The organism is uncultured Microbulbifer sp. (genome assembly GCF_947489355.1).
Taxonomy (GTDB): Bacteria; Pseudomonadota; Gammaproteobacteria; order Pseudomonadales; family Cellvibrionaceae; genus Microbulbifer.
Genome location: NZ_CANLDD010000001.1, coordinates 287443 through 343352 on the forward strand (window position 1 = coordinate 287443; position 55910 = coordinate 343352).

The following is a 55910-nucleotide window of genomic DNA, read 5'->3' on the forward strand; positions in this document are numbered from 1 at the left end:
CACCTGATGCAAAACCCTATAACTCCTATACGGAAGAAGAATTTCATCGTGCGTTTGAGCGCTGGAAAAAGAGCGGTAAGCCTGAAGTAGTTGTACTCTTCAAGCGAGTAGACCCTGCTTCCGAAGCTGATCCCGGCCCTGAGCTTAAGAAAGTGATGGCTTTCAGAAGACAATTGGAAGATGAAAAATGCGTGCTTTATCACTACTTTGATAATGATCACACTTTTTCCAATGAGATTAGAGATCATATTAAGGCTTTTGCCAAAGGGCAATTACCTCAAGGTGAACAAGGTTCAAAAGCTGTATTACTTCCACTAGATGCCCTGAAAAAAATACAAGCTGCAAAAAAACTGACAGAGCAAAAAATACAGGAAGCTAATGTAGCACGTGACGCAGAAAAGAAATCCCAAATACAGGTAAGCGCCTTGCAATTGCAGATAGCAATAGATGCTGCAAACTTGTCTAAAGAAGGAAATATTGAATTTGCTCGTCAGAAATTTGCAGCCCTGGTAACGGAAACTCTCGATCTAAAAATATTATCTCTCGCTAACGAGTTCTACACTCGGACAGGTGATATAGATTCAGCTTTCTTAGTTTTAAACAAATGTCTGAACATAATTAGCCCAGAAGAAAAATCAGCTACTAGAGCTGAAGTATACAACGACCTCGGCAAACTATATCTGATCCGAGGCGAATTTGAGCAAGCCAAAGAGATGCACAGAGATTCATTGGATATCTGTAAGGTACTAGACGACAAGGAAGGTATGGCGCGAAGCTATGGCAACCTAGGCAACCTGTATTCTACCCGAGGAGATATTAAGCATGCCGAAGAAATGTATCTGAAGTCCTTAGACATTGATAAAACTCTAGACCGGAAGAAAGGTTTGGCAGCCAACAATGGCAACCTAGGTAACCTGTATTATATCCGAGGCAACCTTGAGCAGGCCGAAGTGATGTATCTAAAGTCTTTATCCATTGCTGAAAAACTAGAAGATAAGGAATATATTGCGAACAGCTATGCCAGCCTCGGCAACCTGTATACAAGTCAACGGGACTTTGAACAAGCCGAAGAGGTGTACCAGAAAGCAATCACCATCTATAAGATGCTTAACCACAAGCAAGGTATCGCGCATAACTATGGCAACCTCGGCACCCTGTATTGGAGCCAAGGCGACCTTGAGCAAGTCGAAGAGATGTACCAGAAAGCAATCACCATCTATAAGGCGCTTGGCTGCAAGGACGGTATGGCATTCAACTATGAAAAACTCGGCAATCTGTATCAGTGCCGAGGCGATTTTGAGCTCGCCGAGAAGATGTTCAAAAAATCCTTAAATTTTTTTCGAGAACTCCAATTTCCAGAAACGGAAAGTATTAATCGTAAGTTAGAAAATCTGAAAAGTATTAAAGAATTTCAACTCGAATTCCAGGAAAAGTGAATGCAGCGCAAAAGGTAATTCGTGATTTTTTCAGCTTACAATAGAGATTGATGCAGAATTAGAATTTATGCCATGACTAAAAAAGTATAAACCTCCAGAAATACTGAGACTATTATGCTATTTGAATGGGACGAAGAAAAGGACAGGCTAAATCAGCAAAAACATGAAATGCCTTTGAGGGCAGGAATTCCAGTTTTTGATGATTTGAATGCAATCGAATTTGAAGATAATAGAGTAGATTATGGCGAAGAAAGATACATTCTTATTGGTTTGGACAGCAGAACCAAGTTGCTATATGTTGTATATACAATGCGAGATAAAAGTGTAACACGCCTCATTTCAGTTCGCAAAGCAACTAAAAGCGAAAGAAACCTTTATGAATCAGCAGGATACTAATTATGAGTAAAATTATTCGCAAAGAGCACTCGAAAGATAACCCTATCGATAACAGTGATATAGATTTTACTAAAGCTGATGCGCTGACAGATAAAGAAATAGAAGAAAGGGCAAAACGTGATCCTGATTCGTTACCTTTCACCGAAGAGGAATTAAAAAAAATTAAAATCAAAAGAAGGCATAAAGACAGTGAGTAAAATAATTTCAAAAAAACATATCAAAGGGGTTACAGTAACCCCTGAATTTAATGTGAGCAAAGTACGCGCCATGAGCGACAAAGAGGCTGAAGAAAGAGCCAAAAAAGACTCTGATGCTCCTATTGTAGACCCTCAAAAAGTTAAAAGAGTGAAAAGAACTCCTAAAAGAAAATAGAAATTTTAGCTATGCTAGAAACTCTATTGTAAAGACATTAAAGCACCACATTTTTGTGGTGTTACATCTGCCACCGGATTAAAACGGTTATACGTCAACCTACCCCACCACTCTTGTGTTCATTAATAGCCTTTTCTTTGAAGCCTCCCTCCCATCTTCAGGACAAAGGCAAAAATTAGACACAAGTGTGTCATCCAGTACTGATAACACACCTACCCAACTGGGCATACCCTTTCTTCCAATACCCCACCTCTCTTTATTGAATACTCGGTATAAGCCCCGGTCACAATATCAAGAATTTGCAGCCAGGAATAAAACCGCGCTTTTTGGGATTTTGCAATCTCGATTGCCAGCTCCATTGCCGTCTCTTCAGTGGGAGCGGAACCCCTGAAGCTTTTGGCACCGCCATTCAATAAATGAATACCTTCCGCAAAAATTGCAAACCTATTGCTATTTTTTCCCATACTCTCTCTCCTGATAAATGTATAGCCCGCTTAGGCCCTGATAGCCGCAAGCTGTGATTTTAGATTGTCCGCACTGCCCTTGTGTCCGTTAATTGCCGCCTCTTGCGTTGGCTTACTTCCGTTGCCGGGGTGGGAGTGTGTCGCGAGGGTAGCGGTCAGGGCTGATACTACCCCGATTAAATCCTCCAGCACTTTCAGTACGTTCAAGGATTCACTACCCAACCAAACCTTGCCGCCATTTTTTACCTTGATGGTTTGACGTACCTTGGCCACGGATTCCCGAATATTCCCTATCTGCTCTTTCAGATCCCGGCCTATTGAGCTGTTCATATCGCTGGCGGTGGTGAGATTTAAGTTATCCAGCGCTGAAAGATTGAAGCCGCCAGCAGACAGTAGTTTTAAAGCCCCGAGGGCTTCAATGATTTTTACTCCCGCCACCTCTTCCACGGAATGTGTCTGTACATTTCGGTATTCACTATCGCAGCTAGTCTGTACTTCGGCGGCTTCGGTAATATGGCGCAGGGCGCTTTCACGAATATCCCCGTGGGTTTCCCGGCTCCACTGGGCACCGGCATCGACTTTTTGCCGTACCGTGTCGCTTTGCTGCCAGATTAAATCTTCCCGGTCGAGTGCAGGTACACCCACTCCGCGCGATAACACGGTGCGTATAAACGGCTGGTCCGGCTGGCCATAGGCAAATGGCTAGCTCAACCACCGTGCCCGGTTGCGGAAAACCAAAGGCCCCGCGTTCATTGCCGGCGAATTGCAAGGGAAGGGGTACACTACGAAAAATCGGCAACTGATCATCCGCTTTGCCTTCGGGCGTCAATACCCGCACATCAACCCCATAACGCGGGCGGAATTCTTCCGCGAGCTCCGGCTTCTGCATCGGGTCACTGATCGCTACCACCTTAGCCAATATCGGCAAATGTAATCCACTTTTTATTTCCGGGTAGAGCCGGGCAATCATGCGCTTTATTTGTTGTTCCACAGGTCCGCGCTCCAGGTAAGATTCATAAAGTTGCCGGCAAGCTCTACCTTCGTTACATAGTTGCCATTCAAAAAAACACCGGGGCGGAGACTTGGAATACAGGCCACCTTGGCCCGGTTGGAAATTCCGAAGTTTGTGGCAAACCCTGTTGGCAGCTCCAGGGAGCGGCCCGCCCAGTAACTATCAGGCCAGCTTCCTACAAATACTTTGCCGTCGCCTTGCTGCTGCCAGGTGTATTGCGGTATGCCAAAGGCTTGCGCCAGGTGGTCCATTATCCAGTAGCCTGTGCCAGCGCTGTAAAAAGCCGGGGCTTTATGGTCGGTATAGCTACCTGTGCCGGTGACAAACTGTAAACCGGTAATTGCAGACACAACCCCCAACACGCCTGCCAGGGTGACATAGCGCTCCGCCAGCGGGACCACTTGCGCAAGTGCCGCGGTCAGTTCCCGGCACATGAGTTTTTTCTGATCATTATCAACGGCTGTACAGTTCACCACATAGCCGATAAAAAAGCGCTGGAGCTGATTGGGGTAGTAGCCTAGATCCAGTTGCACCAGTCCTTTTAATGGGGAGCTGCTGCGCACGGTAAAAGCCGCGCGCCCAGGGGAAGAAAGATCAAGCCGCACATCGTCATCGATGAGGGGCACTGGTTCACCATTGACCGTCAGCCGCTTATGTAACTGCACCGGCGCTCTCCTCTTCATCCGGCGCCAGCGCATCGTCAGCGAACTTCAGCACCTTTTCAAAGCCGGTAAGGCTCTCTCCGCCTTCCTGATCCTCTACGCTCGCTGTGGCCACCGGTTCGCCGTTGGCACTCTGCTGCTGGGCGGCCTGGGTTTTCTGTCGCTGCTCTACCTTTTCTGGGATTGATAAATATTCCGATAAGGTGAAATTCACACGCCAGGCTTTCTTTTCTGGAATCTGGCGAACATTGAGTGCTTCATTAAATTGCACTTGGCGGATATTCATTGCCCGCGCGGTTTCGTCCACAATATCGAATACCCTCAGCTTTCCGTTTGTATCCACGGACTCCACTTGCTGTACCAGCGCTGATAAATGTTCTGCATTCTTAAAGGTGATCACCAGGGAAACCGTCAACGTCTTTGGCTTAATTCCATTCTTTGCGCGGTCGCTGCTGCTGGTATTGCCCCCCAGTGATTCTGTTTCAATCCGCAACACACTGTTTACGGCTAATTCAGAACCGCGCAAGATAAAGTCATTTAATCTCATAAGCCGAATAACTCCCGCAGGACGATGAGTTCTCCAGGGGCTGCGGTAAAGAGCATGGCCGCGCTAAAGCCATGATCATGGTCAAAAGGGTGCGTGGCGGTAATCTGGCTTGCAGTCTGTCGGGCGGTGCCCGTGGCAAACAGGCAATAGGTATTGCCGGTTCCGGTAAACTGTGCAGCCAAAGTTTCAGTTGTTGCCCTGGCTGTATCCAGGTATTGCTGTTTTTTAGTGGCCAGGGCTTCCAGCTCCTCTAGGGGGTTGGTGCTCTCCACCTCATAGCCGTAGGCGCTGGCAATCTCCGCTCCAATGGCTTGCGCAGCCCTGCGGGCTGTCTGTAACTGGGTCAGCTTGCGCGGCCTCCAGTGGCCGCCCAGAGGCGCTCCAGGGAGTACCGATTTTTCGGACTCCAGCCGCAACAGCTGCTCTGCTCTATGTTCCGCCTCGCACAGCTCAGACAGCGGGAACAATTGGCACACCGCCTTTAACCTGGCAGCGAAAGCGGTCAGCGTTTGCTCTGCAAAAAGCACACACACGGCCTCCAGGTTGCCCGCTGGCTTGTAGCTGTCCCAGGCATCCCCCAGCTTGCCTGCCAACGCCTGCTGGGCATTGGGAGCGGAGAGGTGCCGGCTGTAGCTCTCCCCCTGGCCTACGCCCTCTTGATAGGGGTGAACCACTAACGCGCGCAACTCCGCGCCGAACAGATGCACCAGGGCATTCTGTGCGGCGTCGCTGCCGGTGGCTGTACTCGCCGTTGGATTAGTTACAAAACTGGGGGACAGCGCCCCCAGTCGTGATACTGCCGTGGTAATTTCCCCCTTGCCCTGCGCCAGGGCAGTATCCATCGCATCGCTGAGGCCCTTAGCCGTGGGGGGAAACTGTACTTGCGCAGGCTGCCAGGTCATCGGCAATCAGCCCTCCCAGGGCTTGGTGCGCTGAATACTGGCAATACGCACACCAAAAATATAAATATGGGTTTGACCACGCACGATTGCACCTCGACCGCCTTCCAGGAATTCAATAGTGGCCAGACTATTGGTGGTCGCCAGTGGCGTTGTCAGGTGGCGCGGCTCAAAGTGCCAGCGCACAAAATCTTTCACTTTTCTGCCCATGGTCTAACTCTCCAGTGTCTTCAAGGTGTCTAAAAATGGGCGGGCAATAGCGATGTAATCCGCCCCCTCTTCGGCTTTCTCTACTTGCGCTTTGGCTTTAATACGAATATCGCGAATCTTATCCAGGGCATTGTTCCACTTAATCGCCGCCTGTAGAATTGTTTCAGCGGCCTCTCGCGGCGCCACGCCTTTAACTTCTGCATGGGTTTGCACAACCGCCGGCACATCACCAGCAAAACCTGCCTCTATAAACCGCTGCGCCTCGGACTTTACCCGCGCATATTCATCGGTCATGCCATAGCCGATAGGCACAAATCGCAACCGCACTTTCCCGGCCGTGTTATCAATCAGGTCGAGTGCAAATTGACGGCTTTTTAAAAATGCCTGATCCTTCTCTTCCTGTTGATCGGTCTTGGCTTTCTCTTCTTGCCAGCGATTAATAATCCTTCGAAACGGCTTTATAGATTTAATTTTCTTGTGTGTGCCATCGCGAAGCTCAACTTCACCTTCCGGTTTATCACCTTCATCACTCCACTGTACCGCCCAAATTGTGTCATCAATCAGGCCGGCCAAATCAAAGTGGCAGGCTATCCCGTCGATCACTACGGTATCGTCTCCGGCATCCCCGTTAATAATGCTCAGTTTCATAACCCCCCCTAGGCTACTCGGATAATATGCGCCGCCACATAATAGCGTTGGCGTACATCGATGGAATGTGAATGATCATCAACCCCTTCCACCGTTACACTGTGCGAATGCCCCCCGGCACTTCCTGTCGTGAAACCATGCTTGTGTGTTCCCGCACCATTTACTGTCACAGTATGTTTGTGTGTGCCGTTACTATTCACACTGACGGTATGGGTATGTGATCCTGTGGAATTACTGTTGGCGGAGTGATTATGCGCACCGCTGCCACCATTATTCGCGCCCGTTACTGTCGCACCGTCCCGGTCACTGGGATCATAATCCGGGCCGAAGGAAGAATACTCATTGCCCGGAAATTTAAGCAGCCTCACGCTATTAATACCGTGGCCGTGGGCGGATATCCGAGAAGTCGCTAGGGTGTGATTTCCTACCGAAATTGAATGCGAGTGATTGCCGGCACCGCCCGTGGAAGCACTGTGCGAGTGACTGCCGGCATTAGCGGTTGAAGCACTGTGCGAGTGGCTGCCGGCATCCTGTGTTTGGCCGGAGTGTGCATGACTGCCAGCACTGCCCGTTGAAGCAGAGTGACTATGGCCACCATTGCTGGAGGTAGTACCGGTATCTGAACCGCCTTGACCACCTGGCTGATACTCACCACCCGCGCACACGATAACGCGGTTTATTGCATCTGGTCGCCCGTTCTGACCGTCACACAACGCCCAACCTTCGGGAATATCATCAATAGTACCATGCCAGAAAACCCCAACATTTTTTGGGATCAAATGATCCAAAGCCGCCCACAATTGTTTGGGGGAAACATAGGCTGCATCTTCTGCACGCGCTAATACCTGCGATGGAGTCGCGCGCTTAACAATACCGTACTCAGTATATGAGGCGTATTGTTGTTGGGAGACGTAAAGATTGGTGCGAGTCAGTAAGTAATGCACCAAACCCATATCATTGATGTTGTGCAAATTACGCCGCTCATTGGCTTCACCAGTGGCGGATGCATAAGATATTTTCTCCACAAAATGTTGAACACCTGCACTATCAACATAGTCTACAGGGACCCCCTGATGCACCGTCACTACAGCAGTAACCCGGTCTACCTCTTTTTGAAAAGAAACATCCAAACAGATTTCTGCAGGAACAAACGGTATTGAAACGGCAATCTCTTGAGGATTTACAATTCTGATACCTTCGACATAGCCAATACCTGGCTGTAAAAAATACTCCCCGCCCCTCTTTAGCAACTTCCAACCATCTTGAAAGAAAGTTGCGCGCCCGTAAATATCCCGATTGCTCAGCCTTTCTCGTTCATCTATAGCATTTAACCAAGCACTCAAGTCGATTTGCCAAGTTTCGGCAGGAACATTGATTCCCGTGGCCTGTTGAGCGTCGGCAAACTGCAAAAGAAAATTGCGGGTAATATTGTTGCCTTGTACGCCGTTGGCCGTTTTTACTTTAGGGGTTCGCGGCACATAGGCTACCGCCATCAGGGTGCCATCACTGGCCACCAGCCCCAGCCAGTTAAACTGGAAATTCCCTACGCCGGTATCCATCGCCAGTGAATACACGACTTTATCCGGTGTTAAATAGCCTTTCTGAGAAACTGTCGCCTGATACACAATGTCATTGACTGCGGGCATAGCCTCCGCCAGATTGACCGGCTGGGTATGATCCAGGTTGTTAATATCCGCCAAAACAAACCGGGTGATTTCCACCGGCAGGCTTGCGGCAGTCTTGGCGGCAATATAGGACGCGCCTGTGTTGATAATGGCTGGCATATTCTTTTCCTACAATGAAGCCTGTAAAAAACTGTTGTCATGCCCACAATCCACGATGCGCAATTGCACTCGCAATGGGGTTAACACTGCAAATTCGTAACGGCGACACAAGCGGCCATACTTGCGCAAAATAATCTGTAACAGTTCCGGGTTGTCTGCCATTTGCCGGTCAGATAGATGCAACTTGATGATATCCCAGTCCCGGTCAGGCAGCCGCTCTTCAATCTCTACATAACCAATCAGCAGGCGTTCAAAGATGCGCTTAAGCCCGGCGATGCTGCCGGCGTCCTGGGCATTCACAAACGCATATTTCACCCGCAGGCGATACAGCCGCATGGATTCGCCATCAAATCGCTCAACACCCCTTTGCCAGGCCAGCAGGTGCAAGGCGCCCGGTATACAGGTTTCCGGGTCCAGCTGGCGCACCGGCCAATACAGCCACTGCTCTACACGTTCCCAGAAGCGTTGCGCGGCCTTGCGCAGCTTGGAGAGTTGGGGACCGGACAGCCAAAAAGGTAATTTCAAATCCATCATACGACGGTCACCGATAGGCTATTGATGCGCGGCAAGTCCATCTGACTAACGATATAGGCCAAGTTAAAATCCACCCCACGAATCAAATCAAGCTGCTTGTGTAACTCTCCCCCCAGCAGTGAAAAAGAAAAGCGATTCCAGGGTTTAACCAGCGTGGGCTGATAGTCCTGATTTTCACGAAAAGCGGCCCGAACATAGTGCTCAACGTCTGCTTTTATATGGTCCTTGGTATCCATGCTTAAACCGTCAATGGTGTGAACCGTGACGGTAATGTCATGTTGTGTTTCGGGCATCGCAAACACCTTTAAATCGTCGCCGTGGCCATGGTTGCCCTCATCAGTAATTTTTCGCTGGATGCTTTGAATAAAAGTGGCATCCGGGTTGCCAATCTCAAACATGACATAGGCGTCAGCGGTTCCAGGACCGCGCGGTGCATTGCTATCAAAAAACACGTTGTCATCGTTCACGCCGTCAAAGCCTGCAATCAATGATCGGTAAACCGCGTCTGTGTGCCATTGGTTCACCGCCATAAACTGAGTGCGAATCCGCTTGCGCAATTCCTCCGGGTCTTCGTCATCGGTGCCGGGATGGGTTAGCCAGTCAGACAAATTGGTCACCGCAGTAATACCCGGCAGTAGCACTGGCAACACCGAGTAGTAACCCGCTGCCAGGTTATAGGCGCTGCCGGTTTCCTCGGCCTCTACCGGAGCCAGCACGGTATCCAGCCCATCGCTAAAGGTAACTTTCGCCGTGGTACGCAGGGTATACACTCGCCCATTAATCACCGGGCTCTGTATCGCCGTATTCTGGGCAACCTCCAGGGAACCGGAACTATCCGCCCGTTTAAACTGTACAAATCCTTGTGTCTTGCTTTTTTTCTTGGGTTCAAGGTTTACCCCATCGGCATGTAATGCGAGAAATTCCCCACTTGCAGTCTTCACATACATTTGAGGCATGACTGAGTTAACCAATGCTCGAATCAACCACATTATCGGAGTAGTTATCAATTCAGTGACCATCCGCCACCAGGGCGATATATCCCTCTTGTTGGTAAAGGCCACATTTTCTGCTTCCACCTCTTTTTCAAATTCCTTACGCACGGCCTCTTCCGTGGTAGGAATGCCGCCCTCTTTTAAAAGATCGGTAAACAGTTGTTGTTCGCTCATAGGATGAACTCTATATCTTGATACTCGACAGTTTTTGCACTCACTAAAACGGTTTCTTCTTCTAGCCGGGTTAGCTTTGCCGTACCAGGTTGAATTCGTGTATCACTCTCCACCAGCTTCTCCAGACGGGAGAGGTTCAAGGCCCATTGATCGTTCTGCCGCTCTCCAACCAGCTCCACCAATAAACCGCTTTCGCGGATCATATGCTTTATATCCTGTGCAATCGAGGGCCGGTCACTGATGCCCATGGGCACACCGATACCATCGAGGGCAATATCGTTGTTAATAATTAACAGGTCTTGGTATTTAGGTTCCGCCATCAGCCCGCCGCCATTTCCATTTCATCCACAACGCCATAACCACTCGCCGGGTTATTGACTTCCACTTTTTCAATGTGCATACCGCCGCGTTGGTTGTTTTGGATATGTTGCGAGATTCCCCCAGCAGGGACCGCGCTGGGCTGAGATTGCGGTGTCGAAACCTTGGGAATACTGGAGCGCTCATTCTCCACACGGGCTTCAATATTAATGCCCGGTATCAAGTTTAATTTTTCTATCACCCAATCCGCCGCACTGCCCAGTGCGTCAAAAAGATTAAAGTCACTAAACCAGTTTTTCAGGCTGGCAAATAACGCAGGAATTTTTTTGATCTGCTTGAATAAGAAGCCAACGGTATCAATCGCAAATAGGAATGGCGCGGCCAGTATCTTTAAGATTGGATTACCTTCAATCACTTTACGGATAGCGCCCCAGCGCTCCACAAAGCCATGAATAAATCCAAGAGTTGCGGCCTTGACCGTATCCCAATGAATAACCAGCATAGCCAGCCCTGCAATCAAACCGATAACCGCCGCGGCAATCCATACCATGGGATTTGCATATAGTGACAAGCTAAATAATAAAGTGGCGATCCGTGCAGCCTTGAGCCCTTTGGTTAGCAGAGCCATTGCTCCAGAGCTTAGCGCCGTTACCCCAGTCCAGGCGGTTTGCAGCCCTATCAGGCCGGCTATGGTCAGTTGCACCACGCCACCCACGGCGGCGAATAACAACACGGTGCCGATTAGCCCGACAATGACGAGCGTGGTAATACCTATAAATTTGGTCAGGTGCGGAAACTTATTGGACCAATCAATCAGGGTGGCGTTCGCCTGGGTAAACTTTTCAATCAACGGGGTAATCACCGGCAATAGTGCATTTCCGATTACCATGCGCACCGCCTTGCTGCTCTCGCGCCAACGATTGAACGGGTCGGCAATCTCGGCGGCCATACGCCTGGCCTTTTCCATGCCCTTTACATTGCCCAGGGCCGGTATATTATTCGCCAGTCCTTTTGTATCCAGCATCAGCTGTTGAATCAGGGACACGGCCTCCTTGCTCCCAAACGCCTTCATTAGCAAGTTGCCCTGCTCAACCGATCCCAAGCCGGCCAACCGGCCTTGCAGTTTGCCGAGAATATCCAGCATGGGCAGCATGCGCCCTTGGCTATCGGTAAACTGTAGCCCCAGCTGGCCTTGTGCTTTGCCTACTCCCTGTAAAAATGCTTTGTATTTAGTGCCAGACTCACTACCGCTCATCGTGGATTGTAACTGTCCGAGAATGGCCATCTGTTCGGCCATTTGAATTCCGTGTGATTGGCCCGACGCCCCCAAAGTGGAAAAGGCAGCGGCCATTTCAGCACCGTTGGTTTTAAACATCTGCACAGCCGTGGCTGTCTGTCCTGCGACTATCTCAACCCATTTAGCATTGCCAAGCCGTTTAGCATCATTCTGAAAAATGCCATACATGGTGCCCATATAATCGGTGATGGTGCCCACGTCTGCCTTGGTGCCCTGCGCAAGCACTGCGCTGGCCTCGGTAAACTTGGCCAGCTCACCGCCTTCTAAACCTGCAATTGCGCTCTGAATATCGTAAGAAGCCCGAACAAAGTCAGCGGCCCCCGTGCCGTATTTAATGGAGGATGCGATAGCGGTGCGCTGTAGTTTATCCAGGGCGTCCCGGTGTACATCCAGGCTACGTACCTCGCCCATCGCGCGATCAAGTTCAATAGCTGGGCCAAGGAGCCCGGAAAGAGAGCGCTGTAAAGCCCAGCCCCCAGCAGCCGCAGCACCGAGCATGGCACCACCTTTTGTGGCACGGCTGGAAAGCTTTTGCATTTGCGCATCCAGTTTACCAAGTGGGCCACTGGCCTTGTCGATTAACCCGATACGAAACATCAGCTTTTCAAGTTTGGGGGTCATTGCGCTATTTCTTCCAGGCTTTGCCGATTCCGTTGGTTACAGCGGTTTCAAGGTTCTTCCAGTATTCCCGCTCTAACAGAGACGCAGTTGCCAGGGTGTCCTCGGTGAATGGTTCACCAGGAAGCCACTTGCGTGCATAAGCGCACAACTGGCTGTACCCGTTTTCCGCCATCCTATCGGCCAGGGCTAACGCTTTTTTACCGTTACCTGTAGATCCGGTGTGTAGGCTTCATAAATATCAGAACCGATAGCAATTTCACTGCCCGGATTTTCCGCCAGAACCTTCAGCAATGTTGGCTTGCCTCCGTCGGTCACAGTGGATGCCAAGAAGTTGTGGAAGGCGTTTATTTTGTTGCCCGGCCCAAGCTGATTCACCAGCTTGTTGTAATCAGCGCGGGTTACTTTGAATTCAAGCTCAACCTCACCCACGGTGACTTCAAAGTCCTGAGTGTTTACGTTCGCAGCTTCTGTCATTGTCGTTTTCCTTAATGATGGACTTCTAAATAATTACCCTTTGAAATTCAGGCCCGCTTTTATACCGGCCACTAGAGTTCCAACCAGACTGGAAATAAAGATTCCCAGCAATATGCGCCTAGTCCAGGCTCCCACCTGATCTGACGCCAAGCGCTGCTGGCGCAGGTGGGCAAAGTCCTTTTGCATCTCGCGCACGTTTTCCGTATCCATGCCCAGCTTTTGCAGTATCTCTTCCCCTGTTTCCCTGGCTGCTCGCTTTGCTATGGCTTCCGCTTCCTGCTCAGAGAGATTTGTCACTATCTGCCTCCACTGATGGCAATACGCTTCCTTGCCCACCCCTCTACAACTTGGCGCAACATCCGGCGGAATCCGAAAGTATCGATATACACGGCGGCCAGGCCCCACCAATAAAATTCAGGGGTTGATTTCAGAGCGTGAAAGCCAGCATTCACCGCAGCTTGCAAATCACCAATTTGATAAGACTCCGCAATAGCCAATTCAAATAGTGGTGCAACAAATAACAGCACCATCGGAAGCGTGGTCAGAAGCAAAAGATAATCATCCTTCCAGCCCCGCTGCCCCGCGCTCTCCAGATCCATTGCTGCCGCGTGTTCATCCCCTGAGTGCGCCCGTTTTATTTGGGCATCGGTGCGCGCACGTTTAATTTGTAATTCCCCACGCCGTTCTTCAGACTTGACTTCCCGCTTGTGCTTGAAGTGGTCCATCAGACCCCCAAAAATAAACTTGCCCGCAGCCGCCAGGGCACCCGCTGATAAACTCATAGGTCCGCCTCCTCTAATAGCGTGTAAGTGAACGTGGTTCCCCATGCTCTTGCCGCCCGGTCACACAAGGCAATTAATAAGGCAAAATCGAAAGGGTTGGCCAACACTTGGCAACCAGCGCTCCATTTATCAACACGCTGGCTTCCATGGGTTCCGCTGGCTCTATGGCAGTTGATACCGAACAGGCCATCATCAATAGGCGCATCAATATCGATAATCGAATCCCGGTTATTGTCCCGGTACACTCGCGCAGGCCTCAGCTGTACCAGAGCGTGATACTGGCCCCGGTGCATTCCCAGCTGCCATAGCCTTTGATACTGTCCAGGCACCAAAATGGCAGTGCCCCTGATGTGCATCGGGTTCTGCCGCCAAAAGATGCCGGGGTCAGTGGTGGCCGGAAACACCAGGCAATGGGGTACGCCATCAAAACGCCAGGCAACGGCAAAGTGATCGTTAAAAAAATTGGATTGATTGTCAGCAGTGCGAATACCAATCAAGTTCAAGTTGTAATCGCCGTCATCAAAAAACTGATACCCTTTGCGAATCATCGCCGTTTGCAAGTTTCCATATCGTACCCGCATCACCTTCACCCCCCTGTTTCTTCAAAGAATGCCTGACACTCAACACACCGGGTTACGCCCCCGAAAGCCTGCCGCGCTTGTGGTATGGGCCAGTCGCAATCCTCACAGTTTTTCAGGCTCAACTTGTCGAAGTCGGAACGATTGCGCTGGGTATTCAGGGAGCGCTCACGATCTTCTTCTTCAAGCTGCGAAGCCCGGTCCAATTGATCTGGCATTTTCAGCCCCTAGTTCAACCGTTCGATTTCCTCGGGGCGCAGATACGGCACACCGTTGATTTTTACAAACTCGCGGCCTGTTACCTCGAAGCTAATCGTGTGCATCAGACGTTCATTGTTTTGATTGGCACTGAGTACATCGGTCAGGCTCAACTTGCACTCGAACGCCTCAATATTGAGTGTTTCGTCGGTTGATTCCGCGTTGTAAACCAAATCAAAGGTGGGCAATCCACGGAAGCTACCGGCTTCTTTCGCGGCTTGTACAATCACATCAAATTGCCCGGTATTTAATTTGATCTCTCCACTGGCGGCGACATCGCCCTCAATAAATCCATCTGGCACACCACGGCTTTTGGTTGCGCTGGTGGCGTCCTCAATAGAAAGGCTGGCCTCATCGAAATTGACGCGGTAACTTCCGATCATGACATCGACGTCGATCCCGGATAATTTGGACATAGGTAATACCCCAATTTTTTTTACTTGAGCGTAGCCCGCTCGTTTTTCACGCTTATTAGAGAGCGACTTTTATCATCTTGTAGATGAGCCAACACACCAGAAAAACAAAGGCCAGAAAGAATACGCCCCACAACGGTGCAGTCACCCACCACCATGACCAAGTGATGACCCCACATAGCTTTAACCCCAGGAATAGCAGGAATAGCAGGAATAACGGTGTGGTTTTCATTAGAAAGCCCTCTCTTCAGCTATAAAATATGAATTCGCCGCAGTAGCAGTAGGTCACCACGCTGTCATTTTCTGTACTGGTCCCAGCATGATTAAAAACCCTCCCAGCCATCTTTATCTTCCTCGGACGAATCTAAATCACCTGGCGTTTGTCAGGTCCAGCGCAATATTTGCTTCAATTTCTTTCGGGGAGTTGTAAGGCGTAACCCGTAGGTATACCTCGACCTTATCCCGTGTTGGCCAAACGATTTCTATATCGCCATCCTTCGGTGCCTTGATTTCACCGGGGAACTCCGTGGCACCGATACGCACACTGCGCGCCATCTCCCGCAGGGGGCGGGAGAAGTAGGTTTTATTCGAGGCCACCGAAATCGGAGTGCTGTTCAAATGGCGATTACCAATGCGGCTGATCGCCAGCACCCGGATAGCCCGCGCGGCCTTATCCACGACACGCAGGTTTTCTATTACCCGGTAGTCGCCGCCCTCAGCGTCTAACAGGTTGCAGTCGCCCCAGAAGGTTCCCGGATAATCTGGATAGGTTTGCGGTACTGACAGCCTCAGCGCGTCCAGGCTGGACAGCATGGCATGATTCAAGGGGATACCCCCCTTATCGTTGGGCACAGAGCCCAGCGACAGCACAGGCCCGGTAGCAACCCGCATGGGCGTATCTGCGATACTTACCGCGCGGTTACACAAGCGCCCCACCAATACGCCCAGGTTATTTCCATGTAACAGCGGAACCGGTGATACCCGGTAGGCGTTTACCGGTTCCACTATGGCGGCCTGTGCGGCTAAGTAATCGCCCCAGGTCTGCTCGGCGGCATCGATGCCGGGGGTGGCAATCAGTATCGCCATACGGCGCCCCAGGCCAGTTCTAATGCTCTCCGCCTTGGCATAGGCCGTATCCAGATCATTAGCCACCAGGGCCGGTGTGCAGACCGCCACAAGCTCCGGGGAAGCGCTCTGCATGGCAATATCCAGGGCCACATGCCAATCGCCAGAGTCTTCCATCGGCACCGACCAGGCTTGCCAGTTTTCGCCGCCGTTGGCCTGTGCGGCAGTCACTTGGGTTTTTAGCTGTGAGTCATTCACGCCCAGCAGTTCATCCAGGTCGCTCTGTGCATTGAGCGCAACCACGGTCCCTTTGCTGGTATCGCCCACACCCAAAAACAGCGCCTTGCGTTCGATTTCATCAAAACTGCCCTGAGCTAAATTCAGGTTATTAACGGTGACTTTACCCAGTGCCATTTGGCCCCCTATGCGCTGTGAATGCGTCCACTTGTTTCATCAAATATTTTGCTGGCCAGCTCGGAAACTTCCCACGCTGTCACCCCTAAAAAGCTGCGCTGTGGTAACTCGATCACCCAGCGACTTTTGCCGGGGTCATCGCGCATCTTTCGTAATATCAGTCCGGCCTGGCCCAGGGTGAGGTTTTCCGTAATCCAGCGCAGCGTGGGCTTCTTTTTACGCCCACCGGGCAACCGCACCTTGTAGCCTTCCTTCTTCAGCGCGCGCGCCTGGTATCGTGTCGCTGGTGCTTCGTAATCCGGTTGGCCGTAAACCTTTTCCGCTTTCTGACCGGTCCACTCTTCCGGCTCACCGTGCTGGTGCTGATAGGCAATCTGTGCGGTTTTGCTATTGGCAAAGAAAACCAAACCGCCAAGCCCTGTGCTTTTCGCTCGCGTCCGTTTACTCAGGCCGCGTAACATTTTCTTGCGGCCTCCTTTGTGGCCATGCTTGCGTTCCTTCCAGGCTTTACCGTCCAGTCCTTTCTCCTCCCGCAACCGCTTGCGGCTATAGGTGCGCACCTTGCGGGCAAGAAGACCACCAATGCGCCGCTGCTTAGCGGGTGGTAGCTTCAGCAGTTGTAATTGCTGCCGCAGCTTCAAGTGCCCGGTAAGATCAATTTTCACGACGGTAGGGCGCATCTGTGGGTAGGGCCTTGTTATCCCCCACCGCGACTTGGCTGGGCTCATCGATCGGCACCACAGCTACCGTGTAACGCTGCCCGCGATAGGTGATCGGCCCATTATCATCCCGCACTAAATCGACGTTCTCCAAAAATCGAATGGTGATTTCCACATCGACGGTATCTTTATCAATGGGGGTAACATCTATTTCCGGTTCGGCAAGCTTGTAGTGATACCGGTCGCTGTCGTGTTCCATTAGCCAGGTAGTCACCAGGGCGAATACCAAATCGGAATCCCCTTTGTATTCCTCCAATAGAATGACCGCGTCATATTCCGCACGGCTTACGCGAATACCATTGCCAAGACTCTTACTTGCTGGTGCCAAACGTACATTTTCCATCCAGGAGTCAAGCTTGGGTTTAGCTACCAAATTCGCGCCGATTAAATGCGCGGTAATGGCTTGTAGTTTTTTGCCGGCCATCCTTAAATCAACTCCGCTGTAATATTGGTATCAATACCGCGTAAATTACGAAGCGCTCTGTTTGATTCCGCACGATACATTTGCTCTGTATCCAGGCTCTCCGCCACTTTGTGTTCGCCAATTTCCCGCCGTGTAACGGTGGCGTACTGCCTAAAAGCCATCGCCGTGGCTAGCGCAAAGGCTGCGCGCTGATACTGAATAAGCAACCGACTCTTCCCACCAATCTGTTGCGCGGGTACAGCCTCCAGGGTTACGTGGCCTGCGGCTTGCCAAGCGTTTTGCTGATCAAGCAGGCTGTCATTCACATCGATGATTGACACCCGCAAAAGGTGCTCTGCCTTTTCCTGTATCACTTCCGCCGGAATACCGTACATTTTTTGAAAATCCCCCAACGACAGGTCAGGGAAAAAGCCGTTATTTTCTATAACGGTTTCCAGGTAGGTTGTCGGTCTTCCGGTAAAGCTCATAAATCTAGCCCTTTCTGATTGAATCCCTGTAGGCCGCCCGCAGGCGCTTCTTGGCAACCTCGAAATATTCCGTGCTGGCTTCAATACCAATAAACGGAAGCCCGGCATTAATGGCGGCAACACCGGTAGAGCCGCTACCCATAAACGGGTCTATCACCGTTTCACCAGCGGGGACGACTTGAACCAGGTGATCCATTACCGCGACCGGCTTGCCGGTCATGTGCAGCTTTTCCTTTGGGTTCACTCGCTCGCGAATTGCGCCCTTTAAATAAACCGGGTGGTTATCCCCAATACACTTAACTTTAAAACCCCAGGCAATGTACTCGGCCTGACAACGAAACTTTCCCCTTGCCGGGCGTGTGGACTCGGTTTTATCCCAGGGAATAATTCCGTTGTAAGCGAATCCGCCTGCCTGTAAGTAGTCGGTAGTTACCGGCAATTGTCGCCAGTCACTAAAAATACAAATGGGCGCCCCAATTTTTACCACTCGATAACATTGGCTAACCCATAGGGATGCCCAGAAAGCAAAGCTGCGTTGATCCCGGTTCTCCCCCATAAATTCCGGGTGTTTATTTTTTACCTCACTACCTTGATATTTTTGGCTGGGTGCCTGCGCTTTGGTTAAAGAGGAAGCCCCAGAACTCGCATAAGGCGGGTCTGTAATCACTGCCCCAATGCTGTTGCTTTTTAACTTCTCCAGCACTTCAAGGGAGTCGCCGTGATAAAGGACAACATTCCCTACCGAAAAACGCTTTATTCCCATTGGGCTACTGACCTCTACTACTAATCGCTGTTAAAAACGCGGCGCCGAGTGGTTTGCCTAATCGCACCGGGCGACAGGCGCCCCACTGGCCCGCGCGGGTGGGGGGACCGTTACAGTTTCTTCCTGGCGATTTCCAAGCGAGTTTTTACGCCTGCTTTATCGTTGACTTCCATGGCCTTTTCATACCAATGCACCGCTTTGGCAAGGTCTTCCTGCTGATCACAGATAATCCCAGCCAACTTGTACAGTTTGCCTAACACAATGATGTTGCTGACTGGCCAGCGTTGCGAGTCAACCGCCTCCAGTACTTCGCTGTAATAGGGATGCGGGCTACGTTGGGCTTTATATTCGCGCTCTGCCCAGTCGTGTAGGGTTTCAGCCACATAGGTGGGAAAATCCCGTTTAAACCGTGCGGGGTTTTGCTGCTGCTGCTTAATCGCAAAATTGGCCAGCTCCAGTGCCTGCTCAATGTCCTCGACATCCAGCAGCCAAATCACACACCACACCAGCAGCAGGTTCGGATAGTGCGCGCCACTTTCGATATAGGCGCGTACACGCGGTAGATACTTTGGTAGCAGCTCACGTTTGAGCGCGATTTTTTCCACTACGTTGTCACGCTCGGAAAGTAATTCAAGGTCGTGTTCCAGCTCCAGATCTGTCACCACCCGGTCGTGGCTGTCTTTGGCTTTCTGGCTTAGCGTGGCTGGAAGGTTGGCCTCCTTTGATGCTCTGTTTTGTTGCTCGGCAACAGCGGACAAACACTTCTTCTTATGACGCAGGGCGAGACTCATGGTGATTCCCTTTTTAGATTTCTTTAAATTCAGGCGTTTAAAAAACCCTCGACCAGCCGTTAATACATGGTGGCCGGGGGAAGCCCGCTACACCTGTCAGTGAGTTACTAGGCCCAACCACCCTCGCCGTTAGGCAATTCCACATTCTTAAATTCAACCCCGGCAGCCTTATCCAGGGTTTCCACTACATAGGCTTCATTCATGGTGTTGTAGTGTTCCACGCGGTCGCGCTTGCTGTTGTCTTCAATCTTCTGACGCACGGCACCATTTTGGTAATACAGGCTGAGGTTGTCCCAGCTGGTAATCATCAGCCCCCGCGAAGGAAAGAAAGGCACTGAGTGGGCTGGCAAACCGCCATAGGTACGGATAACCGCGCTATTCTCAATACGCTCTTTCTCCGTGGGCTTTTGTCCCTGCGCGGTATAAAGTTGTGATTTATCCTGCGCTAACAGGTCACGGCCAATCAGTGCCACCAGGTCATCACCATCGCGGAAAGGATCGGCAACCAGCTGCAAAACGTCGTGGACCATGGCATCCAGGTTAGCGTAGTCACCACCATTGCCCAGGCGAATTTTCCCGGCGGTTCCACCTTCCGTCAGCATCTGGGCACTACTGTTGTAATCACGCAGATGCTGAAACCAACCCACATTGACGTCTTCCCCGTTGGGGTTGTTGCTGGAATCAGTCACTGCGGCTGCCTGGGTGCCGTAAAAACCGTGCTTGATACGCGCGTGAGCAATGGCTACGCGTACATACTTTAAAAAACGATCATTAAAATCTTTGAATTTCGCCCAAGCATCGAGCGTCTGGTAAAGAATATGAACGTCATACTCAGTTTTGACACACTCATAGTCGAATGGATCGAGGCCGAGCGGGTCCACCGTCTGGCGGTCGTTATTAGTGGTGTTCGTGCGCTTACCCACCATGCCAGCGACAGAGCCCAGGATTTTTTGCCCTTTAATCTCATCAACGCCGACCACATTGATGCGCTGTAAAAAAGCAGAGGACTCGACAACCTTATCCATCAGCTTCTGTTCTACCGAGGGGGTTGCGGAAAAAGATTTTTCTACGGAAGTCACAGCATAAGTAGTCGCCATAGCCGTAACCATGGCGGAAAATTTAAGTCGGGTATCGTTACGCATAATTAGCTCTGAAAAAGTTGGATTCTGTTTAGGGTTACTAGCGCTACAAGCGCTTGGTTTAGATAACCTCTTCCTCGGTGCTGCCACTACCTTCGGGAACCTTGGTGCCCGACTTTTCTGTGTTCAGGGCATCGCTAAATTTCTGCTTTAAATCATCGAAACTTGACTTAAGCTCATTAAAATCTTCAATAGAAACAGACTGCGGAGCTTCAGAACCTTCAGGTTCTTCCTCTGTTTCAATCTCAGACTGTGTAGAAAATTTACTTCCCAGCGCTTCAATTTTTTCATTTTGCGATTCAATCGCGCCTATCAGCTGATTAAACTGTTTGTCGTCCATAGCATCGCTACCCGGCTCTTTTGTTTCATGTGTGGTGGTTTGTGAGTCTCGGCCAAAGCTTTTCAATAAGCGGCCCAAAAGACCTTCACTGTCTTCCATTTCCAATGGAGAAATTTCCATCGGGGAGGTGAAATAGTTCTCGGGATTTTGAACCCGGCTAAACTGCAATTCTGAGGTTCCCAGACTGGAGGGGCTATCGGTTACAGCCAGGCCAGAAAGATACGCTTTGCCGCTGTCTGCAAAATTTGGTCGAATTTCAATACTGGTAAAAAGTTTTTGGCCTCGATTATTCAGATACATCAGCTCGTCCGTAGGCGCCAGGCGAGCAAATAAACACATGCGCCCCTTGCTGTCCTTCTCCGCTTTTAATTTCAGTACTTTGCCGAAATTGCCAAAATAGCGGATATGTTCATACCAAATATTGGCTGTATACTCTTCCGGGTTGTAACTCTCGGCCATTTGCTCAATTTCTTCCGGCCCAATTGTGCGACCATCAATAGTGGGGCCGCTGGTGGCCACTTTGACAAATTCGGTAGAGAGCTTTCTGGGCATGATTTCCGCCGTTCGTTTTGTTGACAGTTTTTATCCCCCTTGGGAACAGCCCGCAGAATACGAGTAAACCTCACCCGGAACAACGACCAAAATTCCTGTAAATTCCTTTTTTGACAAAATAGGAATTTACAGGAATTTACCCTCGTTAATCCCGACACCAACTGCTGTACACTACGGCGCATTCCCACCTACTCTGAAGTAGATTAAAATGACTACTTACCCTGAAGAAATTAAAACCGCTGCAAAGCTGATGTGGCTGCGCAGACTGTCTGCGCGAGAGATAGCCGAACAGTTAAGCCTAAATAATGTGCGGGTGGTTTATCAGTGGGCGGAGAAAGGCCACTGGGAAGAGATGCTGAAACACGAAACTGTGGAGCAGGCCACCGCCCGCCGCCTCATCGTGTTAGTGGAAAAGCCCAATAAGACCAATGAGGATTTTACGGAGGTTGACCGCCTTAGCAATCTGCTGGATAAACTCGCCGGAATCGACTTGAAGAAAGCCCGCACCGCCAAAGAAAAGGCGGCGACCTCGCGGGGCGAACGCGGAGGTGGAAGGGGACAAGGCAAAAAGAAAAAGCCTAAAAACGATATTAGCGAGATCACCGCAGAACAGCTGGAGACGATCCGCAAAGAACTGTTCTATGAGTATCAGCACCGCTGGCACGACAACAAGGATCAGCGCACCCGCTTTATCCTCAAATCCCGCCAGATAGGCGCAACCTATTACTTTGCCTGGGAAGCCTTCGAGGATGCGATTATTAGCGGGGATAATCAGATATTCCTGTCCGCCAGTCGCAGCCAGGCAGAAGTCTTTAAGGCGTACATTATCAAGTTTGCCCGCGACTACTTTGATATCGAATTAAAAGGCGCCGAATTTTTCAACTTCTCCAACGGTGCCGAGCTGCGCTTTGTTTCCACCAATAGCCGCACTGCGCAAAGCTACCACGGCCACCTTTATATCGATGAAGTGTTTTGGATTCCCGATTTTGAGAACCTGAATAAAGTAGCCAGTGCCATGGCTTCACAGAAGAAATGGCGTAAAACCTACTTCTCTACCCCCTCAGTCAAAAGCCATGGCGCCTACCCCATGTGGAGCGGCGAGCGTCACAACGAGCGACGTAAAGCCAAAGTTAAATTTGATCTCAGTCGCGATGCACTCAAGCACGGACTATTAGGGAAAGACAAAATCTGGCGCAATATCGTTACGGTGGAGGATGCCGCAGAACAGGGCTGTGATTTATTCGATATTGAAGAGCTGCGCGATGAATACAGCGAGGCAGAGTTCAATAATCTATTTAAGTGCGCCTTTATGGAGGCGGGGCTGTCTGTCTTTAAGCTGGAAGACCTGCTGGCCGCTGCCGTGGATACCGATGTGCTCTGGGTGGACTTCAAGGCCAAGCAGAAACGGCCCTACGGCAATCACCCGGTTTGGATTGGCTACGATCCTTCACGCAGTGGCGACGGTGCCGCTGTGGTCGTGCTGGCGCCACCGCTTAAAGAGGGGGACAAATTCCGAGTGCTGGAGAAAATCGTTATGCGCAACCGCGCCTGGCAGTGGCAGGCCAACCGTATCCGCGAACTCACGGAAAAATATAATGTGCAGTTTATCGGTATCGACTGTACCGGTCCCGGCCATGGCGTATTTGAGATGGTGAAAGCATTCTACCGTCGCGCCACGCCCATCCACTACGGACTGGAAAGCAAAACCAACCTGGTGCTGAAAGCCCAGGATGTGATGGAGAGCCACCGTATCGAGTGGGATGCCGAACATACCGACATCGCCCAGGCGTTTCTACAGGTCCACCAGACCACCACCGGCAAAGACCAGATCACCTACGCTGCCAACCGTACCAGCGCCACCGGCCACGCGGATGTGGCTTGGGCCATTATGCACAGCCTCAGCAACGAACCCCTAAACCGTAACCGGCGCAAATCGTCTATGGCAATTGCCCGCTAACGAGAGAAATCCATGGCACGTAAAAAGAAGAAATTGACTGCAACCAATAAAAAGCCATCAGCGACGAACGCTAAGAGCCAAGCCCAAGAAACAGCCGGCAGTCCTACTCTATTCAGCTTCGGTGATCCCGAGCCGGTCCTGGATGGTAAGTGGGGGGATTATCTCGGCACCTTCTTGCAGCCTAGCGGTGATTACTATGTGCCACCAGTCAGCCAGAGCGGCTTGGCTAACTTGCTTGGAGCCAATGCCCACCACGGCACCATCCCCTATTTTAAACGCAACTTATTGCGCAAGTGGTTTACCCCTAGCAAAACCTTGCGCCCTGAATGCCTGGCTAATGCCGGATTTGATCACTCCCTCTTTGGGCACTGCTACTTTAAAAGGATATACAACCGGCTTGGCCAGACCTTGCGTCTGGCTCACTTGCCAGGGCTCAACATGCGCAGAATGAAGGCAGCAGACCGCTTTTGTATGCTACAGCCCAATGGCGCCGATCCAATTGTATTTGAACCCGGCGAAGTGATTCAGCTGAAGGAATACGATCCCACCCAACAGATATACGGCAGGCCACAATATCTGGGCGGGGTCCAGTCTGTACTACTGAATGAGGACAGCACTCTATTCCGACGCAAGTATTACAACAACGGTGCGCACATGGGTTACATCTTCTACACAGCTGATTCCAATCTGTCTGATGAAGATGAAGATATCATCAAAGAACAAATCCAGAACAGTAAGGGTGTGGGAAATTTTCGCTCTATGTACCTGAATATCCCTAATGGGAAAGAGAAAAGTGTTCAGATTATCCCGGTAGGAGATATTGCCACTAAAGATGAATTCGAGCGCGTCAAAAATCTAAGCCGTAATGACATCCTCAGTATGTGGCGGATACAGCCAGCGCTGGCGGGAGTCATGCCAGAGAATACCGGCGGCTTTGGTGATATAGAAAAAATCACTCGCGTTTATTATGAAAACGAGGTACTACCCATGCAGCATGTTTTCTTGCAACTCAACGAGTGGCTACCCAAGGGGAAACGGATTGGATTTGATCTACCCGAGTTTGCACAGAATGAGTAATCTTTACCCCGAAGTGCGTAATAAAGTGTTAAAATTTCTCCATGGGCCTGGGGAGGAACCTACAATGCGTGTCAAGTGCGAAACATGCGGACACAAGGCAAATATAAATAGCCGCAACGAAATCGACCCAAAGGTTGTTGATCTATATTGCACCTGCTCTAACCCCGAGTGCGGGCACTATTTTGTCGTCAAATTAATATTTAGTCATTCTATTGCGCCATCACGTCGCCATGCACGACAAACCGCCTTCAATTTTCTTCGCTCACTCGCCCCGGAAGAACAGCAAACGTTTCTCAATCAAGCCCGAGTGGACGGCTAACAGAAAAGGCGCCATAGCGCCTTTTAATGAATTTTCCAAAACCCCTTTCTAAATGATCGCCTGAATTCTATGCCTCACATGGTCCATTAGCAGGTATAGCCCTCCCCGAGCATCTTGAGCAAGGCCACTCTCACCAACGCTTGATACATGCTGCACCAGTGCCAGTAATTTATCGACCTCCGAAAGCTCTTCACGAAATCCTACTCTTTCAGTATGAACACGATGGCTTCCATTTTCATTCGCACACATTTTTGTAAGTCCCTCACTTAAATCTCAAGAGTAAATATTTCCACTTAATCAAGAAATATTGAAACTTTTTTATCACCACCGTAATACCTTTGTAAACCTCTATTTTTATAAATTGGATAATCCAAATTTTCTCCTTTGATAATTTGGATTATCTAAATTTTGCCTATAATTTAATCACCCGTGGCCAACTCTCAGTTTTGAACGGGTGACCAAGTAGTGAATACAATTTTTCCAACCGACTATTCGGCCCAAAGGGCATCTATAGCCAGTCGCTTACGGGATGCAAGGGTTCAGAAAGGTATTGAGGGACGACAGTTAGCGTTAAAGCTCGGTGTGCGCGCTGATACGCTTTCCCAAATGGAGCGAGGGAAACAAAAGCTTCCTTCTGAATTGTTGCCGATGTGGTGTGAAATACTGGGTACTCCGATAGCTTCAGTGTTTGATGTAAACAGTTCAAAAAGTCAGACTAAGACCAAAAGCTACATTGAAACCTTCTCGAAGCTCAGCCCCAAGTATCAGGACCTTGTCTTGGGACATTTGGAAATGGTTTACAAGCTGGATAAGGAGGAATAGCTCCTCCATCTGGCATAGATAAATATAACTATGCTGCAGCATAGATAAGTTTGACTATGCCAGCTGGCATAGATGAATTTGACTATGGTGGATCCGAAGACAGGTGTATTAATCACACTCACATTCAAGTAATGCGGATAGAATGGCGAGTCGCTCCGATGCAGGCAATTTTTCATAGTTACTCGCCCAACGCTTAGCTTTGCGTTTTATTCTTTGCCTATCTGTATAATTCAAGCCTGCATAGGTTGCCCAACTTGAGGAATCTGAGTCAAAGCTAAACCATAATTTTTCAGTACGTGGACCCCCTCTTGTCATTACCTGAAATTCACTGGTGCGCCAATCGGGTAGTAAATCATCATATAAAGAAGACGGATAACCGGAAATCATAACAGCCACACCAGACTGCGATAACCTTAATAATAAAAGCAGTAAGCGCCTATGGTCATCGTCGCTATATTCATGGTTATAGCGCTTTCGTGATGTTCTCGTGGAGTGAATATACGGAGGATCCGCGTAAATTAGAACTCTACCCGCAGTGGAATAATCAAAGCTGTTCAAGTATTCCCCCGCATCCATATTATATAATTCAAATGCCTCGCCACCAGAAAACCCCTTTATCACCGAACCATCAAGATCAATTCCGATCGAGCGTGCAGCTTTAGGTTTGCGAAGCATAATTGCACCGCTACCAAGGTGCGTTTCGATATATGTATCATGGGGAGGCATACTGGCAATAATTGCTTGATAAGCACCACTCGCAGCTTTTGAACCTAAATAACACACTTGGATCCACCATAGTTATTAATGACTATGCTCGAGCATAGATCGATTTATTTATGCTAGTACTCTCGAAATATTCTAGACCCAACATAGTTATACCTATCTATAGGGGCCTACATAGTCGCCAATGGCTATACCGCCAGGTATGCATCAGTTAGCTCCTATCAGATTATTCTCACCGGCGGTAAGCACAAAGCCTCGACCTCTACGAGTTAAAACCCCGATTTTTTCCAGGTGCTCAAATACCGGTCTCACAACATGGTGGCCGCCTGCCACCTGCCGTCTGAGATTACGAAGAACTGGCTTCGCACCAAATTCACCGGCGGTAATACGCGTCGCTAGCTGTTGTTGCAACTCGTTTAACGAACCGTTCAGTACCGTTTCGAGGACTGGTTCTTTTTCACAGGCTTTCGGTTTCGATGGTTTAAACTCTGCTGACCGGTTCAACCGTTGAGGGTAAACGGTGTGAACGGTTAACGCACTGTTGAACGCCAACAGCGCAACCAGCCCGACCAAATCGGTGATCACTGCAAGCGCCAGAAAGGCGCTGTGCTGTAACTTTACAGGGTCAACGTGGGTTAGGGTTGCCAGCCCAGCGAAAGCCGCTTGTGCGCTGTCTGTGGTAGCCCCTTTCACCATTTTCAGCTGGGCCAGTGCTTCACTTCTTCTTTGCTCCAGGTTTTCCAACTGTTCAGCTGTTTTAATCGCCCGTTGACGATAACCGTTAGCGGTATCTGTGGTAATGATTGCGTTTAGATTGTTTATCTGCTGTTCAACACTGGTCAGCTGCTGTTCAATCGTTTGGTATTCCAGGCTACCCTGTGCGTTTCCCTGTCGCTGTTCCGCTGTGTGGCTCTCCAAGAATCCAACGGTTGCGGCGATACTGATCAGTACCAGAAACGGCCAAAGCAACAGCAGGACATTGCCCATAAACCGGCCCTGGCTTCTCAGCCACAAACCGAGTGGCGCAAAGGAAAACTTGCACAACTCCAGGGCAGCGGCGGTTAATCCCGCCATCAGCTGCCCGGCACCAACCGCTGGAATAGAAACCCACAGCCCCACGGTAAAGACAACAGAAGTGCCACAGAATATTAGGGCAGCTATCCCTGTTGTATATTTCCAAAAAGTCACTGGTTGCCCTCCTCAGTTTCCTTGGATTTTTCCTGTAACCAGGTGGTCCCCCGCTCAATCGTGGTCAACCTCGATGCGCCAGTAATGGGCAAACACATATCACCCACATAAGCGTGGAAAGTAAAATCGCCTTCCTCGACATCGAGTTCAGCTGTCACACCAATGCCCAAGAGGAATGCCGCTCTCTTGGATACGGAACTTAGTTTCTCAAAGGCTTCCATTTGTTCTTTGGTCAGTGGTTTAGGCATTTGCGTCTCCTCCCAGCTCACGATTTAGTGTTTTCAACTGTGCTGCGCGCTCCTCATGTTCTATAAAGATTTCCTGTGCGGCTCTCAGTTCTTGCACAGCTTCCTCCTTGCTTACGGTGGTGGTTTCCGGACAGGCAATACGCTCGCGGCACAAGGCCAGCGCCAAGCGCACCCGGCGGGCTTCAGCGAGATCGAGTAGAAATACTTCCTTAGGCATAGCGATTTCCTCATTTTTATTAGGTGCAAACTGTTGCGGGCGCTGCCCGCGATAGGTGTAGGCAGCCTCGCGACAGAGACAGCCGAAAAGCAATTCATCACGCACAACCTCGGGCCAACTACAGGCCGTGTGTACCTGTGCGTTATTGAGCCAAGCGTTGTAAACCTGTAACTCTGTGATCTCTCCCAGGAAGAGCGACAGGCTGTGCTGACGGTTCATGGGTTAGCCCTCCCCTTGTGCTTACTGGCGCATCTCGCGCACCTGATCACGCAGAATGTTGAGGCGTAGGCGCATATCCGCCTTTTTGCGCGAGTTTTGTTGCTTCAACCACTCAAGAATTTCCGGGCGAGTTTTTGTGTGGAGCAGGTGCCAGGCCAGGCAGTTGCGGCGGTGTTCCTCACTTTCTGGAGCGCTGGACTCCGCAATCAGAGGGGGAAGCCACTTTGATTCACTGCTGGCAACGAAACTGCGGTTTTCTTTGGCTGCCTTGCCCTTGTATCGGTTATTCATCAGCAGATCCCCCTTCCAGAAAATGCGCGAGAGGGGTAAATAAACCCGGAACAATGGAACAAGGCGGCCTTTTCAACTTTAAATCTAGGTTTCATGCGGCCTGTAGGCTGTCCTTGTTGTTCCATTTCGTTGGTAACAAGATGGAACACGCTGAGCCCTAAATCGCTACAGGGCCCGTGGTTGTTAGCTTTCCGGGGGGTTGAGCTGTTACCAAAATTGGTAACTGACTGGTAACTTGTTACCAATGCCATGTTCCGTGTTGTTCCATGAATGTTCCGAAATTGTTCCATTGAGACTCCCTCTCTAACCTATTGATTTAGCTAGTTTTTATTACCTATAAATCTCTTGTTCCGTTATGTTCTATGTTTTTCCACCCCCCTTCTCCGCATTTTTCCCAAGCCTTTACAAGGCCAAAAAAATACAAACTGGAGATTTAGCGACCATTTCCGCCCGTTCTTTTGAATACCCAGCACCAGGGGCTCGCTTTCTGTTCCCGCTTCGACCGGACCCGCTTATAGCCGGCAAATGGGTAGCGCTGACTGGTGGACAGCAACTGTTTCAATTCCGCTATTGGCACCAGCTCCTGGCCGCGCTTGCGACAGAGTTCCATGTACTCGTTGAGGTTGATTGCGATTAAGGCGGGGTCGATGCTGTGGTTCAGGCGGTCGGTGTTTACATGCCGCTCACCCTGCTCATCATCGATGTAAACCACTTGATCATTAATGAAATGGAAGGTGTCCCAGAATTGCTCGATGATCGGATGATCGTTGTTAAGGCGGCGCTGTCTATCCCGTGCGCGCTCTACCAGGTGTTCCTGCACCTGATTAAGTAAGCTCGTATCAAAATCCGGCAGAATGACTTGTAGCGCTTCCACTGCGGCCATCAACTGGGCGTGAAAGTCGATAACGCGGCCTTGGGTGATGCTGTCATCGGCAGTCAATGTTTCTCGGTGACGATCAAAGGCACCAAAGAACTGGGCAAGCCAATAGCTTTCATGGGTTAGCGCCTGGTGTAGATAGCCGGCCAGGTTCTCTACCGGTTCGCGTTTGAGGCGATCCGCCAGGGGGCGGTTTTCCGGGCGTTTGTGTGCGGTGGTGCAGTGGAGGTGAACAATACGGGACAGCATGGCCGGCGATGCTTGTACGGTGGCATTCTGGCTGATAACCATAGTGCCGCGAAAAATCCGGTCATGGGTTTTGTTGTCATTGGTCTTTACCCCTCGCGAGTCGATCACACCATCCAGGTCAGTGACCTTTTTGAATATGTCCCACTCGAAGGATTTAACCGGGCGACCTCCTGTGCCGCTACTGCGCTCCCGATCACTTTCAATGACTACCACCGGCAAGTTACTCACCTTGCCTAATTGGCGCCCATAACTGGAGGTCGATGTACTCAGCAGGTCTACGCCTTCGTAGTTGTCGCGCCCCAACAATTTCCAGATAAAGCGGATTAAGGTAGATTTGCCCGCGTCCGGTTCACCGGTAATTTCCAGAAAGTGAAATGCCTGGTGTTTCTCTTTGATTTGCCGGGCAAACAAACTCGCCGTAAAGAACGCTAGCGCGGCGATACCGTTAAGATGAAATACCTTGGCAAAATCTGGCCACCAACTGCTATCAAATTTGTCACTATGGTTAACTGGCATCCCTTCCAGGGTGGTTTTGATAGCGGTATCGCCCAGCTGTAAGAAGCCGTGTTCATTGGCAGTGATCAATTTGCTCTGGCGATAGCCGAAGCCAGGAAAGATGTAGCTGCGAGAGTCTTCGTCAAAACCCATATGCGGCAAGGTGGTCACTCGGTTGACCTCACCATCCAACCAGCGCGCCTTGAGGATTTTTAGGTCCCCGGCGCCACCCTCAAAGCTGCCTCCATCAGTATGAGAAAGCAGTGCGAGGCCAAAGGCGCGGGGGTCAGACAGGGCGTTGGGTGTGAGTGCTCCAAGATAGTTGCGGTTGGTGCCGGATTTCTTGATATTGAAGAAGTAGCGACGTTCGCCGGTCAGACGGTCAATTTCGGTGTACTGGAATTTCGGCACACAGTTTGAAATCTGCTCCACCTTGGTTGCCTGGTTAAAGGCATCCCAAGAGAAACCCCACTTAAAAGGATCGCCTTCAGTCGCTTTATTAAAGTCTTCCAGTGAAAATTTGGCAGAGTGTAATTTGTCGTTGTGTTCAATGATTGTTTTGCCAAATGGCTTCCATCCATACAGCGCATAGGCTTTACGCTTGGGGGTTTCCGCGACAAAGATACGGCCACGCCATAGGCACTCCTCTATAGTTTTATCGTTGAGCCGGCCTTCCCTGTAGAGGTCATCCCAGTCTTTGCTGCTGCCGGTCTGAGCTACTTCTACAGTTTCATTCTGCCCCTTGAGTTCTTTGTAGTATTTGGCTACATGCTTACGCGCGCCAGGCTCATCGTCATACGCTAGGTGCCAAATAATCTCCCGTCCTTTATTTTCCTTAATAAGCTCTCTGGGCAAGCCGGAACAACTAAAAGCGGAGATGGCTTTGTATCCTTTCAAATACATCGCGATGCAGTGGAAAATGCCTTCAACAATGAAAACCTTTTCCTTTGGCTTAATTTCTTGCCCAGGTGGCGCCCAATATTTTCCCCTACTGCTACTACCTTTTTTAAAGCGGGCTTTGTTGCCCGCCATTTTCACATGGGTTTCATCAATAATACGTTCCCAGTAATGCTCCTTACCGCCGTAAAGATAGAAGCGCACTGTCTCCGCCCAGGAGCCATCTGGTAATTTGAAAAAACCTTGATCAAACCAGTCTTCAATATCGGCAGCGGGGAACCCCCGCTGAATAGATAAGTAGGCTCTGGCTGTCGCTTTGGGATCTTCGTCGCTGGAGGGAAAACGCTTGGAGAAGTTTTCAAAGAGGTCTGGATAGCGATCTCGGACGCGCTCCTGGTACCCACATTTATCCTCGCGATCACAGCGCAACACAATCGGCTTTTCGGCGCTTATCCAGACCGTCTTGCGTTCACACTCGGGGCAGGTCCCCTCGCGGTAGATATTTGACGGGGTTTTGAGGGCAAGGTTTAGCGCCCCGTCCCCCTCTAGCGCCGCCACCACATCGCTGTTTATTTGGCTGTAGTCCATGAGTACTCCAATAACCTAAAGGTTTAGTAGCTATGGATGGGGTCTTTCTGCGCCATGCATAGGCGAACCAGCTTGGAAACATCGACTAAAGCGAGGCGGCCAATATTTCTTCGCGGTAAATTCCCCTTGTCGAGCTGTGATTCCACTTGCTGTTCACGTAGTCCCGTGGCTTTTGCGAATGCATCTTTGGTCATGATTGGGCAGGGAACAAAGTGAATCTCATCCCAGGTGAGCTGGGCGACATTGACCATAGCCAAGCGACCAATGTGAAAAACTGGTAGGTGTCCGCGCTCAATCTGGCCGCGTATTTGCCCTTCACGCAGGCCAGAGGTGGCGGAAAATTTCTCTCGAGTCATTACTGGGCTAGCCAGCAGGACAGGGCATGCAGTGGTTACATTCGAAGAACCGGTTTGCGGGTAGTTAAAAGTCATCGTTGTAATGCTCCGTGTTGGTAATTCCTAGTACGACACAACTGATACTATGTACGCACATAAGAGTATGTCAATATATTTTCCTCTCAAATGAGTATTATTTACCACATTTATGGGATAACTGTTCTATTTTGAGTCAATTGGAGTATTTTTTAGCCATTTCGCGTGGATTTATTACAAATTCACGTGTATAAAAGCCCCCGTATATGAACTCTCAGCCGTTGGCAGCTCTGTCATTGGCGAACTACTCACAATCTATTAGAGGGGAACTGATGCTGAAACTAAGGGCTGGTGATCGACTAAGAGCTATTCGCGAGTTGATGGGTTTAACGAGAGACGATTTTGCTGAACAACTCGGACTTGACTTTATAAGAATCCAAAACATTGAACGCAAAAAAGCCAAAGTAGCTGAGCTTGAGTACGAGCGAATTGGGCTGCGCTTTCCCGAGTTCATATCATTTCTTACGCATGAAGGTGATATTTTAGTTTCTGAACTTTCAACAAGTAGTGAAAAATTATGTCGATTGGCTGCTGCAAGGATTGAGGCCGGGATAATCCCTCAAGGATTTTATTTAGAAGAAAAATTGAAATATCCTGAGCAGCCCTTGTAGCGCGTAAATTTTGAAAGTAAAAGATGCAATTAATCCAATCAAAATTGTTAAGGAATTCTCAAATGCTGAAACTATGGGCTGGTGACTGATTGAGGGTAAGTACAAGTTGAAGCTAGCCAGATTCCATGTAGATTTTATCTGGAAAAAAGAAAGAAATAGGCTTTATTGGGATTTATAAATGGCAGTTAAACAAGTTAAAAAAGGATGGCAAGTAGATATACAACCAGAGGGTAGAGGAGGCACCCGCATTAGAAAAACTTTTTTAACTAAAAGAGAGGCTGTAAACTTTGAATTTCAACAGCGAGCAAAAGCAAGCAGTGGGGAATGGTCTCCTCCGGTTAAGGAAAATCGACGTTTACATAACTTGATTGAAGAGTGGTATTCCCTTCACGGATACACCCTAAAGGATGGAAAAAAGAGAAAAAGCAAGCTTGACGGCATTTGTAAACGACTTGGAAATCCATTGGCACGTAATTTCAGTGGTGAAGATTTTCTTCTTTATAGGAAAAACCGCCTATCTGAAAAGCAAGAACGACGCGATAAGCTGGTTTCACCTAATAATTTAAACCATGAGCAAGCGTACTTATCAGCTGTATTCGGCACCCTGATAAAACTAAGAAACTGGAAATTGGTGAACCCTCTCCAAGGCATTCCAAAAATAAAGTTAGATGAACCTGATCTGATTTATTTAGAATTAGACCAAATAGAGTCATTGTTAAAAGCACTTGAACAATCTAGCAATCCTGATGTACTTCTAATATCTCGCTTATGCCTCTCCACCGGTGCCCGATGGGGTGAGGCTGAAATGCTGCGAGCAGAGCAGGTTCGACAGAGTAAAGTGCATTTTACTAAGACTAAAAATAGCAAAGCACGGGCAATCCCAATAGATGCAGAGCTTGAAATTGACCTGCGCACAGATCGCCCTCGATCCGGTAGGCTATTTAGTGGTTACAGTCATCAAGCATTCAGGAGAGCTGTAGCCCGCGCTGGCATCACCCTACCAGATGGCCAGCTAACCCACGTCCTACGCCATACCTTCGCTAGTCACTATGTTATGAACGATGGAAACATACTGAAACTGAAGGACATCCTGGGACATCAGACACTGGCGGTGACAGTGCGTTATGCCAAACTGGCACCCAGACACCTCGCAGATGCTGTAACAAAGAATCCTTTGGCCACCTTAAAATGTCAACAAAGTGTCAACGCATAGGAGCTACAACGAGCCGAAGTCATCGTGGATGTGCTGCTAACTCATTGATTTATGGTAGAAATTGTCTGTACTAGATGCTCTCTGGAGGGACTGAAAATCCCCGTGTCGGTGGTTCGATTCCGCCTCTGGGCACCATCTCTGAAACCCGTGCAAGCGCTAGCTTTCGTAGGTTTTTCAATTTTGGAGTAGACCTCTCTCTTGGCGTTAAAAAACGCTAAAGTGTCAACGCAACATTCACTCCTTACCTTCTGAACAGATTTGCTCCAAAACTTCCTCCCCTTGCAAAAAACCCCGTGGCCTCTAGCTCCCAGCTATTTCGGCCCGTGAAAAATCTCTTCGCATTGCTTCAAAACTCTTCATTTTGTGAAATCCCAAAACTCGCTCAAGCCCAGGGCTTGCGGTGTTTTCCCATTTCACTGGGTAAAGAAAGGGCCAAAACCGGCAGGCGTAAGAGGGAGTGACCACAGGCTCTTTCGACGTTTTATTAATTGTTAGAGTTGGCGTCATCCACCTATTTAAGTGCTCGAATTCTCTCGATTTCACCATTTTAGTAATGCAGTGAAGTGTCGCAATTGGCCTTTTCAGGTGATGAAAAGAATTGAGATTCCACCTCAGTAGTTGGGTACGGCTGTTTTGATGGGGCGGCACCAAAGCTGAGCGGAAGGTTACTGGCTCGCCGTCCTTACTCCGGACCTTCACCGGGCCGATCCCGGTCTGAACCTCTCACTCAGGCAGGAAGCCATTGCGGACTGCTGTCGCACGATCGTCGTCCAGGCGGCCCCGAAACTCTTCCCTGAAGGCCAACAGCTCTGCCTCCACTGTATTCTGAAGCAGCTCTCGTGCGCCCCAGTTCTGTCATTGGGTCAGCTGTCTCCTGTCGATCTGTAAACTCAACAACGGTATTCTTATTCATAGCGGCGTACTCTTGGTTGGCTGACTGTTTGGCGACAACAAATCAACCAGATACCCTGCTTTCTTTCAAACCCTCAAACACCAGAATTAATTATAACTCAGGATTTGTGTCAGTTAGCCCTTGGTAAAGATGTATCAGTATTAAAAAGTTCTACTAAACACAGAGGCCATTTTCATATCCCCTCACCCCACTGGCTTTGGATTTATTTAAAAATACCGGTATACCCTGCGCTGAATCAACGCAGGGATATTTAATTCACCGCGCTGCCGGGCGGGGTAGCTGGCCCGGGAATCAGCATCGCAATGTTTGCAGAGATTGATGCGGCTAAAGGGGTTGCTGTACAGGAACTTCTGATTAATTCAACTTCCCCCGTTTTGGTGCAGGAGCGCGGGAGGAAGGTGAATTAATCAGAGGTTCCCTAGGTAAATAATACTGGCCCGGGCACAGAATGCTCAGTTATTTCGATTCAGTTAGAAAAATAGACGTATGCGGATAAAGCAGCAGCATTAACGTGAGTCGCCGCACCTGCTCACTGCATATCGCAAACGGACATGGAGAGCCTGTCTATGCTGCTCTTCCAAGTTCCGGGAAAGCCCTGCCCACTGCGGCGACTACGGCTTCGTGGGCACTATCGGCACAAAACTCGCCATGGGCGGCGAGGAGGTGTAGGAAAGGCAGCTTTAACAGGCGCTGGAAATCCTTCTGCAGCCCCTGCCATGTATCTTTTCCCTGGGGACTCATGCGCGCGCGCCAGGCCGGTACCACCTGCATACCAGAGCGCATCCCGGCAAATCGCAACAGGCACCGACCACTCCAGTTGCAGCCTCGCCAATTGCCCCAGTACTGGAGTGCATCGCAACCCAATAGCAGACCACCACTGAAGGGCAACCACAGTACCGCTTCTGGAAATCGGCTGCAGGAAAACTCCAGAAAGCGGCCTCCAGGTACCGGACATTCCCCCCCCTCTCTCAGCAATTGATCCGCGCTGGGGGGATATAAATCAGATCCCGCCTGCCGCCAGAAGGTGAGATCGAAGTGATCTCGGTAGTAGAGGTCGTCCTGGCCATGGTGATAACCCAGGCGTACTGCGTGGCGAACCCTGCCCATATCCCGTAATTTCTCTTCCTGCTGTGGGCGCAAACGCATCGGGTTAACCAGAATAAGATCCCCTCCCCAACGCACTATGGCCATATTGCGATTAATTGTGACTGCTGGGACCAGCGCCACCGTCCCGGGTACATAGAAGAGATCGGGTAGGAGCTGACGGATTTCTCCGTGGGGCTGAGGTGGTGGATAATCAATGCGCACAACCGTTGCAGCTCAGGTGTAGTGCGCCCGATTGCTGATACCGCGCAGGAGTTGCAGCGCGCGTTCGGCACTGTCTTCCGGCACAAAGATATGATCATGGCGCAGCGCAGTTATCACATTGGCAGCGATACCGGCATCAGCCAGCGCTCCAGTGACAATCGCTGTCAATTGAATCGTACTAAAGCCAGATAATATCTGCAGCGTGATTTGACGAAACGGTATGCTGGCAGCGAGACCGTGTTGTCGGGCCAGATACTGGGGCAAAATTACACACATACCCTCACCTTCGCGAAAAATACACAGACTGTTCGCAATCACATCCGTTAGGCGGGCATCCGCCACCTGGCAAAAAACGTAGGTTTCCTCCTGCAGCCTGGGGCACATATTCCACAAAATCTCTGCGGAAGAGGATTCAGCGCTCATACCCTATTGCCATACAAAATACCTTATCCACAGTAGGGACGCCGAGGTTGACCAACCATTCCCTTGCGACTGCCGCCGAGAATAGATGGTCGTTGCCCAAAGCTGAGGCTGTGTATTGAAAAAGTTCCCTGCCTTACCGGCCACTTATTCTAATTTCGTTTGCGCTTGTTCACGCCTTTTTTTTCCGATTCCATTAATTCACTGGACTCTCTTTCACCCGGTGCTGATACATTATTCATTTCAGCATCCGGCGACTCTTCTTCCTCCCAACGCTGCAGGGCCATATCAATATCCCTTTCCAGATGCAAGCTGGGGAACTCCGGGCAGGGGGCATCGCGCCCGGGATCGTGCCAAGCAGAGAGGGGTGCCACAAATACCACCAGGGATTTATGCAGTCGGTTACGTCCAATACTGACTTCTGTCCAGGTTGTCTGCCAGGCAAACTTTCCCCGCACCGCATAATCGCTCTCATAGGATTTCAAGGTGAGAAAATAGGGGTATATTTTTCCGCGCCGGCAAATAAGCCTGCGCCCGGTTTTGATGTTTGCCATCTGAGTGAAGGGATCAAAATACCAGTGAATATCATAGCCAAACACAAACTGCATTTTCCCATTACGCTTGAGAAATGCATAGGAGCGGCCAGTACCGTCGGACTTGAGGCTCCAGACATGGCGCGCTTCGCCATCGCGGGAAATAAGCCAAGCACCAACCCACTGGCTTGCATCAAGGCGCGATTGCACATGCCAGCCATCATGTCCATTTTTTTCTTTGCCCTCAACCGCCAATACTGGGGTACAGGTGAGTAAAAAAAGCAGGACAAGTGTTAAATGCCACCGCTTTACGGCTTGAGCACAAAGTGCGCACTGCCCCTTTCGGCATGCGTCCTGGGTATTTCTGCCATTTGTGAACGGCATCGGCACGGGGCCAGTTTAACTGGCTAGATCCGGGCAATTGCTGCCGGCCTGTGGCGTTCTCCAGTTACTCAGGCGGCGCTGAAAACTTAACAGGCCGCCGCCGGCCTGCAGCCAGTGACGCCCGTCAATAACGGCAAACAGCAGTGTGGAGCGGCTCCAGCCACGGAATGCCACCGATACCACACCGCCTTTGCAACGTACCGAGGCTCCGGTACGCACCCGCACGCGATCACCCTCCAGCTGCCAGTTGATAGCAAAACCGTGCGTCAATCGTCCCCCGTCATTAAAGCCATAGGCATAACCGGAGCCGTCCGCATTGAGCTGCCAAACCAACTGGTCATCGCCCTCGCTGACCACCAGCCAGTTGCCCGCCCACTGCACCTGCGCCGATTCCGCCGCGGCAGCCAGGGGGGCAAGTAGAAAAAGTAAAAGAACGACGGCATAAGCCTGTAGGGAGGAAGCAATAACACCTTTCGGCAGGGACTGACACAAATACTTCATGCGCTGCTCTACTGTATCTGCTCCCGAAACCATTTTCACGGGCGCGGGTTGCTGTAGAAGGCGGCTGAAGGCACCGCCAATTTTCCTGTCCGGTGCGGAGCTGAGGCCCCCGCAACCGGCGTGAAAAATTGCTCAGGCGTTCTTTTTCACATCCTCTGTTAGTAAGGCTAGACACAAAATCCCACAGTGGCATTAGAAGCATTAAAAATATTAACTGAGACGCCAGCGCAGTTACTGGAATAGGACAAGCTACGTAGTGGCCACCTTTGGCTGTGTTTATTGGGTACGCGCGTCGGACAGATTTTTATCGGCACGCCAAACACGGTATTTGAGCAGCACGCCCTCTGGCAGGTAAACAACCAGTGGCAGGCGGCTGCTGTAGGGGAGTATCAGGCTATCCCCGCGCACACGGATAAAACGCCGGGAGTCGGAACCGGGGGCGCAGATCTTGCGTGTGCCGGGAGTGGGCTTCAGGTCGGACAGGACGTAATAGGGATAGCCCCAACCGGCTAAAACTTCGCGATGCAAAGGGGCGGTAAAGCTACGCAAATTGCAGTCAGCAATTTCACGCCGCCCAGGCACCAGTTCAATCATAAAGCGACTTTCATCCTTCACTTTTGGCAGTTGGATAACGTGGCGCTGATTGCCATCCACTTCTGTCGGAAAAGCGTCGAGAGGCTCAGCCGCCTGTACGAAGGTCATACCAAAAAGGATCAGCGCTGCGAAGAGGGATTTTTTCATGGCGAATTGCTCACCTCGGGAACACATTTCTGGCGTATAAACCTTTTTACAGTCTAGTCAGCTTTCTCCAGTGCAGCAGACGCCGAAAAAGGGAAAACTGCGCCAAGATAGAGCGGCACAGCGTTTATCTGCCTATCACCAGGCCCTGAGGCTATCGCGTGCAAACAAACCACAGGCAGGCACGATGGCTATCGCCCGCAGGTGATTTCTGCGCCTGGAAGCGCTGGAGAAGGGAGGGCGAGACAAAAAAAGGGACCAAGGCCACCTGACCCTTGGCAGTTATTTGCCAGTGGGAGATGGCTAGGCGTAAAGCTCTAACAAATTACCACAGCTGCCAGGACAGCCAGGCATAAAAAACCCCGCTCAAGGCGGGGTCGGCTCAGATACAGAGAAAATTAACCGCGCTCAGCACGCTCCTTGGCAATCAGGTAGTCTGCCACCTGCAGCATCAATTCCTGGCCGTTGCTCTTGCCTTTAAGGCCCGGCAGGGAGGCGCTGATGCGGTACTTACCGGCTACAACCACCTCTGGAGTACCGGTCATCTTATAGGCCCGCTGGCTGGCCACACCCTGCTTGACCCTGCTGTTAATGGCAAAGGAGTTCATCAATTTGGCAGCTCTGGCGCCGTCGGCGCCATGCTTGTTGAACAAAGCCTCAATGGCCGCCAGGTCCGGCTTCCAGTTACGGCCTTCGCGAACCGCGAGCATCTGGCGTTGGTTGTAAATGGTATTGAAGATGGGGGTGTGCATCTTTTCCAGGGCACCCATCGCATCAGCCACATAGAACAGGCGCGCATGGACATCCATCACCGGCTGCCAGATGGCGGGCAGCTTCAACAGGGCGACATCGCCGGGCATATTCTTTTTCCAGCGCTCCAGGGTCGGCTCGAAGTGGTAGCAATGGGCACAGCCATACCAGAACATCTCGGTCACTTCGATTTTGCTATCGTCTTTCTGCGGTACCGCCTGGGGCAGCACCTGATAGTGTTGACCGGCTTTGAACCCACTGCTTTCCTGTGCGCAGGCGGCAAGGCTGAACAATACAGCTAAAACCATTGTTATAGGGGCGAGAACTGCTCTCATAAGTCTTCTCCAGCTTAAACCTTCATTGTTCGAGGCCTGTTAGCGGCAGGCTGTCGGGTCACAGAGGCACAATAGACAACGCAGATTCTTGAAGTTCCCGTTGCGCCAGGCAAGGGAACGCGACAAAAGTGCTACTACTTTACCCGATTCCCCTCTGTTTGACCGGCCACCTGTTGCTGGGACCAGCCTGTTATTCCGTCAAACCGGCAACATAGTTGGCGACAGCGGTGATTTCGGCATCGGACAGCTGACTTGCTACCGTGCGCATGGTGCGGGTATCCCCGTCATTTGTGCGGGTGCCTGCACGGAAGGCTTTCAACTGGACTTCGATGTACTCCGGATACTGACCGGAAAGTCGCGGATATCCTGCCGGTGCATTGCCCTGACCGGTGGGGGAGTGACAGCCCATACAACCGGGCACGCCGGTTTCCATATTCCCCGCACGGTACAATTTTTGCCCAAAGATGAGGCCATCGACACTTTCGCCATTATTGAGTCTGACTGCAATGGCTTCGGAGCCAGTCAGCTGCATCGGTTGGGCGGCGAAATAGGCGGCGATATCCTGCAGATCCTGTTCGTTGAAGTTGTCCAGCTGGCCGACCATCTGCGGCACATTGCGCTTGCCCTCTTTGATATCCTCAAGCTGCTTGAGCAGGTATTTCTCGCCGAGACCGGCGATTTTGGGAAAGGCAGACACCGGACTGTTGCCGTCAGTACCGTGGCAGGCTGCACACTGGACGGCCTTCACCTTGCCCTCAGCAGCATCACCCATAGCCATGGCAAAAGGTATGGTTCCCAAGGCGATAACCAAACCAAGTACCAGAGCAATGTTCTTGAAAAAGCTGTTCATACATCGTCCCGTTGCGCGCTGTGATATGGTGTTCTGCGCCTCCGGTAGTCCCGCGAGGCGAAAACTGCGGCATTATATACTTGCGCGCCAAACGAGTGTACCGGATCAGCGGACTTAAACGATGTCAATTGCCAAACTTAATACTCAGCCGCAAAAACTGAACTACCGAACCATACAGTTTCTGACCAGTGCGCCCACCCTGGCCGAGTGCCCGGAGGATTCAGGTGCCGAAGTGGCCTTTGCCGGCCGCTCCAATGCGGGAAAATCCAGCGCCATCAACGCCTTGACCGGCAACAGCAAGCTGGCGCGGACCTCCAAGACACCCGGACGCACCCAGCTCATCAACTTCTTCAGCCTGTCCGAACAGCAGCGCCTGGTGGACCTGCCGGGGTACGGCTATGCCAAGGTGGCCCGCGCCATGAAGGACGAGTGGCAGCGCCACCTGGCCGTCTACCTGGAGCAGCGCCACTGCCTGCGCGGCCTGGTGCTGTTGATGGACATACGCCAGCCCCTCAAGGAATTCGACACTCATATGCTGACCTGGGCAGTTGAGGCGGGCCTGCCGGTGCATCTCCTGCTCACCAAAGCGGACAAACTGAAAAATAGCCCCGCCAACAATACCCGCTTTGCCATAGAGAAAGCCCTCAAGGAGCAGGGTCTGGACCGGGGCGTTACCCTGCAGACGTTTTCCTCCACCAAAAAGACAGGCATCGACACGCTGGAGCGCAAACTGAATGAATGGCTCGCACCGCGAATTGAGCCCCTCGTTGCAGGCAGCTGACCTCCCGCCCCGGAGCCCCCTCCAAGGTACTATTATCAGCCCGCACTGAAGTTGGACGGTGCCTACCCGGCGTGCAATAACCGGCTAAATCAGCCCGCTTTGCCCGGCGCGCGCCCCGGCTCCCCCGAGGACAACAGGGAGCGCAACAATACCCGCCGCAACTGCTGACGCATTTTGGGCGTCGGGCAGTGCAGTTCCTCGATGCACAGGCAGCGTTGCGCCAATAGCGCGACCAAGGTGTCCTCGCAAATGGCAATAGTAAGCAGCCGCGGGGTTTCTGCAGGCTTTACACCGCCCATTTTCTCAGTGCAGCCGGAGGTCTCTGTCAAAGCGGACGGGCTGCTTGGCTTGCGCGGGTTTTTGCTCTGACTCGCCGGTATGCGTTGGGTAGAGGGCGCTGATACAGTCAGCGGCAATCCGCTGCTTGTGGCCATCTCCAAGTTGGCGCGCGAGGATTGAACTGGCGCCGGCGAGAATATAGCGGTGTAATTTTTCATCCCCCAGCTCCCGGTAGGCTGCCATCAGCCAGATGGCGTTCTCACTAAAGCGTGTCGCGGACACGGCATAGCTGGGCCACTGCTTTACCAGCAGAAAACCCGCCAGGTCAAAAGCGCAGCCCAAGTAGGGAATCGCGTCTTTCTCATTGCCCTCCTCAGAGAGGATCTTGCCCAGCTCTATCCAGTCCAGCCACGCCTTTTCTGCACGATCCGTGTCAGCAACCAACCACTGGCGGTGGTTTGCGCATAGGTAACGTAAATTCACGATAACTCCCCTTGCTTAAAACTTATTTAGTGTAATGCGAACAATTATCATTTGCAAATAATTAAAATAAACTTTTAACCCTTGTTTGAAGAAGCCTGAAGAGGTTTTTTACTACATAAAAAAAGCCGACAGATGGGGTCTGTCGGCTAGGAGTCAGTGCCCTTTGGGGAGGGGCACTTGCCAAGCGCACCCAGGGGGACGGGTACGCCTGAGGATTCCTCTTCAATGCGATATTTTCCCACACCGGGAAGCTTAGGTTGCTGCCGTTGGCATTCCCACCCGGCAGGCAAAATAGCCCGAGGAATGTGAATACTATACTCGCCCGCCCCTGAATTTCCGGAAATAGATTCCAATCTCGTCAACCAATCCGGATTGATGCCTGAAGGCCGGGACCTGCCACCCGCGCCCCGAGAGACTATCAGGCAGAAAAAAACCCCGGAGTTGGGGATAATCCGGGGTGAAAAAGCTGAACGCTTTGGGGTTAGGGAGTAACAATGATCTGGTCGTTTGGATACGCCTGAAGATTCTTTTGTTCCCAGGGTTTGAGTAAATAAATGTAAACGATGGATTTTTTCCAATAACCGGGGCCTGTAGCCGGCATTCACGGGGAAAGGCCCTTCAAATCGTCAATTCACATACCGGGCCGTTGTCGTGAAGGCGGCGGATTCCCTCTGCCAGAAGGGGCGCACAATCGAGCAGTTCGCACTTGCTCGGCAAGTCTGTCTGGGGTAGGGAGTTGGTCAGGGCAACGACCTCCACTGGAAGGCGCGACACCAGGGCCCTGGCATCTCCACTGAACTGGCCGTGACTAGTGAGTGCGATGATACGCGCAGCCCCCGCAGCCTCAGCGGCCAGCGTCGCCCGGCAGAGGGTTGCACTGCTGGCAATCAGGTCATCCACAATCAGCACTACCGCTCCTTTAACGTCACCAATCAAGGTGCCACCGCTGATCTGCTCGCCACTGCGATATTTCTCTACAAAAACTCTACCGATCGCTCTTTGCAATCGCTCACCCAGTGCCCGGCGCAACCTCTCCGCGCGCTTGATGCCACCCTCGTCCGGGGACAACACTACCAGTGGCCGCTGCTCACCAGCCAGCCGCCCTGCGGCAAATGCCACCAGGAGAGGCCGGGCGAGCAAATGGACGGTGCGACAGCGGAACGCATTCTCAAAGGCGGACAGGTTGTGGGCGTCCATCGTCATTACCGTGTGGGTACCTGCTGCCTCCAGAAAGCTGGCCAAATACCGCATCGGTAAGGGGTCATGCAACTTTGTGCGCCGATCTTTACGCCCATAACACAGATAGGGCATCACGGAAGTAATACGCGACGCTCCAGCATCCTTGAGGGCACCGATAAAAAACAGGCTGCGCAACAGTTTTTCATCGAGACTGCTACATGTATCGGCATACAGAGACTGCACAAGAAACACATCGGCCCCCTCCACGTCATCCAGGGGGCGTACTTTGTGTTCACCATCGACAAAACTGTATTCCTCGTGCCGGGAAATGGGCTCTCCCAGGGCAGCGGCTACACGTCCACAAAAATCGGCGCCAATATCCAAGCTAAAAAGTTTCAATCGGCTCATCGCCAACCTGCCAAAAACCGTCGGATAGTCAGGCCGACTCTATCAATCATGCAACTGGCTCCTCAGGCTGGTGAATGGCACGGGGAATACCGGGCGATTGTTGCTCGTTCAGCCTATGCATCCGTACCAAAGTCTCTTTATTGATAAACCCGGCAATCCAATGGAGGTTCCATCATCCATTGATCGGCGCCCTTGAATGACTTACTCAACTTGGCGGGGCCTGCACCGATATTCGCCAGGCAAACAAAACCCAAATATTCTCTTTTTTCACAACACGTAAAACCGCAGGTTAGTGGAAGCTGGGTACAGGCACCTGAAAATGCCCCCGCGGGAATTGGGTCTCCGCAGTGCTCAGACTAGTCCAGTTAACGCCCGGCGGGTCTGCCGGTCGGGCCTGCGTTATGCAATAGAAGAAAAAAGCTGCAAAAGGACGCCCGACGAGCAAAATTCAACTTGAGGGGACAAAAAAATGCCCCGGACTTGGGGGAGTTCCGGGGCAAACATCTGACTTCCTTGGGGGATGATGACGCATTCCAACAATCTTGCCATTTTAGAGAGGCTGTCGCCGGAACAGTTCCACGGATTTCGCTAAAGATTGTAAAAATGGCAGTAAAAACACAAATATTGGCGCGCCTTTCACCAATCAGGCATCGACGGAAACCACTTGTTTACATCGGCACTGCCTTGAACGTCCCTGTAGGCGTAAAAAACCTCTAACGGCCGGGGCTTCAATGCGCCTGGTCCCAGTCCTTGCCGCGCCCCAGATCGACGATCAGCGGTACACGCAATTGCGCGGCGCCCTGCATCAATTCCGTCACAGCAGTTGCAACAGTCTCTATTTCCGGCTCGGGGACCTCCAGCACCAGTTCGTCATGCACCTGCAGGATCAGCTTGCTGTTCAGGTTTTGCCCTGTCAGCCTGGTGTCCACTGCAATCATGGCGCGCTTGATAATATCTGCGGCCGAGCCCTGCATGGGCGCATTGATCGCAGTGCGCTCGGCGGCCTGGCGCTGCATGGCATTGCGAGAGTGGATCTGCGGCAGGTACAGGCGGCGGCCAAACAGGGTTTCCACATAGCCCTTTTCCGCAGCCTGTTTACGGGTGTTTTCCATATAGCGCAGAACCCCCGGATAGCGCTCGAAGTAACGGTTTATATAAGTCTGTGCATCTGCGCGGGGAATGCCCAGTTGCCTGGCCAAACCGTAGGCCGACATACCGTAAATCAGGCCGAAGTTGATGGCCTTGGCGCGGCGGCGCTGCTCGTCGCTGACCTCATCCAAAGCCACTTCAAACACTTCTGCGGCAGTGGCCCGGTGGATATCTGCGCCGCGCTCAAAGGCATTCACCAGCCCTTTATCTGCAGACAGGTGCGCCATAATGCGCAACTCGATTTGTGAATAGTCCGCAGCGATGATCTCACTGCCACCATTGAACCGCGGATCCGCGGTGAAGGCCCGGCGGATTCGGCGGCCCTCCTCGGTTCGAATCGGGATATTCTGCAGGTTGGGATCGCTGGAAGAGAGGCGTCCAGTGGCCGTCACCGCCTGGTGGTAGGAAGTGTGCACACGGCCACTGACAGGATCAATCATTTTCGGCAGCTTGTCGGTATAGGTGTTTTTCAGCTTGGCCAAGCCCCGGTACTGCATGATCAGCGCCGGTAACTCGTGATTGTGGGCCAGCTCCTGCAACACCGCTTCCGCTGTGGAAGGCGCCCCCTTGGGGGTTTTCTTGATCACCGGGATTTGTAACTTTTCAAAAAGAATCGCTCCCAGCTGCTTGGTGGAACTCAGATTGAATTCCTCTCCTGCCACCGCGTAGGCCTGCTGCTCCAGCTCACGCATCTCCTGTTCCAGTTCGGCACTCTGTCCCGCGAGCATTTTTGCGTCTATGTAGGCACCGTTGCGCTCCATGCGTACAAGCACCGGCAACAGGGGCATCTCAATTTCATCGAGGACCTTTACCAGAGAGGGCTCCCGCGCCAGCCGATCGCTCAATGCCCGGTGCAGGCGCAGGGTGATATCGGCATCCTCCGCCGCGTAGGGGCCGGCTTTGTCCAGCGCTATTTGATTAAAGGTCAGCTGCTTGGCGCCCTTGCCGGCAATATCCTCAAAATGCACCGTGTGCTCTCCCAGGTATTTGAGCGCGAGGCTGTCCATATCGTGACGGCTGGCGGTGCTGTCGAGCACATAGGATTCCAGCATGGTATCCCGCGCAATACCGCGCAGCCCAATGCCATAGTTTGCCAGGATATGGCTGTCGTATTTTAAGTTCTGCCCCACTTTCCTTTGCTTCTCGTCTTCCAGAAGCGGCTTTAGCTTCTGCAGTACCTGTTCAAATGGCAGCTGCTCAGGTGTGCCCATATAATCGTGGGCCAGCGGCACGTAGGCGGCGCGGTAGGGCTCAACCGCAAAGGACACCCCCACCAGCTTGGCCTGCATATAGTTGAGGCTGGTGGTCTCCGTATCGAAGGCAAAGATTTCTGACTTTTTGAGCTGCTGCAGCCAGGCATCCAGCTCGGCCATTGCTGTCACGACCACATAGTCCCGTTCCACCGCCTCGGCCATGGCCTCCTCGACCTTGTCGCTGGTCAGCTCTTCCAGCCAGGTGCGAAACTCGTTTTGTTCGAATAACTCGATCAACTTCCCGGTATTCGGTGCCGAGTTGTGCAGATTCTGGGGGTGGTAGGGCATTTCCACGTCGGTTTTGATGGTGGCGAGCCTGTAAGAGAGCTGTGCCGCCGCGCGATGTTCGGCCAATTTACTGCCGAGGGTCTTGGCACCGCGAAAGCCCAAAGTGGCAATGGCACCCAGATCGGCGTAAATCTCTTTAAGGCCGCCAAGGTTCTGCAATAACGCCAACGCCGTCTTTTCCCCGACGCCCGGCACGCCGGGAATGTTGTCGGATTTATCCCCCATCAAAGCGAGGAAATCGATAATCAGCTCCGGCCCTATGCCAAACTTTTTTACCACACCTTCTCTGTCCATCTCAGTATTGGACATGGTGTTGACCAGGCTAATCCCTTGACGCACCAGTTGCGCCATATCCTTGTCGCCAGTGGAAATAATCACCTCCTGGCCGCTGCGCTGTGCCTCCAATGCCAGAGTGCCGATCACATCGTCTGCCTCAACCCCATCCACTACCAGACGAGGCAGGCCCATAGCGTCGACAATGTCGTGTATCGGCTGAATCTGCTCGCGCAGGTCATCTGGCATCGGCGGGCGGTGGGACTTGTACTCAGCAAACATCTCGTCGCGGAAGGTTTTGCCCTTGGCATCAAAGACCACTACCACAGTACTGTCGACGTGCTCCTTCAAGTGGCGGCGCAACATGCTGATGACGCCGCGAACTGCACCGGTGGGTTTTCCCTGGCTGGTGGTCAGCGGCGGCAGGGCATGGTAGGCGCGATACAGGTATGAGGAACCGTCCACCAAAATCAGTGGGACGGCATCGGGGCTTTGTTTGCTCATAAGTCAAGGGGTCTGTTGTTGGGCTTTATTTGCACCCACAGGAGGCGGGCTGGCCAATAGGATAACGCCCTTCACGCAGATTTTCCGCTCAACCTGCACATAACAACTATTGGCGCACCAACCGCATCAGAACCACACACTGGGCTAGTCTTCTCGATAGCGACTTTCACCGCTCGCTAACTCCCCCGGGAACCAAATGCGCCCAGGCTGCCATCAGGCGGCACAGGCACTTTTATTCCCATGAAAATAGGACCCAACAGATGATGAAGGAAGGAATCCAACCATGAGAGGAGTGATCGGCACCGCTCTATTAATGATCACCTGCATACAAGCTTCGGCAGGCGCTGTTTTGGCCGGTGAAGCTGAGGAGGCTCGGGACAGGCACTCGGACACAGAGGGACTTCCCTCAAAACACACCACCGCATCAAATCATGAGTTGATGCTCAAGGAGGCCCGGCAGGCACAGGAAAAGCGGCTGTTTCAACGCCAGATGCGTCAACTGGAAAAACTGCGTCAGCAGGCCAGACGGGATGCCGACCGCGCAAAAAAATTACAACAATTAAAGAGCAGTGCCAATCCCCCCGACTGAGCGGACCATACCAACACAGCGCTTCGCCCAGCGTCAACACCGCTGGGCGCCCTCTCCCATCAAAAATCCAAAACCAACCGAATTGTATTCAATTCCGGGAGCCGCGGGTGGACGCGTCGGGAATCCGGCTCAGACACCCGCGGGCCTGGGCCAGCAGGGATTCAATCAGATCCCGGTAGCTGGCATCCGGGCCCAACTGCGCACCGAGGGAGTCCAGGGTCCCATAGTGCAGGCCCAGGTGCCTGGCCAGCTGTCTGTCGCGCGCGTTTTCCGGGACATCGCCAAACAGACAGCCCTCCCCCGCACCAGAGAGATCAAGCATGGCTCTGGCACCGTACCCCCTATCGCTGCCGTAGGCCAGCGCGCGTGTCTCTATCCCGGCGGAACCAAAGAAATGCCCGTAGGCGTCGTGGGTCACCACTATAGGCACGTTACGATAGCCCCATAGGGCGCGATCCAGTACTTTCTGCAGGTTGGCCATGGAGCGCGAGAAATCCCGCGCGCGACGCCGATACAACTCGGCGCTTTGCGGCCGCAGCTGTGCCAGACGCTCGGCAATTTGCGCCGCCGCAATGGCCGCGTTGCGCGGGCGCAGCCACAGGTGCATGTCCGCAGCGCTGGCGCCCTGATATTCAAAAGTACTATTGGTCAACAGCTGCAACTGCCTCTCGGCGGGTAGAGATGCCATCTGCCCGGCCATAACACCCTCCATCTGCGGGCCCAGCCACACGATCAATAATGCCCGCTCCAGAGCTGCCCGTTCAGGGATACTGGGTGCATAGTGGTGTGGATCCCTTCCCTCGATCAATATCCGAATGGGTATCTCACCCTTGGTAATCTCCTGTGCGATCAAAGCCAGCGGGCGCACGCTCACCACCAGCTCCCCCCCAGGGGAAGGTTTCGGATCACCACAGGCCAGGAGGCAAAAACCGAACAGGGCCAAAACGGATAAAGGGAAAATACGCGTAGAGGGAAACATGGAAGATAAATGGCAACGCAAAACTGCGATATAATCACAACCGGCTTTAAGCCGCCAGCCCGATTGGCCAACTCCCAACCCAACGGGCTCGCAGCAACGCCGGAACACCCATGCCTCTTGCCCATGCCAGCCCCGGAGATTTCACCCTGAGCCCTTCTGAGTCGCTCATTACTGCCGACAATGTCTCTCTGCAGCTCGCCGGTCGGCAACTGCTAAAGGACATTACTTTAGAGTTGAGACAGGACGACATAGTCACCCTTATCGGCCCCAACGGTGCCGGCAAAACCACGCTGCTGCGACTGCTGCTGGGCCTGTCCAGGCCCAGCAGCGGCATCATCTGGCGTAAACCGGGGCTGCGTATCGGCTATATGCCCCAGCGACTGCACATTGACAGCGCCATGCCTATGTCGGTCGAACGCTTTTTATTATTGGGTCAGCGGCACTTGAAGCCTTCCCAGGCGCAGGCCGCACTGGACAGAGTCGGGGCCGGGCAGCTAAAAAATACCAGCCTGTCCAACCTCTCCGGCGGAGAAATGCAGAGAGTGCTGCTGGCCCGTGCGGCATCCCGCAAACCACACCTACTGGTTCTGGATGAGCCCACCCAGGGTGTGGATGTGGGTGGCCAGGGTGAATTGTACCAGTTGATCGCCACGCTTCGGGACGAACTCGGTTGTGGCGTTCTGCTGGTTTCCCACGATCTGCGCCTGGTCATGGCGGCCACGGACCGGGTACTGTGTCTCAATCAACATATCTGTTGTCACGGCCTCCCGGAACAGGTCAGCCGGGACCCGGCCTATCTGGAGCTGTTCGGCGACAAGGTGGCCCCATACACCCATCAGCACAACCACCAACATCACCTCAGCGGCGATATCGCGAATGCAGCCGATTGCCCACGCGAGTACTTCGACCCAACACCTGCAGCCAAAGACAAAGAGTGAACATCAGTGATTGAGCCCGGCGAATTACTGCACAGCCAATTCCTATGGTACGCCCTGGGCGCCGGTCTGCTGGTCGCTTTGGTCAGCGGCCCTTTGGGGTGTTTCGCCGTTTGGCGACGCATGGCCTACTTTGGCGATACCCTGGCGCACTCCGCCCTGCTCGGCATCACCCTGGGTTATGTTTTGCATATTCTGCCGATACTGGCGATAGGCGGTACCTGTTGCCTGCTGGCAATACTGCTCGTGTACCTGCAGCGCCGCCAGAAACTCGCCGTGGACACCCTGCTTGGGATTCTTTCCCACTCAATGCTCGCCCTAGGCATCGTCACCATAGGCCTGTTCGGGATTAAAGCGGATTTACTCTCACTTTTGCTCGGCGATCTGCTCGCAGTCAATGGCCAGGACCTGCTGCTGATGTCTGCCACTGCGGTGGGGATTCTTTTGCTGCTCTGTTTTCTCTGGGAGAAACTTCTGGCCTTTACTCTGCACGAGGAGCTCGCTTCTGTTGAGGGGATACCCGTAGAGCGGGTGCGCCTGGCACTGATGTTGATGCTGGCACTACTGATCGCCATCGCCATGAAGGTCGTGGGTGTATTGCTGATTACCGCGCTGTTGATCATTCCCGCAGCGGCTGCGCATAAGCTCTCCCGTACACCGGAGTTCATGGCCATGATGGCATCGCTGATCGGATGCCTCGCCGTCGTACTCGGTCTGCTGGCCTCGATTCTGTGGAATACCCCTGCAGGTCCCGCCATCGTGCTGGCGGCCGCGCTACTCTTCCTGATCTGTCAGTTGTGGCCAACCGGAACCAGATAGCCACTGGGTACCCTTTTACAATGCCTCTGGCAAGGTACTAAGACCCCCATGGTGTATTTAATTGCCGCCCTAGAAAGGCGCTGCGCAAACCGGTCTGGCGTTCCCCAGGGTTCAAGTGCTTAGGGTAAACCGCTACTGCTGCAGTTTGGCGCGTTGATTCTCTAAATAATGGGATTTATATCACCCATTTCTTCAATAAACCGCTGCTCGGCCGACAGCCAATTGTTTCGGTATTCCGCCATTGCTAGTGTTGCCCGACGACCAGCCATTTTGGGCCAGTCACGGATAATGACGACAAAAGGAAGAGCAAGGATCATGGAAAATTTCACTCCCCGCCGCACCTTACTGGCCAGCGCCATCCTCGCCGCTGCTGCTGCCGCAACAACACCACAAACCCTCCTCGCCGCCGAGGAAGGCGCCATCGAAGAGATCACTGTTGTAGGGTCGCGCATCAACCGCAACAGCGAATTTGAGAATGCCACACCGGTGCAGGTTTTGGATCGCGAATCCATCGAAAAATCCGGTTACACCAATTTGCAACAGCTATTCGAAAAGAACCCGGCCGCCGGTAACGGCACCTTTTCCACCCGCGGCAACAATCAGGATTCCACCGCCAATGGCGCCGCCGCTGTGAGCCTGCGCGGTATGGGCTCGGACGCCACCCTGGTATTGGTCAATGGTCGGCGTGTGGCTATCAGCGCCTTTGCCGAGGGCATCACCACCAACTTTGTCGATATCAACAGTATTCCTCTGGCCGCTGTCGAGCGGGTGGAAGTCCTGAAGGACGGCGCCTCCGCCATTTATGGGTCCGATGCGGTGGCCGGTGTGGTCAATCTGGTGCTGCGCAAGGATTTCGAAGGCGCGGAGATCTCCATGGATTACGGCGGTGCCGACGGTTATGACGAGCAGTCCCTCTCCGCAGTCTGGGGCATCAACGGCGAAGACTCCAACCTCACAGTGATCCTTGACCACCATAAAAACAGCCGCCTGGCCAGTACCGAGCGCAGCGGCCTGGGCACAGCTAATCAGTCCGGCCGGGGTGGAGAGGACTTCCGCTCGTCGCGGGGCTACCCAGGCAGTTTTACACTACCCAGCGGGGTGACGGTCCCCGACCCGAACTGTCCGGAAGAGCGCGATACCGGAACGGTCTGTGTCTACGACTACGGCCCCTGGACTCTGATTACCCCGGAGGCGGAGCGCACTGGCCTGTTGGTGCTCGGCCACACAGATCTGACCGAGAATATTGAATTCTTCAGCGAAATTGCTGTGCAACACAATACCTCTGTGGCCCAGGGCGCCCCTACCCCGCTGGACGGAGATGCTGAACTCTACGTGGACGCAGATCATCCCAACAACCCCTTCGGTGAACGTGTGAATATCTTCCGCTATCGCACCGTGGATGCAGGCGCACGCCAGTGGGATATAGAAACCGATAACCTGCGCGGTGTCTTCGGGCTGCGCGGCGGTATTGCCGATTGGAACTGGGAAGCCTCGGTACAACGCTCCCGCAGCGAGTCCACACAGACCGGCAATCGCTCCCAAGGCTGGGTTCGCACGGATCTGCTGCAGGAGGAAATCAATGCGGGGCACTACAACCCCTTCGGTGGCGTACAGAATCCGGACGCTGTGATTGACGCCATTACCACCAGCCTGGTGCGCCAGGGAAAATCCGAGCTTACCAGTTATGACCTCACCATCAATGGCGATCTGCTCGATACCACCAGCGGTATGATCGCAATGGCGACGGGGCTTGAGTACCGCGAGGAAAAAGCTTCCGATAACCCCGATGACCAGTTCCAGCGCGGCCTGATCTTTGGCACCGAATCCGTATCCGCCAAGGCCAGCCGGGATATCACTTCCGCTTTTATTGAATTCGCCATTCCCCTCCCCGCCAATTTCGACCTGACCCTGGCTGGTCGCTATGACGACTACAGTGACTTTGGCAGCACGACCAACCCCATGGCCAACTTGTTGTGGACCGTCAATGACAGACTGTCCCTGCGTGCTTCCTGGGGCACCGGATTCCGGGCCCCCTCCCTGGCACAAATAGGACTTGGCGAATCCCAGGAATCTCTGTTTTTCGTAGATACCTATGGCTGCGAGATCAATGAAACCTACTGTAATCAAACAGACTATACGATTGTATTTTCTGGCAACCCGAATTTAGATGCGGAAAAATCTGAGTCTTATAACTTTGGCATTGTGCTCGAGCCTCTAGAGGACATGCAATTGTCTCTCGACTACTGGGGTATTACCCAAGAGGATAAGATTGATAAGGTTTTTGGCCACCTATATAGCCAACACTGTAATGATCAAGAAAGTAGCATTTGTCGAAGGGACACTCCTCTTGGCGAGGATACGCTTGGAAACTTGCAGTCTATTACCGGTGAGATAATTAATGTTGGCGAGCAATCTGCGTCAGGTATTGATCTTACCTTTGTTTATTTTGGCATTCCTTTAACGGGAGGAAGCTTGGGTCTTCGGTTGGACTATACCTATCTCAATGAATTCGAACGGGTTGAACAACTTTCTACCAGTTCTGCATTGAATAGTAGAAATCTAGCGGGAGAGTATGAATATCCTGAGCATCGATGGTCAGCAAGTGCCGACTGGAACTTTGACAATTTTGAATTCAGGATGGGGCTTAACTATATAGGAGAGTTTGAAGATACTCCAGATATAGATTTTGACGGCACTTTAGATTACGACACCAATACTTCCCGCACTGTGGACTCATTCCTGACCACAAACCTACAGGCGCGGTACACCGGTTTTACGAATATGATCCTGAGCTTGGGCGCAGATAATGTTTTCGACGAAGCGCCTCCCTTTGCGATTGGTGATGGCGATGCCGATCTGTATGGCTATGTACAATCCCAGCATGATCCGCGCGGCCGTTTTATCTATGGAAAAATGACTTACACGTTTTAATATGGAGTGAACGGTCCTTAAAAAGGGTGGCGCTTTGCCGCCCTTATTTACGGCTGCACATTGATCCATGCGGAGGGTTTTTGCCACAACCTCCGCCCCAGGCTTTGCGCATTTATCTGCGTGTTCCACGCCACTTAGGAACGCCCGCTTTCATTTCCCTGTCTGCTCCAGGTTGAACAGGTTCCGAGCCCGCCCTGTGAAATTCATACACCGTCATAATGATACCAACCAACATACAAATAAATACACTGGCTGCGATCACAAGAATGTATAAGTCAGACACTGTCAGTCCCTACGCGCGATTAATGCCGATACCTTAAAGTAGATGCCAAAAGCCAGTATGCTCGGCACCCAAAGCGCAGTAAAAATCCCCTGCGCCTTATATCCACTAAACCACAAATAACCAGACAGGATAAAAGATATGGCAACCGCCAACAAAATAAAAACATCCGAAAGCTTGAACACAGGTATCTCCCAGTTAATCGTCATCATAATCCCAGAAGCCAACAGCCGCGATCAGCAAACCGAAAATTGTGATTGCCGCAGGAATACGCAGCCCCGATATCCCAAAAACCTCTTGAAGTGACGGAACAATGCCCATAGCACCGAACATCCCCCAAAGCAGGAACGGCACAGCGATCACCAGACCAAGCACTCCGGTAGTGCATCGCGCTCTTCTGGAGCGACAAAAGCTATCGAAAAGATTCCTCAAGAGGGGTTCCGGTGCTGCCATACTTCATGGGATTGATAGTTAACGACAGGATAGCCCACCCTGAAACAAATACGACAGACACTACAGAAAATACTAACTCTTCAGAGTACTGGCATAAACTTCATTGTCTGCCCAGACAGGCACAAAGCTATCACCTCAAATAACCGCCTTATTGTGCGTGGGTTAACCATTGCACCGGCTTCCCCCTTCCCAAAAAAGCAAGTGCCTTTCTCTGTGTGAGAGGCCACAACCGGACCGGGGGCATAGTCAATGACTACATTGATGTCCCCAATTCCCGTATATAACGATTTCAGGGTTTTGACAAATGCCGATACCCTTTCACTATTATTGTTTAGGTTTTTCTGTATGAAATGACCCTATTCTCACCGAGGTTAAGACTGGCTCGGGTAATCCTTTTGGCATTGGTATATTCACAATTTTACCGGGTTGTCATTGTCGGGTGACAGCGAATTAACAAATCCGGTCCGTACAGGAAACAGCTGCACACCCGCAGGGCGTTTATACTCCGCTGGGCTGGTGCACCGTTACTTTTCCAGTAGCAAACCACATTCCCGGTGCTCTTCCCCCTTGGTGGGGTCGAAGTACACATCGTTATCCGGCAGCCCGTTGTCGGAGACATATTCTTCCACATCCATTTCCCTTAAGTGGAACATCGGCGCCACGCGGATGGTGTCGTGATTGCCCTGGGTGAATATATCCAGATTTTTGCGATGTGCGTTCTGGTCGTGGCGGATACCGTTCAGCCAGACGTCCGGTTTCAGCTCCCCCATGGCGCGGTTGAACGGCTCCAGTTTTACCGTGCGTGAAAAAAAGTCGTGCTCGGGAGTATCCAGCGGAGGAATACCACCATGCACGGCGTTGTAGTGGGCTGCTGACATCTTTGAGGAATAAGTGCGCAGATTCAGATTAAACCTACTTACCACAGCTTCTATATGGCGGTAGGTCTCCGGCGTATTGTAGCCGTGGTCTACCCAGATGACCGGGATATCCGGTTTTGCTCTGGTTACCAAGTGCAAAAAAGCCACTGCCAGCGGGCGAAAATTGGTGAAGACCACCGGGTTTAACGCATGCTCCATGGTAAATCGCATGATCTCACTGGGCTTTTCCCCGGCGAAATTACGGTTCAACGCCCCCAAATCGGCACCGTGGTGAAAGAATCGGTCAGATACAGAATGCAGGGGGTTGGCAGAAGCGTTGCGTCCCATAAAAATCAATGCACAGGAAAACTAGGATGGAAGGCATGCTACCCAGTTCATTACCTATATAGAAACAATAAAAAGGATTGAAGTAATAATTTTCGGTTATAAGCAATGCCCCACCCCCATACGGGCAGGGTCCACCTGATTATGCCGGCAGTGAACTACAGCGCATCAGAATCAGCGGTTGTCCGTACTCAACACAATGGCGGCGCCCGGTTTCCACAAAGCCGTACTTCTGCAGGAAATAACGTGTGCGCAAGTTCTCCCTGAGCACCCGGGTTTGCAGTTGAGGTTTTCCGTGCCCGGCGGCAGCCACCAGGCTCGCGCCAATACCGCAACCGGCAAACAGGGGGCTGACACACAGGTGGGCAAGCCGGTCTTGATCCAGAAGGGTGACAAAGGCTTCGGCGACCGCGGGGTGACGGCCCG

Annotated in this window: 66 protein-coding genes (2 of these 66 only partly in view); 15 read left to right on the forward strand and 51 right to left on the reverse strand. The window is 51.8% G+C overall.

Translation table 11 applies throughout. The features are described 5' to 3' along the window. The 4 genes from Q1A48_RS01230 to Q1A48_RS01245 all read left to right on the forward strand — a co-directional run. Window positions 1–1436 carry the 3' portion of a tetratricopeptide repeat protein gene (locus Q1A48_RS01230; protein WP_299940080.1) on the forward strand. The gene continues 247 nt to the left of window position 1, outside the view, so only the last 1436 of its 1683 coding nucleotides appear in the window; its start codon lies beyond the left edge, outside the window; it ends in the stop codon at window positions 1434–1436. 114 nt (window positions 1437–1550) lie between these two features. Then, complete coding sequence (locus tag Q1A48_RS01235) at window positions 1551–1832, forward strand: BrnT family toxin (protein ID WP_299940083.1); 282 nt, start codon at window positions 1551–1553, stop codon at window positions 1830–1832. Between the two features lie 2 nt (window positions 1833–1834). Then, entirely contained in the window at window positions 1835–2029 is a 195-nt protein-coding gene (locus tag Q1A48_RS01240) for a hypothetical protein (protein ID WP_299940085.1), read from the forward strand. Next, window positions 2022–2204, forward strand: a complete 183-nt coding sequence (locus tag Q1A48_RS01245; protein WP_299940088.1) for a hypothetical protein — start codon at window positions 2022–2024, stop codon at window positions 2202–2204. The genes Q1A48_RS01240 and Q1A48_RS01245 overlap by 8 nt, the downstream gene beginning before the upstream one ends. 212 nt (window positions 2205–2416) lie before the next feature. Here the strand turns inward: Q1A48_RS01245 and Q1A48_RS01250 are convergent, their stop codons facing one another. From Q1A48_RS01250 to Q1A48_RS01380, 27 genes are all read right to left on the reverse strand, one after another. Continuing rightward, on the reverse strand, window positions 2417–2668 hold the full coding sequence (locus Q1A48_RS01250; protein WP_299940090.1) for a hypothetical protein: 252 nt from the start codon (window positions 2666–2668) through the stop codon (window positions 2417–2419). Between the two features lie 30 nt (window positions 2669–2698). Further along, on the reverse strand, window positions 2699–3313 hold the full coding sequence (locus Q1A48_RS01255) for a hypothetical protein (protein WP_299940092.1): 615 nt from the start codon (window positions 3311–3313) through the stop codon (window positions 2699–2701). 330 nt (window positions 3314–3643) lie between these two features. Then, window positions 3644–4345 (reverse strand): hypothetical protein, encoded by a 702-nt coding sequence (locus tag Q1A48_RS01260; RefSeq protein ID WP_299940094.1) that lies wholly within the window; start codon window positions 4343–4345, stop codon window positions 3644–3646. Then, window positions 4332–4889 carry a hypothetical protein gene (locus Q1A48_RS01265; RefSeq protein ID WP_299940096.1) on the reverse strand — a complete coding sequence of 186 codons (558 nt, stop codon included), beginning with the start codon at window positions 4887–4889 and terminating at the stop codon, window positions 4332–4334. Before Q1A48_RS01265 ends, Q1A48_RS01260 begins: the two co-directional genes overlap by 14 nt. Next, the gene (locus tag Q1A48_RS01270) at window positions 4886–5791 is read right to left on the reverse strand and encodes a hypothetical protein (RefSeq protein WP_299940098.1); all 906 of its coding nucleotides are present in this window, start codon (window positions 5789–5791) and stop codon (window positions 4886–4888) included. Before Q1A48_RS01270 ends, Q1A48_RS01265 begins: the two co-directional genes overlap by 4 nt. A gap of 6 nt (window positions 5792–5797) precedes the next feature. Continuing rightward, window positions 5798–5998, reverse strand: coding sequence for a hypothetical protein (locus Q1A48_RS01275; protein WP_299940100.1), 201 nt, complete (start codon window positions 5996–5998; stop codon window positions 5798–5800). A gap of 3 nt (window positions 5999–6001) precedes the next feature. Further along, the gene (locus Q1A48_RS01280; protein ID WP_299940102.1) at window positions 6002–6646 is read right to left on the reverse strand and encodes a hypothetical protein; all 645 of its coding nucleotides are present in this window, start codon (window positions 6644–6646) and stop codon (window positions 6002–6004) included. Between the two features lie 8 nt (window positions 6647–6654). Next, window positions 6655–8430, reverse strand: a complete 1776-nt coding sequence (locus Q1A48_RS01285; protein ID WP_299940104.1) for a phage tail protein — start codon at window positions 8428–8430, stop codon at window positions 6655–6657. A gap of 9 nt (window positions 8431–8439) precedes the next feature. After that, a complete protein-coding gene (locus Q1A48_RS01290) occupies window positions 8440–8964 on the reverse strand; it encodes a phage tail protein (protein WP_299940106.1) in 525 nt (174 codons plus the stop codon). Beyond that, window positions 8961–10130, reverse strand: coding sequence for a baseplate J/gp47 family protein (locus Q1A48_RS01295; protein WP_299940108.1), 1170 nt, complete (start codon window positions 10128–10130; stop codon window positions 8961–8963). Before Q1A48_RS01295 ends, Q1A48_RS01290 begins: the two co-directional genes overlap by 4 nt. Beyond that, window positions 10127–10450, reverse strand: coding sequence for a DUF2590 family protein (locus Q1A48_RS01300; RefSeq protein ID WP_299940111.1), 324 nt, complete (start codon window positions 10448–10450; stop codon window positions 10127–10129). Before Q1A48_RS01300 ends, Q1A48_RS01295 begins: the two co-directional genes overlap by 4 nt. Beyond that, window positions 10450–12366 carry a phage tail tape measure protein gene (locus Q1A48_RS01305; RefSeq protein ID WP_299940113.1) on the reverse strand — a complete coding sequence of 639 codons (1917 nt, stop codon included), beginning with the start codon at window positions 12364–12366 and terminating at the stop codon, window positions 10450–10452. The genes Q1A48_RS01300 and Q1A48_RS01305 overlap by 1 nt, the downstream gene beginning before the upstream one ends. A gap of 4 nt (window positions 12367–12370) precedes the next feature. Further along, window positions 12371–12538, reverse strand: coding sequence for a hypothetical protein (locus Q1A48_RS01310; RefSeq protein WP_299940115.1), 168 nt, complete (start codon window positions 12536–12538; stop codon window positions 12371–12373). 14 nt (window positions 12539–12552) lie between these two features. Further along, window positions 12553–12840: a putative phage tail assembly chaperone gene (locus Q1A48_RS01315; protein WP_299940118.1), complete on the reverse strand. Its 288-nt coding sequence runs from the start codon at window positions 12838–12840 to the stop codon at window positions 12553–12555. 33 nt (window positions 12841–12873) lie between these two features. Then, the gene (locus tag Q1A48_RS01320) at window positions 12874–13137 is read right to left on the reverse strand and encodes a hypothetical protein (protein WP_299940120.1); all 264 of its coding nucleotides are present in this window, start codon (window positions 13135–13137) and stop codon (window positions 12874–12876) included. After that, complete coding sequence (locus Q1A48_RS01325) at window positions 13137–13622, reverse strand: hypothetical protein (RefSeq protein WP_299940123.1); 486 nt, start codon at window positions 13620–13622, stop codon at window positions 13137–13139. The genes Q1A48_RS01320 and Q1A48_RS01325 overlap by 1 nt, the downstream gene beginning before the upstream one ends. After that, window positions 13619–14203: a hypothetical protein gene (locus Q1A48_RS01330; RefSeq protein WP_299940399.1), complete on the reverse strand. Its 585-nt coding sequence runs from the start codon at window positions 14201–14203 to the stop codon at window positions 13619–13621. Before Q1A48_RS01330 ends, Q1A48_RS01325 begins: the two co-directional genes overlap by 4 nt. A gap of 5 nt (window positions 14204–14208) precedes the next feature. Then, a complete protein-coding gene (locus Q1A48_RS01335) occupies window positions 14209–14418 on the reverse strand; it encodes a TraR/DksA C4-type zinc finger protein (protein ID WP_299940124.1) in 210 nt (69 codons plus the stop codon). Window positions 14419–14427: 9 nt separating this feature from the next. Continuing rightward, window positions 14428–14874 (reverse strand): phage protein, encoded by a 447-nt coding sequence (locus tag Q1A48_RS01340; RefSeq protein WP_299940125.1) that lies wholly within the window; start codon window positions 14872–14874, stop codon window positions 14428–14430. A gap of 366 nt (window positions 14875–15240) precedes the next feature. Further along, a complete protein-coding gene (locus Q1A48_RS01345) occupies window positions 15241–16350 on the reverse strand; it encodes a DUF2586 domain-containing protein (RefSeq protein WP_299940127.1) in 1110 nt (369 codons plus the stop codon). A gap of 8 nt (window positions 16351–16358) precedes the next feature. Further along, the gene (locus Q1A48_RS01350; RefSeq protein WP_299940128.1) at window positions 16359–17015 is read right to left on the reverse strand and encodes a hypothetical protein; all 657 of its coding nucleotides are present in this window, start codon (window positions 17013–17015) and stop codon (window positions 16359–16361) included. Next, entirely contained in the window at window positions 17005–17493 is a 489-nt protein-coding gene (locus tag Q1A48_RS01355; RefSeq protein WP_299940130.1) for a phage tail protein, read from the reverse strand. Before Q1A48_RS01355 ends, Q1A48_RS01350 begins: the two co-directional genes overlap by 11 nt. Window positions 17494–17495: 2 nt before the next feature. Then, window positions 17496–17960, reverse strand: a complete 465-nt coding sequence (locus Q1A48_RS01360; RefSeq protein WP_299940132.1) for a head completion/stabilization protein — start codon at window positions 17958–17960, stop codon at window positions 17496–17498. Between the two features lie 4 nt (window positions 17961–17964). Further along, entirely contained in the window at window positions 17965–18723 is a 759-nt protein-coding gene (locus tag Q1A48_RS01365) for a site-specific DNA-methyltransferase (RefSeq protein ID WP_299940135.1), read from the reverse strand. A gap of 110 nt (window positions 18724–18833) precedes the next feature. Further along, a complete protein-coding gene (gene gpM, locus Q1A48_RS01370) occupies window positions 18834–19514 on the reverse strand; it encodes a phage terminase small subunit (RefSeq protein ID WP_299940139.1) in 681 nt (226 codons plus the stop codon). 107 nt (window positions 19515–19621) lie between these two features. Continuing rightward, complete coding sequence (locus Q1A48_RS01375) at window positions 19622–20656, reverse strand: phage major capsid protein, P2 family (protein ID WP_299940141.1); 1035 nt, start codon at window positions 20654–20656, stop codon at window positions 19622–19624. Window positions 20657–20714: 58 nt separating this feature from the next. Then, complete coding sequence (locus Q1A48_RS01380) at window positions 20715–21545, reverse strand: GPO family capsid scaffolding protein (protein ID WP_299940143.1); 831 nt, start codon at window positions 21543–21545, stop codon at window positions 20715–20717. 208 nt (window positions 21546–21753) lie between these two features. Between Q1A48_RS01380 and Q1A48_RS01385 the strand changes: the two genes are divergently transcribed. The 4 genes from Q1A48_RS01385 to Q1A48_RS01395 all read left to right on the forward strand — a co-directional run bounded on the left by Q1A48_RS01385 (window position 21754) and on the right by Q1A48_RS01395 (window position 25720). Beyond that, the gene (locus Q1A48_RS01385) at window positions 21754–23502 is read left to right on the forward strand and encodes a terminase family protein (RefSeq protein WP_299940146.1); all 1749 of its coding nucleotides are present in this window, start codon (window positions 21754–21756) and stop codon (window positions 23500–23502) included. A 12-nt stretch (window positions 23503–23514) separates the two neighbouring features. Further along, window positions 23515–24579 (forward strand): phage portal protein, encoded by a 1065-nt coding sequence (locus Q1A48_RS01390; protein ID WP_299940149.1) that lies wholly within the window; start codon window positions 23515–23517, stop codon window positions 24577–24579. A 64-nt stretch (window positions 24580–24643) separates the two neighbouring features. Then, the gene (locus Q1A48_RS21720) at window positions 24644–24898 is read left to right on the forward strand and encodes an ogr/Delta-like zinc finger family protein (protein ID WP_366523367.1); all 255 of its coding nucleotides are present in this window, start codon (window positions 24644–24646) and stop codon (window positions 24896–24898) included. A 465-nt stretch (window positions 24899–25363) separates the two neighbouring features. Continuing rightward, complete coding sequence (locus Q1A48_RS01395) at window positions 25364–25720, forward strand: helix-turn-helix transcriptional regulator (protein ID WP_299940151.1); 357 nt, start codon at window positions 25364–25366, stop codon at window positions 25718–25720. A gap of 108 nt (window positions 25721–25828) precedes the next feature. Here Q1A48_RS01395 and Q1A48_RS01400 read toward each other — a convergent pair whose 3' ends face one another. From Q1A48_RS01400 to Q1A48_RS01430, 7 genes are all read right to left on the reverse strand, one after another. Next, window positions 25829–26503: a DNA adenine methylase gene (locus Q1A48_RS01400; RefSeq protein ID WP_299940153.1), complete on the reverse strand. Its 675-nt coding sequence runs from the start codon at window positions 26501–26503 to the stop codon at window positions 25829–25831. A 147-nt stretch (window positions 26504–26650) separates the two neighbouring features. Continuing rightward, the gene (locus Q1A48_RS01405; protein WP_299940155.1) at window positions 26651–27631 is read right to left on the reverse strand and encodes a hypothetical protein; all 981 of its coding nucleotides are present in this window, start codon (window positions 27629–27631) and stop codon (window positions 26651–26653) included. Beyond that, on the reverse strand, window positions 27628–27879 hold the full coding sequence (locus Q1A48_RS01410; protein WP_299940158.1) for a hypothetical protein: 252 nt from the start codon (window positions 27877–27879) through the stop codon (window positions 27628–27630). The genes Q1A48_RS01405 and Q1A48_RS01410 overlap by 4 nt, the downstream gene beginning before the upstream one ends. Further along, window positions 27872–28315: a hypothetical protein gene (locus tag Q1A48_RS01415; protein ID WP_299940161.1), complete on the reverse strand. Its 444-nt coding sequence runs from the start codon at window positions 28313–28315 to the stop codon at window positions 27872–27874. The genes Q1A48_RS01410 and Q1A48_RS01415 overlap by 8 nt, the downstream gene beginning before the upstream one ends. A gap of 21 nt (window positions 28316–28336) precedes the next feature. Continuing rightward, a complete protein-coding gene (locus Q1A48_RS01420; protein WP_299940164.1) occupies window positions 28337–28606 on the reverse strand; it encodes a hypothetical protein in 270 nt (89 codons plus the stop codon). 433 nt (window positions 28607–29039) lie between these two features. Beyond that, window positions 29040–31712 carry a hypothetical protein gene (locus Q1A48_RS01425; protein WP_299940166.1) on the reverse strand — a complete coding sequence of 891 codons (2673 nt, stop codon included), beginning with the start codon at window positions 31710–31712 and terminating at the stop codon, window positions 29040–29042. A gap of 23 nt (window positions 31713–31735) precedes the next feature. Next, window positions 31736–32143: a hypothetical protein gene (locus Q1A48_RS01430; protein ID WP_299940169.1), complete on the reverse strand. Its 408-nt coding sequence runs from the start codon at window positions 32141–32143 to the stop codon at window positions 31736–31738. A gap of 272 nt (window positions 32144–32415) precedes the next feature. On the opposite strand from Q1A48_RS01430, the gene Q1A48_RS01435 reads away from it, so the two are divergent. Both Q1A48_RS01435 and Q1A48_RS01440 read left to right on the forward strand, forming a co-directional pair. Beyond that, a complete protein-coding gene (locus Q1A48_RS01435) occupies window positions 32416–32754 on the forward strand; it encodes a helix-turn-helix transcriptional regulator (protein WP_299940172.1) in 339 nt (112 codons plus the stop codon). A 178-nt stretch (window positions 32755–32932) separates the two neighbouring features. Then, complete coding sequence (locus Q1A48_RS01440) at window positions 32933–33967, forward strand: tyrosine-type recombinase/integrase (protein WP_299940175.1); 1035 nt, start codon at window positions 32933–32935, stop codon at window positions 33965–33967. 1477 nt (window positions 33968–35444) lie between these two features. Here Q1A48_RS01440 and Q1A48_RS01445 read toward each other — a convergent pair. From Q1A48_RS01445 to Q1A48_RS01475, 7 genes are all read right to left on the reverse strand, one after another. Then, window positions 35445–36188, reverse strand: coding sequence for a hypothetical protein (locus Q1A48_RS01445; RefSeq protein ID WP_299940178.1), 744 nt, complete (start codon window positions 36186–36188; stop codon window positions 35445–35447). A gap of 12 nt (window positions 36189–36200) precedes the next feature. Then, window positions 36201–36611, reverse strand: a complete 411-nt coding sequence (locus Q1A48_RS01450; RefSeq protein WP_299940180.1) for an ACT domain-containing protein — start codon at window positions 36609–36611, stop codon at window positions 36201–36203. 149 nt (window positions 36612–36760) lie between these two features. Then, a complete protein-coding gene (locus tag Q1A48_RS01455) occupies window positions 36761–37351 on the reverse strand; it encodes a hypothetical protein (protein WP_299940183.1) in 591 nt (196 codons plus the stop codon). Between the two features lie 189 nt (window positions 37352–37540). Beyond that, window positions 37541–38026, reverse strand: a complete 486-nt coding sequence (locus Q1A48_RS01460) for a hypothetical protein (RefSeq protein ID WP_299940185.1) — start codon at window positions 38024–38026, stop codon at window positions 37541–37543. Between the two features lie 276 nt (window positions 38027–38302). Continuing rightward, window positions 38303–38767, reverse strand: a complete 465-nt coding sequence (locus tag Q1A48_RS01465; RefSeq protein ID WP_299940186.1) for an ecotin family protein — start codon at window positions 38765–38767, stop codon at window positions 38303–38305. Window positions 38768–39162: 395 nt separating this feature from the next. Continuing rightward, on the reverse strand, window positions 39163–39849 hold the full coding sequence (locus Q1A48_RS01470) for a thiol:disulfide interchange protein DsbA/DsbL (RefSeq protein WP_299940188.1): 687 nt from the start codon (window positions 39847–39849) through the stop codon (window positions 39163–39165). 190 nt (window positions 39850–40039) lie between these two features. Then, window positions 40040–40699 (reverse strand): c-type cytochrome, encoded by a 660-nt coding sequence (locus Q1A48_RS01475; RefSeq protein WP_299940190.1) that lies wholly within the window; start codon window positions 40697–40699, stop codon window positions 40040–40042. Between the two features lie 121 nt (window positions 40700–40820). Between Q1A48_RS01475 and yihA the strand changes: the two genes are divergently transcribed. After that, complete coding sequence (yihA, locus tag Q1A48_RS01480; protein ID WP_299940193.1) at window positions 40821–41480, forward strand: ribosome biogenesis GTP-binding protein YihA/YsxC; 660 nt, start codon at window positions 40821–40823, stop codon at window positions 41478–41480. Between the two features lie 89 nt (window positions 41481–41569). On the opposite strand, the gene Q1A48_RS01485 is transcribed toward yihA, so the two are convergent. The 4 genes from Q1A48_RS01485 to polA form a co-directional block, all read right to left on the reverse strand. Further along, the gene (locus Q1A48_RS01485; protein ID WP_299940196.1) at window positions 41570–41779 is read right to left on the reverse strand and encodes a hypothetical protein; all 210 of its coding nucleotides are present in this window, start codon (window positions 41777–41779) and stop codon (window positions 41570–41572) included. Window positions 41780–41783: 4 nt separating this feature from the next. Continuing rightward, window positions 41784–42242: a hypothetical protein gene (locus Q1A48_RS01490; protein WP_299940199.1), complete on the reverse strand. Its 459-nt coding sequence runs from the start codon at window positions 42240–42242 to the stop codon at window positions 41784–41786. 618 nt (window positions 42243–42860) lie between these two features. Next, complete coding sequence (gene prs, locus Q1A48_RS01495) at window positions 42861–43829, reverse strand: ribose-phosphate diphosphokinase (protein WP_299940201.1); 969 nt, start codon at window positions 43827–43829, stop codon at window positions 42861–42863. 728 nt (window positions 43830–44557) lie between these two features. Beyond that, window positions 44558–47296, reverse strand: a complete 2739-nt coding sequence (gene polA / locus Q1A48_RS01500) for a DNA polymerase I (protein WP_299940203.1) — start codon at window positions 47294–47296, stop codon at window positions 44558–44560. Between the two features lie 283 nt (window positions 47297–47579). Between polA and Q1A48_RS01505 the strand changes: the two genes are divergently transcribed. Next, window positions 47580–47885, forward strand: coding sequence for a hypothetical protein (locus Q1A48_RS01505; RefSeq protein ID WP_299940206.1), 306 nt, complete (start codon window positions 47580–47582; stop codon window positions 47883–47885). 88 nt (window positions 47886–47973) lie between these two features. Here the strand turns inward: Q1A48_RS01505 and Q1A48_RS01510 are convergent, their stop codons facing one another. Beyond that, complete coding sequence (locus Q1A48_RS01510; RefSeq protein ID WP_299940209.1) at window positions 47974–48759, reverse strand: zinc ABC transporter substrate-binding protein; 786 nt, start codon at window positions 48757–48759, stop codon at window positions 47974–47976. Between the two features lie 215 nt (window positions 48760–48974). Here Q1A48_RS01510 and Q1A48_RS01515 point away from each other — a divergent pair, with 215 nt between their 5' ends. Both Q1A48_RS01515 and Q1A48_RS01520 read left to right on the forward strand, forming a co-directional pair. Next, the gene (locus tag Q1A48_RS01515) at window positions 48975–49802 is read left to right on the forward strand and encodes an ATP-binding cassette domain-containing protein (RefSeq protein ID WP_299940212.1); all 828 of its coding nucleotides are present in this window, start codon (window positions 48975–48977) and stop codon (window positions 49800–49802) included. A 6-nt stretch (window positions 49803–49808) separates the two neighbouring features. Then, window positions 49809–50618 (forward strand): iron chelate uptake ABC transporter family permease subunit, encoded by an 810-nt coding sequence (locus Q1A48_RS01520; protein WP_299940215.1) that lies wholly within the window; start codon window positions 49809–49811, stop codon window positions 50616–50618. A 161-nt stretch (window positions 50619–50779) separates the two neighbouring features. On the opposite strand, the gene Q1A48_RS01525 is transcribed toward Q1A48_RS01520, so the two are convergent. Continuing rightward, the gene (locus tag Q1A48_RS01525; RefSeq protein WP_299940218.1) at window positions 50780–50947 is read right to left on the reverse strand and encodes a hypothetical protein; all 168 of its coding nucleotides are present in this window, start codon (window positions 50945–50947) and stop codon (window positions 50780–50782) included. On the opposite strand from Q1A48_RS01525, the gene Q1A48_RS01530 reads away from it, so the two are divergent. Further along, window positions 50934–53549: a TonB-dependent receptor gene (locus Q1A48_RS01530; protein WP_299940221.1), complete on the forward strand. Its 2616-nt coding sequence runs from the start codon at window positions 50934–50936 to the stop codon at window positions 53547–53549. The genes Q1A48_RS01525 and Q1A48_RS01530 overlap by 14 nt on opposite strands. A gap of 285 nt (window positions 53550–53834) precedes the next feature. Here Q1A48_RS01530 and Q1A48_RS01535 read toward each other — a convergent pair whose 3' ends face one another. The 4 genes from Q1A48_RS01535 to Q1A48_RS01550 form a co-directional block, all read right to left on the reverse strand. Next, window positions 53835–54014 carry a hypothetical protein gene (locus Q1A48_RS01535; protein ID WP_299940223.1) on the reverse strand — a complete coding sequence of 60 codons (180 nt, stop codon included), beginning with the start codon at window positions 54012–54014 and terminating at the stop codon, window positions 53835–53837. 13 nt (window positions 54015–54027) lie between these two features. Next, entirely contained in the window at window positions 54028–54204 is a 177-nt protein-coding gene (locus tag Q1A48_RS01540; protein ID WP_299940225.1) for a hypothetical protein, read from the reverse strand. A gap of 602 nt (window positions 54205–54806) precedes the next feature. Then, window positions 54807–55487, reverse strand: a complete 681-nt coding sequence (locus Q1A48_RS01545) for a phosphoadenosine phosphosulfate reductase family protein (RefSeq protein ID WP_299940228.1) — start codon at window positions 55485–55487, stop codon at window positions 54807–54809. Window positions 55488–55626: 139 nt separating this feature from the next. Next, window positions 55627–55910, reverse strand: partial view of a GNAT family N-acetyltransferase gene (locus Q1A48_RS01550; RefSeq protein WP_299940231.1) — the 3' portion only. It continues 160 nt past the right edge of the window; the window shows 284 of its 444 coding nt (coding positions 161–444); its start codon lies beyond the right edge, outside the window; the stop codon is at window positions 55627–55629.

What these genes read in the sequence shown, in the direction of transcription:
- yihA (WP_299940193.1), top strand. Translation starts at nt 40,821, where the DNA reads ATGTCAATTGCCAAACTTAATACTCAGCCGCAAAAACTGAACTACCGA.
- Q1A48_RS01250 (WP_299940090.1), bottom strand. Translation starts at nt 2,668, where the DNA reads ATGGGAAAAAATAGCAATAGGTTTGCAATTTTTGCGGAAGGTATTCAT.
- prs (WP_299940201.1), bottom strand. Translation starts at nt 43,829, where the DNA reads ATGAGCCGATTGAAACTTTTTAGCTTGGATATTGGCGCCGATTTTTGT.
- Q1A48_RS01475 (WP_299940190.1), bottom strand. Translation starts at nt 40,699, where the DNA reads ATGAACAGCTTTTTCAAGAACATTGCTCTGGTACTTGGTTTGGTTATC.
- Q1A48_RS01270 (WP_299940098.1), bottom strand. Translation starts at nt 5,791, where the DNA reads ATGACCTGGCAGCCTGCGCAAGTACAGTTTCCCCCCACGGCTAAGGGC.
- Q1A48_RS01515 (WP_299940212.1), top strand. Translation starts at nt 48,975, where the DNA reads ATGCCTCTTGCCCATGCCAGCCCCGGAGATTTCACCCTGAGCCCTTCT.
- Q1A48_RS01240 (WP_299940085.1), top strand. Translation starts at nt 1,835, where the DNA reads ATGAGTAAAATTATTCGCAAAGAGCACTCGAAAGATAACCCTATCGAT.
- Q1A48_RS01415 (WP_299940161.1), bottom strand. Translation starts at nt 28,315, where the DNA reads ATGAACCGTCAGCACAGCCTGTCGCTCTTCCTGGGAGAGATCACAGAG.
- Q1A48_RS01485 (WP_299940196.1), bottom strand. Translation starts at nt 41,779, where the DNA reads ATGGGCGGTGTAAAGCCTGCAGAAACCCCGCGGCTGCTTACTATTGCC.
- Q1A48_RS01460 (WP_299940185.1), bottom strand. Translation starts at nt 38,026, where the DNA reads ATGAAGTATTTGTGTCAGTCCCTGCCGAAAGGTGTTATTGCTTCCTCC.
- Q1A48_RS21720 (WP_366523367.1), top strand. Translation starts at nt 24,644, where the DNA reads ATGCGTGTCAAGTGCGAAACATGCGGACACAAGGCAAATATAAATAGC.
- Q1A48_RS01345 (WP_299940127.1), bottom strand. Translation starts at nt 16,350, where the DNA reads ATGGCACTGGGTAAAGTCACCGTTAATAACCTGAATTTAGCTCAGGGC.
- Q1A48_RS01435 (WP_299940172.1), top strand. Translation starts at nt 32,416, where the DNA reads ATGCTGAAACTAAGGGCTGGTGATCGACTAAGAGCTATTCGCGAGTTG.
- Q1A48_RS01440 (WP_299940175.1), top strand. Translation starts at nt 32,933, where the DNA reads ATGGCAGTTAAACAAGTTAAAAAAGGATGGCAAGTAGATATACAACCA.
- Q1A48_RS01530 (WP_299940221.1), top strand. Translation starts at nt 50,934, where the DNA reads ATGGAAAATTTCACTCCCCGCCGCACCTTACTGGCCAGCGCCATCCTC.
- Q1A48_RS01420 (WP_299940164.1), bottom strand. Translation starts at nt 28,606, where the DNA reads ATGAATAACCGATACAAGGGCAAGGCAGCCAAAGAAAACCGCAGTTTC.
- Q1A48_RS01390 (WP_299940149.1), top strand. Translation starts at nt 23,515, where the DNA reads ATGGCACGTAAAAAGAAGAAATTGACTGCAACCAATAAAAAGCCATCA.
- Q1A48_RS01310 (WP_299940115.1), bottom strand. Translation starts at nt 12,538, where the DNA reads ATGGCGGAAAACGGGTACAGCCAGTTGTGCGCTTATGCACGCAAGTGG.
- Q1A48_RS01300 (WP_299940111.1), bottom strand. Translation starts at nt 10,450, where the DNA reads ATGGCGGAACCTAAATACCAAGACCTGTTAATTATTAACAACGATATT.
- Q1A48_RS01545 (WP_299940228.1), bottom strand. Translation starts at nt 55,487, where the DNA reads ATGGGACGCAACGCTTCTGCCAACCCCCTGCATTCTGTATCTGACCGA.
- Q1A48_RS01325 (WP_299940123.1), bottom strand. Translation starts at nt 13,622, where the DNA reads ATGAGTTTATCAGCGGGTGCCCTGGCGGCTGCGGGCAAGTTTATTTTT.
- Q1A48_RS01505 (WP_299940206.1), top strand. Translation starts at nt 47,580, where the DNA reads ATGAGAGGAGTGATCGGCACCGCTCTATTAATGATCACCTGCATACAA.
- Q1A48_RS01330 (WP_299940399.1), bottom strand. Translation starts at nt 14,203, where the DNA reads ATGCGGGTACGATATGGAAACTTGCAAACGGCGATGATTCGCAAAGGG.
- Q1A48_RS01355 (WP_299940130.1), bottom strand. Translation starts at nt 17,493, where the DNA reads ATGGCCGGCAAAAAACTACAAGCCATTACCGCGCATTTAATCGGCGCG.
- Q1A48_RS01430 (WP_299940169.1), bottom strand. Translation starts at nt 32,143, where the DNA reads ATGACTTTTAACTACCCGCAAACCGGTTCTTCGAATGTAACCACTGCA.
- Q1A48_RS01410 (WP_299940158.1), bottom strand. Translation starts at nt 27,879, where the DNA reads ATGCCTAAACCACTGACCAAAGAACAAATGGAAGCCTTTGAGAAACTA.
- Q1A48_RS01425 (WP_299940166.1), bottom strand. Translation starts at nt 31,712, where the DNA reads ATGGACTACAGCCAAATAAACAGCGATGTGGTGGCGGCGCTAGAGGGG.
- Q1A48_RS01385 (WP_299940146.1), top strand. Translation starts at nt 21,754, where the DNA reads ATGACTACTTACCCTGAAGAAATTAAAACCGCTGCAAAGCTGATGTGG.
- Q1A48_RS01280 (WP_299940102.1), bottom strand. Translation starts at nt 6,646, where the DNA reads ATGAAACTGAGCATTATTAACGGGGATGCCGGAGACGATACCGTAGTG.
- Q1A48_RS01375 (WP_299940141.1), bottom strand. Translation starts at nt 20,656, where the DNA reads ATGCGTAACGATACCCGACTTAAATTTTCCGCCATGGTTACGGCTATG.
- Q1A48_RS01275 (WP_299940100.1), bottom strand. Translation starts at nt 5,998, where the DNA reads ATGGGCAGAAAAGTGAAAGATTTTGTGCGCTGGCACTTTGAGCCGCGC.
- Q1A48_RS01335 (WP_299940124.1), bottom strand. Translation starts at nt 14,418, where the DNA reads ATGCCAGATCAATTGGACCGGGCTTCGCAGCTTGAAGAAGAAGATCGT.
- Q1A48_RS01450 (WP_299940180.1), bottom strand. Translation starts at nt 36,611, where the DNA reads ATGAGCGCTGAATCCTCTTCCGCAGAGATTTTGTGGAATATGTGCCCC.
- Q1A48_RS01340 (WP_299940125.1), bottom strand. Translation starts at nt 14,874, where the DNA reads ATGTCCAAATTATCCGGGATCGACGTCGATGTCATGATCGGAAGTTAC.
- Q1A48_RS01265 (WP_299940096.1), bottom strand. Translation starts at nt 4,889, where the DNA reads ATGAGATTAAATGACTTTATCTTGCGCGGTTCTGAATTAGCCGTAAAC.
- Q1A48_RS01315 (WP_299940118.1), bottom strand. Translation starts at nt 12,840, where the DNA reads ATGACAGAAGCTGCGAACGTAAACACTCAGGACTTTGAAGTCACCGTG.
- Q1A48_RS01295 (WP_299940108.1), bottom strand. Translation starts at nt 10,130, where the DNA reads ATGAGCGAACAACAACTGTTTACCGATCTTTTAAAAGAGGGCGGCATT.
- Q1A48_RS01235 (WP_299940083.1), top strand. Translation starts at nt 1,551, where the DNA reads ATGCTATTTGAATGGGACGAAGAAAAGGACAGGCTAAATCAGCAAAAA.
- Q1A48_RS01470 (WP_299940188.1), bottom strand. Translation starts at nt 39,849, where the DNA reads ATGAGAGCAGTTCTCGCCCCTATAACAATGGTTTTAGCTGTATTGTTC.
- Q1A48_RS01290 (WP_299940106.1), bottom strand. Translation starts at nt 8,964, where the DNA reads ATGATGGATTTGAAATTACCTTTTTGGCTGTCCGGTCCCCAACTCTCC.
- polA (WP_299940203.1), bottom strand. Translation starts at nt 47,296, where the DNA reads ATGAGCAAACAAAGCCCCGATGCCGTCCCACTGATTTTGGTGGACGGT.
- gpM (WP_299940139.1), bottom strand. Translation starts at nt 19,514, where the DNA reads ATGAGTCTCGCCCTGCGTCATAAGAAGAAGTGTTTGTCCGCTGTTGCC.
- Q1A48_RS01305 (WP_299940113.1), bottom strand. Translation starts at nt 12,366, where the DNA reads ATGACCCCCAAACTTGAAAAGCTGATGTTTCGTATCGGGTTAATCGAC.
- Q1A48_RS01365 (WP_299940135.1), bottom strand. Translation starts at nt 18,723, where the DNA reads ATGGGAATAAAGCGTTTTTCGGTAGGGAATGTTGTCCTTTATCACGGC.
- Q1A48_RS01360 (WP_299940132.1), bottom strand. Translation starts at nt 17,960, where the DNA reads ATGAGCTTTACCGGAAGACCGACAACCTACCTGGAAACCGTTATAGAA.
- Q1A48_RS01465 (WP_299940186.1), bottom strand. Translation starts at nt 38,767, where the DNA reads ATGAAAAAATCCCTCTTCGCAGCGCTGATCCTTTTTGGTATGACCTTC.
- Q1A48_RS01285 (WP_299940104.1), bottom strand. Translation starts at nt 8,430, where the DNA reads ATGCCAGCCATTATCAACACAGGCGCGTCCTATATTGCCGCCAAGACT.
- Q1A48_RS01380 (WP_299940143.1), bottom strand. Translation starts at nt 21,545, where the DNA reads ATGCCCAGAAAGCTCTCTACCGAATTTGTCAAAGTGGCCACCAGCGGC.